Below are 57,671 nucleotides of genomic sequence, written 5' to 3' on the forward strand. Positions count from 1 at the left end.
CAGATCGTGGCGATCGCCCGCGCTCTCATGGCCGATGCGCGCCTGATCATCATGGATGAGCCGACGACGGCGCTAACGCGCCACGAGGTCGATGCCCTGTTCAAGATCGTGCGCGATATTCAGGCGCAGGGCATTGCCGTTCTCTTTGTCAGCCACAAGATGCGCGAGATGCTCGAAATCAGCGAGCGCCTGACCGTTTTCCGCAACGGCAAGAAGGTTGCCGAAGGACCGATTGCCGAATTCGACGAGCCGGCAATCACACGCGCGATGACGGGGCAGGAACTGACCGCCCACAGCTACCAGTGGGCTCCTCGGGAGGGCGCCGACATGCCGGTGCTGGAAGTGCGCAATCTCTCGGTTCCGGGTTCGGTGGAAAATGCCGACCTGACGCTGAGGTCGGGCGAAATCGTCGGTATTTCGGGCTTGATCGGTTCGGGTCGTACCGAACTTGCACTGGCGCTGTTTGGCATGCGCCCTGACTTTACAGGTTCAGTGCGCCTTGCAGGCCGCGAGGTTCACCCGAGGACCGTTCAGGAAGGTATTGCCTGCGGTGTCGCTTATGTTCCGGAGGACCGCCTGACCGAGGGGCTATTCCTGACACAATCGATCGAGCGCAACATCATTGTCACGTCGATTGAGAAATTTGTCCGTGGTCTCTTCATCAATCGTAAAAAGGCCGACGAAACGACCCGCGATATGTTCTCGGCCATGCAGATCGTGGCGCCGGGACCGCACACGCCGGTCAACCATCTGTCCGGCGGCAACGCACAGCGCGTGGTTCTGGCCCGCTGGCTGCTGACGGGCGCCAAAGTGCTGATCCTGAACGGCCCGACCGTCGGTGTCGATGTTGGTTCCAAAGCACAGATTCATAACATCATCCGCAAACTGGCCGAAAAGGAAGGCCTGTCCGTGCTGATGATTTCCGACGATGTCCCGGAACTGGTGCAGAACTGCAATCGCGTGGTGGTTATGCACCGCGGCCGTTTCGTTGACGAATTGTCCGGAGAAGGCATGACCGAAGACGCCGTTAATGACCGGCTCAAGACGCTGAATTGAGGGGCCGCAAAACATGAAATTCTTCAGAAGCACAGAGTTTATTATAGCCGGCGTCTTGCTGGCGGCCATGGTCATTATTGGTACTATCAACCCGGCATTCTGGTCGCTGGACAACATTTTCGGGCTGCTGCGTTCCAATGTCGTGATCGGCATTATGGCGCTCGGCGTCCTGCTGGTGATGATTTCGGGCGGTATCGATGTTTCGTTCACGGCCTTCGCCATCGCAGCGATGTATCTGACTGTGCGCGCCATGGTCTATCTCGGTTATGACGGCGTGCTCGTTCCCTTCGTTGCGGCAACGCTGATTGGCCTGGCTCTTGGTGCGTTCAACGGTTTCATTATCCACCGTTTTAGGATGATCCCGCTGATAGTGACGCTTGGAACCGGATCGATCGTGCGCGGTCTGGTTCTCGGCCTCGTCGGCACCAGCATCGTCAACATCAACAAGATGCCAAAGGAACTGATCGGGTTCGGCAAAACCGACGTCATCTCGCTGACGTCGGCAACGGGATCGACTTTCGGCCTGACCGCGATGTTTGTGGTCTATATGGGTCTGGCATTGGTTATCCATCTCGTCCTCACCTACACCATGATCGGGCGCAGTGTTTATGCCTATGGCGGCTCGCCCGAAGCGGCCAAGCGCGTTGGCTTCAATACGGGCGCGACGATCTTCTTTGTCTATTGCGTTGCCGGTGCGCTGGCAGGTTTCTCAGGGCTGCTGCACTCATCGATGATCTGGCTTGCCAACCCGCGTGACTTTGTCGGTCTCGAACTCGACGTGATAGCGGCCGTGGTTCTGGGCGGGGCATCGATCTTTGGAGGACGCGGCACGGTTCTCGGCACCTTGATGGGCGTGTTCATGCTGGTGATGGTCAAAAACTCACTGATCATCATGAAGGTGGACACCACCTGGCAGCGCGTCGTTGTCGGCCTGATCATCATCGTCGCCACCGCCATCACCGCATGGCGCGATCGCAAAAGCATAGCGTAACGGGAGAGCGCATCATGAAAAATTCGTTCGATATGCGCCGGCTTCTCGGCAACGACAACAACATCCTTCAGCTACTTGTGATCACCGTCATCGTCTTCGCGCTGATGACCTGGATGAACCCCGGCAAGTTCCTGAATTATTACAACTTCGAGTCCATCAGCTATATCATGCCCGAACTGGGGATCCTCTCCATCGCCATGATGATCGCCATGCTGACCGGCGGCATCGATCTTTCCGTGGTGGGGATTGCCAATCTGGCGGGTATCATCGCCGGCGTCTATTTCCATTCCACCATGGTTCAGGCAGGGCAATCCTCTACGTCGGGCATGGTGTTCTACACCGGTCTTGGCATCCTGCTCGCCATGGCAGTCGGCTTGCTGGCCGGTTTGGTCAACGGCCTGCTGGTCGCTAAACTGCGCATTACGCCAATCCTTGCGACGCTTGGCACAGGCCAGGTCTTGATGGGACTGGCACTGGTGATGACCGGCGGGCCGGCAATCGTCGGTTTTCCCGATGCATGGAACTGGATCGGTAACGGTAAAATCTTCGGCATCGCGACTCCGTTCCTGCTGTTCGTCGCCGTGTGCATCATCGTGGCTATCCTGCTGACGCGCTCGACGCTTGGCATCAACCTGATGCTGATCGGGACCAATCCGCGGGCAGCGGTGTTTGCCGGTATCCGCAAAGATCGCATGATGCTGTATTCCTACATGCTGACCGGCGTTCTGGCGTCACTGGCGGGGATCATTCTGTCCGGCCGAACCAACGCAGCGAAATCCGACTACGGTGCCTCCTATCTGTTGCAGGCGGTGCTGATCGCGGTACTTGGCGGCACCAAACCCGCAGGCGGGAAGGGGCGGGTTCTTGGCATCGCCATCGCGCTGATCGCCCTCATGCTGCTTTCCTCCGGCTTCCAGATGATGCGGTTCTCCAACCACCTTATCGACTTCATCTGGGGGGCATTCCTCATTCTCGTCATCGCCATCAATGCGTGGCGCAACCCCGGCAGGTGATCTCATGCAGGCGACGGAATTTCATCTCCGCAGGCAGGACTTTACAGACGTCCCGCATCTTCTGGCGGCAACGGGCGGGTTGCAGATTACAGCCTTCCGGTATCCTACCGGCATCGAGGCGCTGCAGTTAGACAATCGCCACGGCCGGATCGTTATCTTGCCCTTCATGGGTCAGATGATCTGGAGCGTGGCGTTCAACGGCGTCGACCTGACCATGGGAAGCCGCTTTGCCATGCCACGACCGGCAGGTTCAATCGTCGAGACCTATGGGTGTTTTGCATTCCACAGTGGCATGCTGCGCAATGGTTGCCCGTCGCCGCAGGACAATCACCCCCTGCATGGTGAAATGCCCTGTGCCGCCATGGACAAGGCCGGTTTTGTCGTCGGCCACGACGCGCGCGGCGCCTATGTTCGGGTAACAGGCGAAGTTGAATATGTCATGGGCTTCGGCGCCAATTATCTCGCCCGCCCCAGCGTGACTTTGCACGCTGAAGACACGCTTTTTGACATGGTCATGGATATCCAGAACCTGTCATCAGCGCCCATGGACCTCATGTATATGTGCCATGTGAACTTTGCTTATGCCGAGGGTGCACGCATCGTTCAGCCCGTGCCGTATACGCCGGAGCAGGTGAAGGTGCGCACGGCCGTGCCCGGCCATGTGACGCCAAACCCCGATTATCTTTCCCTGCTGGAGACGCTGGCAAAGCAGCCTTCAGCCATGGAAGTGCTTAACGAGCCGCAACGTTACGACCCCGAACAGGTGTTTTACATTAACGGCCTGCCGACGGACGGCGAGGGGCTTACGCATCTGATGATGCAGCGGCGTGAGGGCGATGGCTTCGCCATCTCCTATCCGCTTGCCGCCTTCCCGAAGACGGTGCGCTGGATCCTGGTCAATGGGGATTCGCAAGTTGCCGCATTTGCCCTGCCGTCGACCTGCGAGCCGGAGGGCTATCTGGCGGAGAAGGCCAAGAACAACGTGCAGAGCCTGGCACCGGGCGAACGCAGGGCGTTTCCGGTACGGCTCGGCTATCTCGATTGCGCTGCCGCCGATCAGTTCGGCGCCAGGATCAGCGCCCTTTGAAACAGGATATCCAGGGAATTTCGGCATGAGCAAGAAAATCGGGGTCGTAGGCTCCAACATGGTCGACCTTATCACCTATGTGAACCGTATGCCCGGACCGGGCGAGACGCTCGAAGCTCCCGCCTTCGAAATGGGTTGCGGCGGCAAGGGCGCCAATCAGGCGGTGGCTGCGGCGCGTCTTGGCGCTGATGTCATGATGGTCACCCGGGTCGGTGACGATGTCTTCGGCGACAATACCATTCGCAATCTCGAGAGCTTCGGCGTGGATACGCGTCACGTGGTGAAGGTTGCCGGCAAGTCCAGTGGCGTCGCGCCGATTTTCGTCGAGCAGTCGGGCGAGAATTCGATCCTCATCGTCAAGGGCGCCAATGCCGATCTTCTGCCGGCAGAGGTCGACAAGGCGGCCGCCGATCTGAAACAGTGCGGTCTGATCCTCATGCAGATGGAAGTGCCGGTTGAGACAGTCTATCACACCATCGAACTTGCGGCCCAAAACGGTATCGAGACGATCCTCAATCCTGCGCCCGCCGCTGCCAATCTCGATCCGGAGCGTATTCGCCAGGTAACGTTCCTCGTTCCGAACGAGAGCGAGCTGGCATTACTGTCCGGCTTGCCGACCGAGACCGACGAAGCAATCATCACTGCCGCCCGTTCCCTGATCGCACGCGGTATCCGTACCGTCATCGTGACGCTGGGCGGACGTGGCGCGCGCGTAATTACGTCAGATGAGATCGTCAATATCGAGCCCGTCAAGGTAACGCCGAAAGACACCACCGGCGCTGGCGACGCCTTTATTGGCTCCTTTGCCCGCTTTTATGCCGAAACGGGAGAGGTCGTGTCCTCACTGAAGAAGGCATCTCTCTATGCGGCGCATTCCATCACCCGTCCCGGAACACAGAAGGCCTACGCCAGCATCGAAGAGTTCGAGGCATTCTGCCGCGAACATGACCATGCCGCAGCCTGACCAGAAGAATGGACAGAAAATGAGCGAAGCATTCCCCAGAAACAACGGCACGGCTCTCAAACCGGAATGGTTTGAAGATGTATCGGTCAATCGCAGTGCCTCTGAACGGCGGGCAGCAACAATCACCACCCGGCGCTCGGTCAAGAAGGAATATCAGGTTGCCTGGCAGATCAAGGCGATTACCTGCATCGATCTGACAACGCTGTCCGGCGACGACACGGCCGGTCGCGTACGCCGCCTGTGTGCGAAAGCGCGACGCCCGGTTCGGGACGACATTCTCGAGGCACTCGGTCTTGCGGACGCCGGTATCACAACCGGTGCCGTCTGCGTCTATCCGACCATGGTGCCCCATGCCGTCAAGGCACTGGAAGGCACGACTATTCCGGTCGCATCGGTGGCGACGGGCTTTCCCTCCGGCCTAACTCCGCTACCGCAGCGGCTGGCAGAAATCCGCTATGCCGTCGAGCAGGGCGCTAAGGAGATCGATATCGTTATTACTCGCGAGTTCGTTCTGACGCAGAACTGGACCGCACTTTATGATGAGATCGCCGCGATGCGTGAAGCCTGTGGCGACGCCCATATGAAGGCTATCCTGGCGACGGGTGATCTCAATACGCTGACCAATGTCTATCGCGCCTCGATGGTGGCGATGCAGGCGGGGTCGGACTTCATCAAGACCTCGACCGGCAAAGAGGAGGTCAACGCCACTCTGCCGGTCAGTCTCACCATGGTGCGCGCGCTGCGCGACTACGGCGAACTGACTGGCCAGATGGTCGGCTTCAAGCCTGCAGGCGGGTTGAAGACAGCGAAGGACGCGTTGTCATGGCTGACGCTGATGAAGGAGGAGCTGGGCAATCGCTGGTTGGAACCGGACCTGTTCCGCATCGGCGCCAGCTCGATGCTTGGCGATATCGAGCGGCAGCTCGAACATTTCGTAACCGGTCGCTATTCCAGCGCTCACCATCACGCTGCCGCATAAGGACTGAAAAATGCGACCCATCAAGGACATTTTGGAAACCATGGAATATGGACCTTCTCCCGAGGCCAATGGTGATGTGAAACAGTGGCTCGACGCGCATGGACGCTCGTTCGGACATTATATCAACGGCCGGTTCGTTTCTCTGGAGGGCCGCGAGACCATTTCCGTCTCAAACCCCGCAAACGGGGATAAGCTGGCGGAAATCATTCGCGGCAATGAGGAAGACGTCGATCAGGCGGTCAAGGCCGCCCGCACGGCCTTCGCAAAATGGTCGAAGCTGTCGGGTCACGAGCGCGCTCGTTACCTCTATGCCATTGCCCGACATGTACAGAAGCGCGAGCGCTTCCTGTCCGTTCTGGAAACGATGGATAACGGCAAGCCGGTTCGCGAAACACGCGATATCGACATCCCACTCGTCGCCCGCCATTTTTACCATCATGCCGGATGGGCCGAAATGGTGGAAGACGAGTTCCGTGGTTTCTCGCCGGTCGGTGTTTGCGGTCAGGTGATCCCGTGGAATTTCCCTCTGCTGATGTTGGCCTGGAAGATTGCGCCGGCGCTTGCTGCCGGCAATACCGTGGTACTTAAGCCTGCAGACCTGACACCGCTGACCGCTGTCGCCTTTGCGGAAATCTGCCACGAGGTCGGCCTTCCCGCCGGTGTCGTCAACATCGTGCAGGGCGATGGCTCGACAGGCGCTGCAGTCTGCGGCCATGACGGCATCGACAAGGTTGCCTTCACCGGCTCCACCAAGGTCGGTCGCGTTATTCGCGAGCAGATTGCCGGCTCCGGCAAAAAGCTGTCGCTGGAACTGGGTGGCAAGTCACCATTCATCGTTTTCGAGGATGCAGATCTCGATGCGGCGGTTGAAGGTGTTGTTGACGCGATCTGGTTCAATCAGGGCGAAGTCTGCTGCGCCGGTTCCCGCCTGCTGGTGCAGGAAGGTATTGCCGATAAATTTTATGCACGGCTGAAAAAGCGGTTGGAAACCCTGCGGGTCGGCGATCCGCTCGACAAGTCGACCGATGTCGGCGCGATTGTTTCGGCCACGCAGGTGAAACGCATCACGGATCTGGTACGCAAGGGCGTGGAAGAGGGCGGTGAACTTTGGCAGAGTTCCAACCCGTTGCCGGCCACCGGCAATTTCGTCGCTCCCGGCTTCTTCACCGAAGTCGATCAGGCATCGACGGTTTGCCAGGTGGAAATCTTTGGCCCGATCGCTGCGGCGACCACCTTCCGCACGCCGGATGAAGCCGTTTCGCTGGCCAACAATACCCGTTACGGCCTTGCCGCCTCCATCTGGTCGGAAAACATCAATGTCGCGCTTGATCTGGCCGCCCGCGTCAAGGCAGGTGTGGTCTGGATCAACTGCACCAACATGCTCGATGCCGGTGCAGGTTTTGGCGGCTACCGCGAAAGTGGCTTCGGTCGCGAAGGTGCGCGCGAGGGGCTTTACGAATATCTGGTGGCAGACTGGGAAAAGAGCCTGCCGGTCACAAAGCCCGCTGAAGCCTTCACGCCATCTGCATTGCCGAACGCTGACAGCAAGATGGCGATCGATGGCCTTGATCGAACCATGAAGAACTACATCGGCGGCAAACAAGCCCGCCCCGACGGTGGCTACAGTTATTCGGTGACCGGCAAGGGCAACACCGTGATTGGCATGGCCGGAATAGGCAGCCGCAAGGACATCCGCAATGCTGTGGAAGCAGCGTCCAAGGCAGGCAGCTGGAGTTCCGCAACCGCCCATAACCGTGCTCAAGTGCTCTATTATCTTGCAGAGAACCTTGATGCACGCCGTGACGAATTTGTCGCCCGCATCATCGATAGCACCGGTGTCAGCGAAAAGAAGGCGAAGGACGAAGTCGACGCATCTCTGCGCCGTATTTCCTATTATGCCGCCCAGGCAGACAAGTTCGATGGCGCCGTGCACTCCACCAAGTCACGTCACGTCACGCTTGCCATGAACGAGCCCTGGGGCATCGTCGGGATCATTTGCCCCGATGAGGCACCCCTCCTGTCGCTGGTGTCGCTGGTGCTGCCTGCAATCGCCATGGGTAATCGCGTCGTGGTGGTCCCGTCGTCTCGCCATCCATTGATTGCCGGTGATTTCTACCAGGTGCTGGACACGTCGGATATGCCCGGCGGGGTCATCAACATTGTGACCGGCGAAAGCGATCTGCTTGCAAAGACACTGGCCGAGCATGATGACGTTGCGGCTGTCTGGTATTTCGGCTCGACCGAGGGAAGCGCGATGGTCGAGCGGGCTTCTGCGGGCAACCTGAAGGCCACCTGGGTCAATAATGGCCGTCAGCCCGATTGGCTAAATCGCACCGAAGCGCAGGGTCGTGATTATCTGCGCAGGGCGATCCAGGTGAAGAACATTTGGGTGCCATACGGAGCCTGACCGGCATTGTGCACGGGCGACAACTGACAAAATGGCTTACGGAGGCCAACGGTCTCCGTAGGTTTTTTGAGTTTTACTAATTGCTGCAACCGCATCTTTGCCCTGTTGGTCAACCTGGGAACGTCATTGGCGCAACTTCTGGGTTTCGAGCGGAACGAGCAAGCTAATGAACGGTTTAAAACCGTCAATTTAGTAAAGATCGCTCACGGCCTTGGCGCCGATCTGGCGCCACAGCCAATCGCGGCTCGCTACGAAATCTCATTTGAAAGCGACGCCGACAAAAAATCGAACAAAAGGGACGCCCCGTTTTCTCCAATAGGCTAGCCGTTCAGGGCGAGTCCCGAGGTACAACAGGATGGCCTATTTCTTCTGATTGCCGGCAAAAGCGGCCGTCAAGCCAAGACCGATATACACGAAACCACTGACCCAGCGTTCAGCCTTCAGGTACGCGGGACTGCGCTTCAGCCACTTGCCGGCCGTGCCGGCGGCAAGTGCGTAAGAGCTGTCCGTCAGAACGCCAATCGCTGTGTAAACAAACCCGAGAAAAGCGATCTGCATAGCCACATGGCCACGGTTGACCTCAACGAACTGCGGCAAGAAAGCCAGAAAGAATAGTGCGGTCTTCGGATTGAGGAGATTAACGATAAAGCCTTCACGAAAGAGGCGCATGCGGCTCCGTGTCGGTAAATCGCCCTCGACGCCGGGAATATCCGAGGGGCCGAAAAGCTTTTTGAGGCCAAGCCAGATCAGATAGGCCGCGCCGGCATACTTTACGACGCTGAAGGCGAGCGCGGATGATGCCAGGAGCGCCGACAACCCGACAGCGGCAGCGGCGACATGCACAAGCGTGGCCGTATGGATGCCAAGGATTGAAACGAGCCCCGCAGAGCGACCCTGCTCGACCGAGCGCGCGAAGATGTAGAGAACTGCCGGTCCCGGCACGAGAAGCAGCACCAGTGTAGCGCTGACGAACAGGCTGAGATTTGTTGCGCTGGGAATTACCAAATCCATGATTGTCTTGCCCCGTTTTATATTGCACGAACGATAGCATTGGGCTTGCTCCAATGCCATATCGTCGTCTGCGGCTTGACACTTTTATGGTTTCACGTCGCGCCGATTCCTGGTTCGGGGTTCACATGAGCCGATATAACCTGAAAGACGTCGACATTGTGCCGCCTTCTACTGATGCCATTTGACGAGAGGCTGATAGTGATGCGGCTGACGCATGACGACAAGGTCTTTTCGCCGGACGATGTTCGTCGGGTATGGCGTGTCGAGATTGGTGGTATCGACAGCCGCAGCGGCAATCCCTTCCTCATCCAGGATCGCCGATTCCTGACGTGGAAAAGCAAAGGAATCCGGCCCGAACACCGCACTCTTGCCCAGATAACCCTTTTCCTGGTCCAGCACATTGGCGAAGGCGAAATAGACGTTGTTCTCGCCGCCGCGCACGCGTAGCGCATGCCAGTGGTAGGGATCGGCGCCCTTTGGGATCGGATAGTTGTGCGGGATTTTCGTACCGCCATGGCTGCCGGTGAAGGTGCCGGCGATCGCCGAAGGGCAGGCAACAAGATCGCATCCCATGAGTGAAAGCGAACGGATGGCTTCCGGATAAAGCGCGTCGTGGCCAATCGCCAGGCCCACCCGGCCAATGGCAAGGTCGTAGATTTTCCATTCGTCGCCGGCCGTTGCCCAACTGTCGGCGACACCCAGATGCGTCTTGCGATAGCTGCCGACCAGCCCCTCCGGCCCTGCAAGCACCACGCTGTTATAGATCCTGTCTTCGTCCGCTTCGGCAAATCCGGCGACGAGATAAAAGCCGAGCTTCATGGCCAGACGAACGAAGGCGGATACGGTTGGACCAGACAGCGGCTCCGCCCGCGTTTGCGGGGCCTCAAGTCCGGTCAGCGACAGTTCCGGGAACACCAGAATGTCCGGCGCCGTTGTCGCCTTAGCCTCGTTTGCGAGCCTTGTTATGTGGGCAATATTGTCTGCAATGACCGAGGTTGGCGCGAACTGGGCAACGGCTGCACGCGATCTGCGTCCGCGCGGGATTGGCTGATAGCCATAGAGGCGGAAATAATCGCCAGGGTTCCAGGTGAAACTGTTGGTCATCATGTTCATGTAGAGCTCGGGCCGGCGCGTCTTGAAGACCGGTTCGCTTAAGACCTCGCGGCGACGGGCACGGGCAAGATCGACCTTGCCATAGGCAATTCCGTCGCCTGTGTCGATGGATGCGGCAACCGTTCCGTCGGGCTCGATCAGGCAACTTCCCCCGGAAAACTGCACGGTTCTTTCCAGACCCCACCGATTACTTTCGATGACATAGCAGGCATTTTCGAAGGCGCGGTTGATCCAGTAGGGAGCGGGCGCGCGCTCCTGTAGCCAGTTGGAGATGTGGCATATGATGTCGGCACCGGCCAGAGCCTCCAGCCGCGCTGTCTCGAAGAAGTGCAGATCCATGCACACCAGCATTGAAATACGTCCGATCTCCGTTTCGAAGACCTCGTGCACGATGTCGCCATTTGCGGCCCATTTGGGTTCGGCGATATAGGGATGCGACTTGCGGTGCCGACCAACGATGCCATCCGGACCGATCAGAACTGCCGTATTGTAATAGAGATCGCTCTCCGGATCGACTTCCGGCATGCCCACGACGATATAGCAGCGGTGTTTGCGGGCAATCGCCTGGAAAACATCGGTGGTCGGTCCGGGGATCGCCTCGACGAAGGGCTTCACTTCGGCCCTGTCGAACCAGCAATAGCCTGTCGTCCCCATTTCGGGGGTGACGATCAGGCGGGCGCCGGCCTGCGCCGCTTCCTCGCAAAGGGCGCCCAGCCGGCTGATATTGCGCGCCTTTTCGAACATGGTCGGTTCGAACTGGATAGCGGCGGCGGTGTAGCTTTGTGTCGGTGTCATGATTGTTCCCATTGTCTCATGAAAGGATGCGTCTTTTCAAACAGCCATATGCCTATGAACCAGCGCGTCGGAGAGCGCGTCGATGGCGCCGGCCGCGACCACACCTCCCTTCTCCAGCATGGCGAAGTGGTGAGAGGCATGCCGCGCAAATGCGACGTTCTGCTCGACGAGGATGATCGTCATGCCGATCTCCCGATTGAGCCGGATGATGATCTTTTCAATCTCCTCGACGATCGAGGGCTGGATGCCTTCATTGGGTTCATCGAGAAGCAGTACCTTCGGATCCGCGGCCAGTGCGCGGGCGATGGCGAGCTGCTGTTGCTGGCCGCCCGAAAGCACACCGCCGGGCCGATCGAGGTTGGCCATCAGGTATGGAAAAAGCTCCGGCACCAGTGCCGGAATTTCGCGTTTGCGATCGGTGCGCGCAAAGGCGCCCATCAGGATGTTCTCGCGGATGGTGAAATCGGGAATGATTTCCCGGCCCTGGGGGACATAGGCGATCCCGGCCCGTGCCCTCATATGCGTCGAAGATGAGCCTATGTCTTTCCCCTGCAGATGCATCTCGCCCGTCATACGGTCGGTCAGCGCCATCAGGGTTTTCAACAGGGTCGTCTTGCCCGTACCGTTGCGGCCAAGAATGCTGGTTACCTTTCCCGCCGGGATATCAAGCGTGACGCCGTGCAGGATATGGCTGCGGCCGTAGTAGCTGTGTACGTTTTTCAATGTCAGCATCAGGATATTCCTTTCGAACCGAGATAGGCCTCGCGGACCTTCGGATTGCTCTCGATATCCCCGACGCTTCCTTCGGCGAGAACCTCTCCCAGATGCAGAACGGTGATGCGTTCGGCGATTTCACGGACGAACCCCATGTCGTGCTCGACGACGAGGATGGTGTGGCGGCCTTTGAGATTTTTGATGATCTGGGCCGTCTTGCGCGTTTCGGCCTGGGTCATGCCCGCCGTCGGCTCGTCCAGCAGAACAACCTTGGGATCCTGGACGATGAGCATGCCCAGTTCCAGCCATTGCGTCTGGCCATGACTGAGATAAGCCGCAGTCACATTCTCCTCCGCTTCGAGGCCGGTGAGGGCGAGTACCTCATCGACGCGTTTGGCTTCGGCGCGCGAAAATCCAAACCGGAGATTGGCAAACACCGATGGATTGCGGCAATTGGCCACCTCCAGATTCTGCCGCACGGTGAGATCGCGAAAAATGCTGGGGATCTGGAATTTTCGACCGATCCCGGCGCGGGCGATCTTGTGTTCCGGCCAGTTGGTGATGTCTGTGTCGTAGACGAAGACCCTGCCTTTTGTGCTGCGGGTCTTGCCGCTGACTAGGTCCATCAAAGTTGTCTTTCCGGCGCCATTTGCGCCGAGCAACACACGCAACTCGCCATCGCGAACGGTAATGCTGACATTGTTGACGGCTCTGAATCCGCCAAAATCGACGCTGAGACCGTCGATGGTCAATGCGATTGCACTCATATTACAATGCCTCGCTTTGTTGCTGTAATGATGAGGATGCCGGGCCTGGTTTGACACGGCGGATAAACTGCCGCAGCACATCGTGCGCGACGCCGCCAAGGCCCCGCGGCATGAACAGGACGACAAGGACGAAGATGAGGCCGATGATCGCTTTCCAGGCCTCGACCAGCGCTTCGGTCTCGCTGACCTCGGCCTCGATCATGTTGATCAGGATCGCGCCGATGCAGGCGCCGAGCAGGGAGGAACGGCCGCCGACGGCAGCCCAGACGACCATCGTCACCGAGAAAGACAGGTCCATGAAGGTCGGCGAGGCGAACTCCGCGACGACCACATAGAGCATGCCGGCAACGCCGGCGATGCCTGCAGAAATGACAAAGAAGAACACCTGGTAAAGCGAGACGTCGAAGCCAAGATAGCGGGCGCGAAGCTGATCGTCACGGATCGCCTGTAGGATCATGCCTGCACGGGTCTCCACGATGAGACGCGCGCCGATGAGCGTCAGGGACAGGCATGCGGCGCACAGATAGTAGGTTGCCCGGCTGTAGGGGTCGAATTCGATGCCGCCGATCGTCAGCCAGCCAAGATCGGTCAGGCCGTTGAAGCCGTTCGTCACCGGTTGCGCATCGACCATGACGAGACGCACAAGCAGAACAAGCGCCAGGGTGATAATCGAGACAAAGACACCGGAAATGCGCTTGCGGAAAACCAGCATTCCGAGTGCCCCGGCGATCACGACGGGAAGCACGATGCCAAGCACGAGACCTACGGACTGGCTCTGAAACGGAAGCCAGAGGAAGGAGCCCTTGTTGATACAGCAAAGTTCCGTCGGCGCGCCGGGCTCGGCATTCCACAGCATGAAATCCGGAACCGGCCTGTCGGAGCCCTGTTGCAGACTGGTCAGGCTCGACAGTTTCAGCGACATGGCGAGCATGTAGGCGCCCAGGCCAAAAAACAGCCCCTGGCCGAGATTGAGAATGCCGGCATATCCCCATGTGAGCGCAATGGCGACGCCGAGCATGCCGTAGACCAGATATTTCGAAATGCGGTTCAGCCAGAATTCGTCACCGAAAACCGGCGCTGCAAAAATCACCGCGATGAAAAGCACATAGGCGGCGATCTGGAATTTTCGTTCGATGCTCATGTTAGCGCCCCTTGAACGAGAATAGCCCGCTGGGCTTGACGAGAATGACGAGGATGACGACCCCGAAGACGACGGCGCGCGCCAGAATGTCGTTCGTTCCAATCGCCACCAGCGCATTGATTTCGCCCAGAAGCCCTGACGACAGGGCCGTGCCGAAAAGGCTGCCGACCCCGCCCGTTACCACCACCATGAAACCGTCGACGACCATCGTCGTGCCCATGTCGGGGAAAACGGTCTTGAAGCCGGACATCATTACGCCGGCGACGCCCGCAAGGCCGGAACCGAAGGCGAAAGTCAGGGCATTGATGCGTTTCACATCGATGCCGCAAGCGGCAGCCATTTTTGGATTACGAATGATGGCGCGCACCTGCATGCCCGCTGTCGTTCGGTAGAGAATGAACCATGTCGCCAGCGTCAACGAGGCCGTCACCGCGATGATGAAGGTGCGATACGCGTTGATGTCGGCGCCGGCGAACCTGAAGGTGCCCTGCAGATACGAAGGCACGGCGACGTTTTGCAGTCCGGCTCCCAGGCCCTCGATATGAATGCCGAAAAAGCTGAGGCCGAATTCGAGCCTTACGGCCTGCTGCAAAAGGATGGCAATGCCCCAGGTGGCAAGAAGCGTGTCGAGCAGGCGGCCGTAGAGCCTGCGCACCACCACCCGCTCGATCACCAGGCCGAGCAGGGCGGTCACGACAAAAGCCAGGGGAATTGCGAACAGAAGGCCTGTTTTCAGCCAGATGCCCGAGAGGACGGCGACGTAGGCACCGATCATGACCATTTCGCCGTGGGCCATGTTGATGACGCCCATGGCGCCGTAGGTGATGGCAAGACCGAGTGCCACCAGAAGAAGGATTGAGCCGAGACTGAGGCCGATAAAGAGAATGTCGAGCATAACGCCACCGTTCGTGAGAAGGGCGGACCAGACTTTGTCCTGCTCCTTGCCTGCCCCAAAATCGGGTTGGCACCGAGCAGAGGAAAAAACGCAGATCCGCCTTGCCGAGACATGGTCCCGCCAGGCATGGCTGGCGGGAGGACGCGGAAAGAAGGGTCAGCCCTTGAGCTTTGCTGCGTCGAGACCGTTGCTGGTGCAGAAAAGATTGCTTTCCGTCTCGCCATAGGCCGAATAGGGCAGCGGCTTGATCGGTGCCGGGTAGGCGTTGACGACCTTGCTTTGTCCATCCGGCTGCCATTGGCCGATACGCGGCGTCAGCCAGCAATGCAGGTTGTCGGGGTCGGTGGTCACCTTGCCGCCGGGCGCGTCATAGGTCTGGCCACGAATGCCGGCCCGGATAGCATCGGCGGACAGATCGCCGGATTTCTCCACTGCCTGCTTCCACAGGAATACCTGGAAATAGGCGGCCTCGAGCGAATGGTATGTCACTGCCTTCGGATCGTTGACGAAGGTCCTGAAGCGTTCGATGAAGCTCTTGTTGGCCGGCGTTTCGATCGACATAAAATATGGAAATGATGTGTAGCTGCCCGCCGCATATTCGGCGCCCATGGCGGCGATCTCGATTTCGGAGGTCACTGTCGCGCAGATCGGGATAACCTCCTGCGAGAGGCCCTGGTTCTTGAACTCGCGGTAGAAGGCGATGATCGAGTCGCCAACCACGTTGGAAAGAACCACGTCGGCGCCCGATTCCTTGATCTTGCTGACCATGACAGCCCATTCGGAGTGTCCAAGTTCCAGATATTCGTCCGCCACCCATTCTGCGCCCGCCGCCTCGATCAGTTTCTTGGAAACCTTGGCCATCTCGCGCGGATAGACATAGTTGGAGCCAACGATGAAGAACTTCTTCTTGCCCAGTTTCTCGACAATCCAGGGAATGTAGTTGGAGAGCTGCTGGTTTGGAACGGCGCCGGAATAGACGACGTTGCGCGAGCACTCAAAGCCCTCATAGTGCGTCTGGTAGAACAGCATCGCGCCGCGCCGTTCGAAGATCGGCAGCACGGCCTTGCGACTGGCAGAGGTGTGGCAGCCGAAGATGGTGGAAATCTTGTCCTTGAGGATCAGTTTCGATGCTTTTTCGCTGAAGGTCTTCGGATCGGAAGCGCCGTCTTCGACGACGACTTCCACCTGGCGGCCAAGAACGCCGCCGGCTGCGTTGATTTCGGCCACGGCCATCATGACACCGTTGGCGAGAAGCTTCTCGGCGACAGAAAGCCCGCCCGTCTGTGAGTAGAGCGCACCGACCTTTATAGCATCGGCTGCAAAGGCCCGGCTGCCCAGCGCCGGCAAGGCGAGTGCGGCTGAAGCGGTGGCTGCGGTTTTCAGAAAGTCACGTCTGTTGAACACCATCTTGGTTCCCCTTTTTTTGATTGGCGCACGCGACGGCACTGCCCGGCTCTACGGCGAGGCTTTCATGCCGAAAAAATACTGGAAGGCCGACTTCACTGTCAGCAGATAACAAAAAACCCGCGAGGCTTTTCACAGCCTGCGGGCACCCTTGCCATCATCGCATCACGGCTGCGCCGCGTGCAACAGCGGCACATGGCTTCGCGAAACGAAGGGATGTGCCGGAGGTGTTCATTTGGAACACATCAAAAACTAATCATGTTTTTGGCAAGGGCGCAAGAGCTGTTCGGCGTTGATAATCGAATTGGCGATTTCATCGATTGGGACCCGCCGAGCCATCGCTTGCTCGCGCATTTCACGATACGCCTCATTCTCGCTCGTGCCGCGATTGGCCATGAGAATGGCCTTAGCCCGGGCGAGCTTCTGGTCTCCCAAGACCTTGCGCTTATATTTACGGGCTTCCTTGACGAGCCTTTGGCGCTCAAGCCAGAGACTGCGCGCTATGGCGAGATTTGTCAGCAGGCCGAACGGTTTGATCGGTCTCTCGACAATGGCAAGCGCGCCGCTTTCCAGAACGATCTGCAACGTGGAGGGATTTTCGTAACCGACGATGGCGAGCATGGTCGGAGCGGGATTGGGGAGGCACTTCAGCAGGCGTTCGATTTCCGGTCGCGCCTCGTCTTCCATGGCAAGAAAGACGACATCCGTGCCGTGTGGCAACTCGGCAGGGACCGGCCAGAGGCAACTGACCGTACAACCGATACGGCGCAGGTGATCGACGAGAAACTCTCCTTCGGATGTCCGGGGATGAATCACCAGAACCTTGAGGTCCCGCAAATCTCTGAGAAGGGCGAAAGACATCGTCGCTCCTTCTCAGACCTGAACACGATGTGGGAACGGCTGCGTCAGGTCCGGGCGATATTCTCGCATGAACGGATCTGGCGCCACGCGCAGCGACGGGTCATGGACGATGTCATAGCTGCCTTGCGCATTTACTTTTGCAACCCTTGGCCACAGATGGGTGTGGTTCGTCAGCCGGTCTATCTTCACAGCGCCTTGCGGAGCGTCGTACTCGACCTCGTAAAGGGCTGGAAGAAGCTGCTCCAGCCCGTCGCCACCGGCCCGCTGCAAAGCTCCCGCATAGAGATAGACCTGGAAATAGGCCGCTTCGGCCGGCGCGGTCGGCAGCATCTGCTGGCCGTATCGCTGTTGGTAAGCCAAGACGAAGGCACGCGCGCGAGGCGTATCCAGGGAGGCGAAAAACGGGGCCGCGGTGATATGCCCCTCGGCCACTTCCGGCCGCATCCGGATCACGTCGGCCTCGCTTGTCGACTGACTGGCGATTGGCATCGTCGCTGAATCAAAACCCGCCTCTTTGAACGCCGTGTAGAAGGGAATGATGCCGTCGCCGACGATCGTCGAATAGATGACATCCGGCCGTGCCGCGCGAATATGCCGGATGATTTTGGCGACATCTTCGGGCTTGAGGTTGAGAGGAACATATATTTCGTCCAGCACCTGACCACCCAGCTGAAGAAAGAGATCGCTTATCGTCCTGTTGGATTCGTAAGGGTAGACGTAGTTCGAACCCACAAGGAAAACCCGCTTTCCATAATGCTTGGTGAGGAAGTCGACCAGCTGCACGGAGTTTTGGTTGGGTGCGGCCCCGGTGTAGATACAGTGCCGAGAGTATTCAAACCCCTCATACAGTGTCGGATAGAATAGCAGGGCCTCTCGAGCTTCGATGACGGGCAGCACGGCTTTTCGGGTGCTAGACATATGGCAACCGAAAACGACCCGGACCCGATCCTCGTCGCAAAGCTTGACCGCAAGTTCCTTATAGAGATTGGGCGTCGATTTAGGGTCATAGGCGACAGGCTCGATCATCCGGCCGAGGACGCCGCCAGCCGCATTGATTTCGTCGATCGCCAGCAAGGTCGCGAACCTCTGGGTTTTTTCGACGGCTCCGGTCACACCCGTCTCAGAGAACAACACACCGACCCGCCAGCTTTCTGAATGCATCATCGCCCACCAAAAAATAAAAAAGCTCCCGCCCGTTTCCGGTCGAGAGCTACCCTGCTCATGGAATATCAGCGGCCCGTTGAAGCCTGCAAAACGATGATGTCAGTTTCCGTGTCCCGTGGCAACACAGAGGAGAGCCGAAAACACTCGCAAATGTAAAATCATGGGATCAAAATTCCTCCACGTTTTCGCCTGAGCATCGAGAATACGCACACACCTTTTTGCTCCAGCGAGCGATGTCTACTTCCCTTCATCCGCCTCTCCGCACCCAACACGAGGCAGTCGACTGGACTTTCGACGACAGGCCGCAATCCTTCCAAAGCAGATGGGCCGCGTTCCGAGGGTTTCGCACCGCAAAGACTTCAAATTGTCAGTAGGTCTTTAGCTTGAAGCGAATTGTCATGTCTTTCGAGAAACTCCACCATGGCAGCCTTGAGCGCCACGCCACTGACGCGGGTCCTCATCATATCCCTGGTCAGCGTCGCAATGATCTCGGCAGCTTCGCAGACCGGCAGACCACCATCCCTGATATTGGAGACACAATTTCGGCTGGAATCCAGGTTTCCCGACTTGGGACCGTAAGTGATATAAGCACCGAGGCTGTCGGCAGCTGAGAGTCCCGGACGTTCGCCGACAAGCACGATCGTCAGTTTTGCACCTAATGCCTCACCGGCAGGATCGCCGAGCGCGACGCGCGCCTGGCTCGCCAGCACAATTGGTGCAGCCGTCAGGTTCAGGATAGCGAGCTTCGGAACAAGCGCCTCGATCAACGGCACGGCATTGAGATCGATTGCGTGGGACGACAGGCCGTCCGCGACGATAATTGCGACATCATAGCCATTGATCGTTCTCTCATGTTTCAGCCGTTTTTCAGATTCCGCCGCAAGCCGCCGGCCAAGATCCGGCCGCCGCACATAGGTGCTGCGGTCACTTGCCATGCTATCGACATTGACAGCCGGAAGGCCGAGACGATCGAGCCTGTCTGCCAGCGAGGGCCGGTCGACGCTCGTCCAGACCGCTTCGCGTGCCCGCGCGTGGTCGAGAAGGAAGGCAAGTTGAGCGCGTGTCGGAAGACCCGCGCCATGACGGCCGAGCGAAACACGCGCATCGGTCATATCCTTGATAGTGAGGTTTTTTCCGGCAGCAGTGGGTTCTCTCACCTCTTCCATGTCAGGCTCCGATCAATGCGCTGTTGCGGACATAATTGGAAAGCGCGACAGGCTCGCCGACCAGCGCGCCATCTGGATCGGTCAGGCCGATTTCGAAAAGCCATTTCTCGAACTCTGGTGCGGGTGGCCGTTTCAGCGTCTCGCGGCAATAGACGGCATCGTGATGCGATAGCGACTGGTAGTTCAGCATGATATCGTCGGCGCCGGGAACGGTGATGACGAAATTGACATTGGCTGCGCAGAGGAGCGTCAACAGCGTATCCATATCTTCCTGATCAGCATCGGCATGGTTGGTGTAGCAGACGTCGACGCCCATCGGCAGGCCAAGGAGCTTGCCGCAGAAATGATCCTCGATGCCGGCACGGATGATCTGCTTGCCGTTGAACAAGTATTCGGGCCCGATGAAACCGACGACCGTATTGACGAGCAGTGGATCGAACTCGCGCGCCACGGCATAGGCACGTGCCTCCATCGTCTGCTGGTCGACGCCGAAATGCGCATCGGCCGAAAGCGCCGCGCCCTGCCCAGTCTCGAAATACATGACGTTTGCGCCCGGCATGCCACGACCAAGCGACCGCCCCGCCTCATGTGCCTCCTTCAGAAGCGCCAGATCGATGCCGAAGCCGCGATTGGCCTTTTCCGATCCCGCCACCGACTGGAAGACGAGATCGACCGGCGCACCCCGTTCGATTGCCTGGATCGCCGTCGTTACATGGCCAAGGCAACAGGTCTGTGTCGGGATCGCAAGCTTTTCCCGCAATTCGTCGAGCAAGGAAACGATGCGGATATAGTCATCCGTCGCATCGGTCGCGGGATTGACGCCAATCACGGCATCTCCCGACCCCATCAGCAGCCCGTCGATGGCAGACGCTATGATGCCGCGGCTGTCATCGGTCGGGTGGTTGGGCTGGTTGCGGGTGGAAAGCCGCCCGGCGAGCCCGATCGTGTTTCGGAATCGCGTCACGACACGTCGCTTGGCAGAAACAGCTATCATGTCCTGCAGGCGCATGATCTTCGACACAGCCGCGACCATTTCCGGCGTCAGTCCAAAGGTCACCGCCTCCAGCCGCTCATGCGACGTCTCGGGCTTGAGCAGCCATTCGCGCAATTCACCGACAGTAAGCGAGGAAACTGCGGAAAAGGCTGCCGGATCGTGCCGTTGCGCGATCAGTCGGGAAACCTCGTCATCCTCCGACGAAATGAGCTCCTCGCCGAGAAATGCCTTCAAGGGGAGATCGGCCAGCGCCATCTGGGCTGCCAAGCGCTCGACCGGGCCTTGCGCCGCAATGCCGGCCAGCTGGTCGCCGGAGCGCTCCGGGGTTGCTTTCGCCAGCAGCATTTTCAGATCATCAAAGCGGAAGACAGTCTGCTCGATTGTCGTCGTATAGGGCATTTGTTCACGTCACCGGTTGAGGAGGGCCAGGGCTTCGTCATGAAGTCTCGGGGTGGCCGACGCCAGAACCCGTCCGTCGGAATGGATCGAAAGCGCATTGCCCCGCCAGTCCGTAATGCATCCGCCGGCACCCGTCACAACGGGCACGAGAGCCATGTAGTCGTAAGGTTGAAGTCCCGTCTCGAGAGCGATGTCGCAATGGCCGGAAGCGATCAGACCATAGATGTAGCAGTCTCCACCGAAACGCCGCAGCCTGGCTTTGCGGGAGAGACGCTCGAAGCTTTCAGCTTCGCTGTCCACGAACATGTCCGGCGAAGTCGTATAAAAACGGGCGCTGGAGAGGTTTTCGCAGCCGCTGGCGTGGGCCGGCTTGCCAGCAAAGAGTGTCTCTCCCGGCCGGCCCTGCCAGCATTCGCCGGTGGCTGGAATATCGATCAGACCACAGAATGGCTTTTCCTGAAATGTCAGTGAGACAAGCGTACCAAACAGCGGGAAACCGGTGATGAAGCTCTTGGTGCCGTCGATCGGGTCCAGCACCCATGTAAAGGCGTTACCTTCCTTTACGCCGAACTCCTCACCATGGATGCCGTGATCGGGAAAGCGCGCCTCGATCATCTCGCGGAGATGTTTTTCGATCGCCCGGTCGGCGATTGTCACCGGGCTATCGTCGAGTTTTGAGATAACGTCGAGCGGGGTCCGGAAATAGGAGAGCGCCAGCGGACGCGCGGCGTCGGCAAGTTCCGCGGCGAAGGTGATATAGGTCGCAGCTTCTTGCGGGCTGATATCGGTGACGGGCATCAAAGGGCTTTCAGGAACAGGGGCCAACGGGGATCGTGGATAATCGAGCGGGCGCGCATATGCTTCCAGATTCCGTACTTGTAGAAGTCGAAATCGAGGGTCGATATCCGGTTTTGTACCATCGCCCAGGTGCTCCACTTGATGTCGGCGAGTGCCTTGTGGACGATGAAGCGAGCGTGATGCGCCTTGTCGTAACGACCGAAATACTCCTCGATTATCTCGCAGTCGGTCGCCTCGGAATAGAACATCTCGCCACTCCAGATCGCGAGATCGTAGAGCCTCTCATTGTTCGACGCATATTCGAAATCGATCAGCTTGATCGACTTGTCTTCACCGATCAGGAAATTGCCCGGCATCGGGTCGTTGAAACAGGGAACCAGATCGAGCCCGGATGCCTCAAGCGCGGCGCGCGCCTGTCTGTAGTTGCGCAAGAGCCAGTCGTGGTCGAGCGGCCAGTGGCCGTCAAGCTGGCGCACTTGGTCGAAATGTTCCTCGATCATGTCGAAGACGGTTTTTGTCAGGGGCAGGGCAGGGGCATCGTGAAACTGCCGATAGACGCGCACCGCTTCGTTGCGGATCGCCGGGTCTGCAAAATCCCTATGTGTCGAGGCGCGGCGACCGTCGATGAACTCGGCGATTTCGATGTCGAGGTGATCGAGATAGTCGAATGTCTTCGGGCCGATTCCGATCACTTCCGCCTGCTTGCTGGCGGCAGCGGCGGCCTTGCGATCGATGAACATCTCGGTGCCGCGGCCGGGAATCTTTAGAAAATAGCCACGCTCTTCACCTTCGACCTCGATGCGGAAATTGGTGTTGCTGATTCCGCCGGAAACCGGACTGTAGCGCAGCCGCCGTCCTTCCCAAGGTGGTACCTGGATGATTGCAGCCTCAACTGCCCGTTCGGCATCGGATCGTGCCATTCCCAGTTCATTCATAGGCTTGTTCCCGTTATCGTTCTCGTATGCCTAGAGCGCTCTCAGCCTGGCCTCGAAATCCGGCTGGCCGAGCAGCATTCGGCAACGCAGGAACCGCCAGCCGGCATATTTCAGGAATTCGACACCCCGCGGCGGCGAACGAAGCTCCAGTACGAGGCTGCGCAACGCCCAGTAGAGGTCGTCTGCCGCCGCATAGACACGGCAGCGGTTGAAGTTTCTTTCGCTGAAACCTCCATCGTGCATTTCCAGCAAGGGCCTCATCTGGCTTTCGAACTGGTAGAGTTCGTTCATCTGGACGCCGAGCTGATAGTAGGGGTCGATGTCGGCAGCCATGTCGAAGTCCACGAGCTGCATTTTCCCGTCTGGGCCTAGCATGACATTAGAAGCCTGCGGATCACCATGGGCCGGCTTCAGGTCCACGCCGGCCGCTGAAACTGCCTCGCGGATCGGCGTCATCCAGGAGAGCATCCATTCGACATCGCCGGGCAGGCTGGTGTCACCGGCACTCACGATCGCCCAGAGCTGATCGATGCCGTCGAAGACTGACCATGTTCGGCCGGTGGAAACACCCCCTGCGATCGTCGTCTGCATCTCGATCAGGCGGGCAACAGTTTTCGGCTGCATGAGATCGTCGATCCTTGCTGCTCGCCAGCCGTCGCCAAGTCGGGCAAACAGCATGCTGGCCGTTCCGGCATCGTAACCAATCGGCTCTGGCGAAAGACCAAGGCTGTGAAAACGGTGTGCCGCAGCATTTGCGGTCTCGGCATCCACGAGATCGGTTACCTCATCGGCACCGAGACGCAGGAAATAACGTGCCTCCCCATCTGTCGACGCGACCACGAAACCGCGGGATTCGACGGCATGATAGGATGGCGATGCGACAGCTGCCGTCCCCGGCGCATAGGAAGGAGTGTCGCCAATCACTGCGGAAAAGAATGAAAGCGCCTTCTCCGCGCGCGCTTCCATCGGTGATTGAGGAGAGCCCGATCTCTTCATTCGGCAGCCTCGCTGAGTTCGACAACTTTCAAACCTTCGCAGGCGATCTTGTAAAGCATGTCCGCCACTATCTGCGTGCCAAGGGCCTGGTCTTCAGGCGAGGTATACTCGGTGGGGTGGTGGATAACGCCGTCACGGCTCTGAACCGCCAGTACCACCGCCGGGCAGACATCGGAGACGGCAACGGCATCATGGCCGCCGATCGTATCGAGGTGACGGGCGCTCTGGCCGAGATGCGCCGCCGCACTTTGCGCAAGCATCACCAGGCCCGGCGCAAACCTTCCCGCCTTGCGGCGGTCGATGGAGCGGACTTCCGAGGTGACGCCGGCTTTCATCGCCGCTTCCTCGATCCTGATCTTCATCTTGCGTTCCGCCTCCGTCAGGACGTCTGGCGATCCCGAGCGCAGCTCGATGAACAGCACGGCTTCGGCCGGCACGACATTGGGTGAATTGGGGAAGACTTCCAGGCGGCCAACCGACGTATGCAGGTCCAGCCCGTGTTCGGTCGATATCTGCTTGAGATCGGCGATCAGATAGGCAGCAGCAAGCAGCGCATCCTTGCGATCTGCCATCGGGGTTGCGCCGGTATGTGCCTGGCGTCCATGGAAGGCGAGGCGATATTTTGTCGCGCCCCAGAACCGCGTGAAGATACCGAACCGCTCCCCGGCGCGGCTGAGCGTCGTGTCACCTTCTATATGCAGCTCGATCAATGCGTCGGGAATTTCCACCTTTTCCTTGCCAGCATAACCGATCTCGTCCAGCGACTGGCGCACCGTAATGCCATCGCCGTCGGCCCGTTCCAGCGCCCATTCCAGGTCAATGGCGCCTGTAAACACGCTGCTGCCGAGCAGGCTCGGCTGGAAACGGGCGCCTTCCTCGTTGGTCCAGTTGACGATCTGGAAGTTGCAGGCGGACAACCTGCCTTCCGCCTTGAGACGTTCGCTGACGGACAAAACCGCCTCGCAGGCGGCGATGACGCCAAGCGCTCCGTCGAAACGACCGCCGTTCGGCTGGCTGTCGATATGGGAACCGACCATGACGACGGGCGCATTTGCGCCCGCCAAGGTCATCTTGCCGAACTGGTTGCCGATCGCGTCTACGGCCTGCTCGAAGCCGTTTTCGGCAAACCAGTGCCCCAGCCAGTCGCGCGCCATTCCGTCTTCCCTGGAAAGCGTCAGGCGGGTCATCGAGCCATCGGGGCCGCCGCCAAAAGTGGAGAGGGTCTCCATCAGCATCTGGAGCCGCTCGGCATTGATCGGGACAGGGGAGGAGGAGACGTCAGGCATGTATGATTTCCACTTTGGATTGATTGAATTGATCTGAAAATTCCCGCGCGATGACGCCGCTGGTCACCACCGCGTCGATTTCGCTGAGGCCGAATGTGTGGATGGAGCCGAGACGACCAAACTTGGAACTGTCGGCAACAATGATCGAACGTTTTGCCTGGGCCTTGGCGACGCGGCGCAGGATCGCCTCGTCCTCGCCGAAATCCATGAACCCGCGTTCGGCGTGAATGGCGCTGATGGCGATGATCGCGAGATCGAAGAAATGCTCTTTCAGCGCGGCCACGGTCTCATGGCCGTATGTCGCCTGATAATCCGGGCGCATGCGACCGCCAAGAACCCGCACACTTGCCTGCGGCAGATTGAAGAAGTGGGCTGCGACCGCCAGCGAATTGCTGACAACGGTCAAGTCCTTGCGCGTCTCGATATGTTTCAGGCAGGCAATCGTTGTGGTGCCGGTATCGATGAACACCTTCATGCCGTCCTCGACCAGCGACGCTGCCGCCTCGCCGATCTTCGCTTTCTCGCGTGAGCTGACGCGCAGTCGGTCGGTAAACGGCTGATCGCTTTCCTGCTGGTCAAGGACCGCGCCGCCATAGACGCGGCGGGCATAACCGCGCATCTCAAGTTCCTTGAGGTCGCGCCGGATCGACTCCTGGCTGACCTGCAGATAATCGGCAAGCTCCCTCACATTGACGCGCTGGGTTTGCTTCAGCATGTCGAGGATAAGCTTGAGGCGATGTTCGGTGAAACTCATGAATGCACCCTGGATTCTAGTGATCGTCGCGGCCCCGTCTGTGGCGCCGCAACCATGCTCAGGCTAAAGCCATTTGACGGGTTGCGTCATCGAGAGCCAATGGCTGGATGAGATGACAGGCGGCGAAATCCTGGCTGCCACGCGCGGTAAGCGCGGGCTGCAGGCTGCCGCATCTCTCCATCGCACGCGGACAGCGCGACTTGAAGCTGCAACCTGGAGGAATATCGATCGGGCTTGGCGGTTCACCTTCCAGAAGGCAGTCTTCCGCCTTGTAGCGGCGTTCTTCAAGTGTCGGCATCGCGCTGAGCAACGCCATTGTGTAAGGATGTCCGGGGTCGAAGAACAACCGCTCGTTATCAGCCAGTTCGAAGACCTCGCCGAGATACATTACCGCCACACGGTTGCAGACCTTGCGGACCATCGCAAGGTCGTGCGAGATGAAGATGTAAGTGAGGTCGTATTCCTTCTGCAGCTTCTGGAAAAGATCGAGAAGCTTGAACTGTTCTGTCTGGTCCAGGGCAGAAAGCGTTTCGTCCATGATCAGTATTTCAGGCTCCAGAACCAGCGTACGGGCAACATTGATGCGCTGGCGCTGGCCGGCACTCAGGCCGATCGGCAATTCCTCGTAGAGATCGGCGGAGAGGCCGACTTCGCCCATGACCTTGAGAACCCGCTCACGAATTTTGGCACTGTCCTTCCATCCGTGCGTGCGAAGCGGGCCCTCCAGCATCTTCCCGACCGATGTGCGTGGCGGCAGGGAACCGAACGGATCCTGAAGTACCATTTGCAGCTTCTTGCGGAAGGTCAGAAGGTCTTTGCCACCGAGCATGGCGATATCGTCGGCACCGCACAGAACCTGGCCGGAGCTCGGCAGTTCCAGCCTGCTCAGAAGCCGCATCAGCGTCGACTTGCCACAACCGGATTCACCGACGATCGCGAAACTGTCGCCGCGCCGGACATCGAAGGTGACGTTGCGAACCGCACGCACATGGTTGAAGCCACCGAAGCCGGTCTTCTTCTTTACCCTGTAGACCTGTGAGGCATCGCGCAGGCTCAAGACAACGTCGCGTTTGTCGTTGAGACGCGGCATCTCGGTCTTTTCGATCCAGATCTTCGGCGTCTGTTCGACAAGCTCTTTCGTATAGGCATATGCAGGGGCGGCGATTAGCCTTTCGGTTTCCTGTTCCTCGACGATGCGACCTTTCTCCATCACCAAAATCCGGTTGCAGGCTTCGCGGGCAACGGGAAGGGAGGAGGAGACGAACAGCACAGCGGTATTGAAACCGTCGGTCAGTTCCTTCATCAGACGGATGACCTGGGCTGCGACGGTAACGTCGAGCGGCTGGGTGACGTTATCTGCAATCAGCAGCGCCGGGTTCGTTACCAACGCATCAACGATCAGTGCGCGCTGCATCATGCCGCCGGAAAACTGCGAAGGGTAGTCGCTGAAACGGCCGCGGGCCGAGGGAATGCGGACGGCCTCCAGAAGCTCGATCGTGCGCTTTTCCGCCTCTTTCCGCGAGGTTCCTGGAACGACCGCACGCAGCTTCTCGACGATCTGGACGCCGACCGGCAGCGTCGGATCGAGTGCACCCATCGGATTGGCGCCGACATAGGCGACCCGGCGGCGCAGGGTGCGCATCTCGTTCTCGGAGATGCCGTAAATATCCTTGCCTTCGAAGAGGACGCTGCCGGAACGCACGGAAAGCGGCGGTTCCAGCCAGTTGACGACTGCCTTGGACAGCACCGTCTTGCCGGCTCCGCTGGCCCCGACCACACCGACGATCTCTCGCGGCGCGAGGCTGAAGGAGATATTGTCCAGAATAATCTTCGCCTTATCCGAGCGACCGGCATTAACGGTGAGGTTTTTCAGCTCAAGAAGCGGCTTGATCATCACTCGGACCCTCCGTGGATGGTGTTGCGGGCCCGTTCCAGCGAAGCGCCTATGAGATTGATGCTGGTTAAAGTGAGGCCGAGGAAAATGCCGGGCATGGTAGCGATCCACCAGGCGTTCAGAAGATACTTTCGGCCATCGGCAATGATATTGCCGAAGGTCGGCGTCGGCGGCTGGACACCCAGGCCGAGGAAGCCGAGTGTCGATTCAAAGATCATCATGCGTGCCACATCAAGCACCGAGGTGAAGATCACCGGCGGCAGGAGCAGCGGCAGAAGCAGGCTGACGATGATGCGGAAATCGGTCGAGCCCCCAAGTTTGGCAGCGCGCACATATTCCCGCTGCCTTTCCGTCATTACAATGCTACGCATGATGCGCGCATAGACCGGCCAGCTTGAGAGACCAAGCACCAGGACGATGGCCGGAATTGTCGGACGCGACACGCCAAGAACGGCGATCGCCAGAATGATCATCGGGATAGACAGCTGCGCATCGGTCAGACGCATGATCAGCATGTCGATACGACCGCCAAAGTAACCGGCGATCGTGCCGAGGGCGCAGCCGATGATGAGTGTCACTGCAACCGATGCAATCCCGATCAGGAAGGAATAACGCAGGCCGACAAGCGACCTCACCAGCATGTCGCGGCCAATCTGATCGGTGCCAAGCGGGTGGCCCCAGCTCCAGTTGTCGCCGAAGAAAAGTGGCGGCAGAAGGCGGGCCTTCACATCCATCTTGGTCGGGTCGACGCCACTGATTTCCGGATAAAGTGCGGCGGCAATCGCAAGCAGCAGGAAGATCGTAAGGCCAATGCGAAAACCGGGCGTCGATGCGGCGCGATCGAATATGCGGCGCGCAATCGAGCGGCTCGCCATTTTAGAAATGATCGGGGTGTCGAGTGCGGATGTGATGGACATCAGTATTCAAGCCTCGGATCGATGGTTGTTGCGACGAGATCGACGACAATGTTGATCAGTACAAAGATGGCGCTCGTGACGATCGCGATACCCTGGATCAACGGAAAGTCGCGCTGCAGCACGGCATTGATGGTCAGAAGGCCGAGCCCGGGATAATCGAAGATATATTCGACGATGATGACCCCGCCGAGCAGGCTGGAGAATTGCACACCGAGCAGGTTGAGAAGCGGCACCGAGGCGTTGCGCAGCGCATGGTTGGAGATGATCCGCGAACGGCTCAGGCCACGTACGCGTCCGACTGCCACATAGGGCTCCATCATCTGGCTGGATACGGAACTGACCAGCGTGCGGATCAGCACCGGAGACAATTCGACCGCCAGCACGATTGCCGGCAAGATTGTGTAGGCAAAGCCCTGATAGCCAATGGCAGGAAGCCATCCGAGCTTCACCGAGAAAAGCAATGCCAGAACGATGCCAAGCCAGAAATTTGGCAGCGAGATGAATATCGATGAGATGTAGAAGGCAAGCTTGTCTGGCCATCTGCCGATCGCAAGCCCGCCGGCAATGCCGATGATTGCCGAGAAGATCAGTGCAATCACCAGCGTCACGGCCGCCAGTTGAAGCGTCATTGGAAGTGCATCGAAAATCAGGTCGAAGACTTTCGCTCGTTCGCCTCGAGTTGAGTCGTTGAATGTCGCGCCACCGGTCGAGGCGCCGTTTGCCGGGCGCACGAAGGACTGGCCAAGATCGCCACGAACCACACCGCCCATGTAGCGACCGAATTGCACCAGTATGGGATCGCGAAGGCCCATGTCGGTTGCGATCTTTTCGATCAGTGCTTCGGGCGCCATGCCGCCCGCCATAAGGCGTACCGGGTCACCCGGCACCACCCGCAAGAGGGTAAAGATCAGCAAGGACACAAGGAATATGATGATGGCGCCCTGCATGAGGCGTCGCATCAGGAAGTTCACGGCAAACATTCAGTCACTCCGCTCGAGAAGTCACGGGCAAGTCCACACGCCGCCTGATCGCGGCGTGTGGCTGATCACGGTCAGGCAGCAGGTTTGGCCGCGTCGATCGACCCGTCGGGATAGATGTACATGCCCTCAAAGTCCTTCTGCATTGCGTGGATCATCACGGATGTGAACAGCGAGAGTGCCGGCATCTTGGCGGTGATGAGAGGCATGGTCTCTTCCTGAAGGATCTTCTTGCGCTCTTCCAGCGTCGGTGCCGAACGTTCCTTGTCGAGGCTGGCATCGATCTCCTTGTCCTCGATGCCGCAGATGCGGTGCGAGGTGGAATGGAAATGGGTGCGCAGGACCAGATCCGGTTCCGGAGACGCTGTCGACCAGCCGCAATCGACCATATGGCCCGGGCCGCCGCCGGGGCGATGGTACAGTTGCTCGTTCCAGGCCGCAGGTTCAAGCACGGTCAGGCTGACGTTAAATCCCTGCTCCTGCAGCATGGCGGTCAGCATCTCGCCATATTCCTTGGTCTTTGGATAGAAGCCGACGGACGTGATGTATTCCAGTGGCGGCAGGCCCTTGCCGTTTGGGAAACCGGCTTCGGCAAGCAGGGCCTGGGCCTTCTCGGGGTCGAATTTCGGGTAGTTCGCCAGATCGACATAGCCGAATTTGACCGGCGAGACGAAGTTCGACGAGGCATGGCCGGCCGAGCCCATCAGTTCCATGATCATGTCGCGATCGATCGAATGGCAGGCGGCAAGACGGATACGCGGATCGTCGAAAGGCGGTTTCGAGCAGCGGAACCAAAGATACTTGTTCTCGACGGAAACGACCTTGTTGATGAAAATCGCTGGATTGTCCTTGATCGTGTCAACCTGTTCAGGCTCCAGACGTTCAACGATCGAAGCCTGGCCGTTCATCAGCGACAACATACGGGTGGTGGAGTCGCCGGTGAAGGTGAAGTTGATGCCGGGGATGGCCGGCTTGCCCTTGAAGTAGCCGTCATAGGCCTGCATCACGGTGTCGTTGCCGCGCTGTTCGACGAATTTGAAAGGACCGGTGCCGTTGAGCCGCTGGGAGAGCGGGCCGCCTGGGCCGCCGGCGACGTCCTTGGCCGACATGATCGGCAGGAAGGATGCAAGAAAGATGAAGAGATGGGCCGGATAGCCGCCCTTGGATGTGTCGACGATGACGGTGTAATCGTCAGGTGTTTCGATCGTCAGCGTCTCGGTCGGGCCGGGATACCACTGCGCCGGACGATCTGCCCTGGAGCCATATTCGAAAGTTGCCTTGACGTCTTCTGCCTTGAACGGCTTGCCGTCATGGAAGACGATGCCTTCGCGCAGCTTGATCTGTAGCCGGTGCGGGTCAAGCAGCTTGATGTCGGTGGCCAGTTCGTACACCACCGCGCCGGGATCATCGAGTTTCATCGGCGTGCGGGTAAGAAAGCCCATGACGAAACCTTCGATATTCTTCTGAGAAAGTGTCGTATGAGCGGTCGGGTCCCAGTTGCCGGTAATGTTTTCGGCCGACAGGAACGTCATGGTCTTGCCGGCCTGTGCGAAGGCCGGCGAGATGAAGAAGTCAGGATTGATCTGCATGTAGCCAGCGACGGCGGCTGCGCCCGCGGATCCTTGCAGGAAGCGACGACGACTGAATTCTGAACCCATCGAGTTCCCCTTTTCTATTTTGAATAAACCGTCAAATCAGTCAAAACGGTCAAATCAGTCGTAAGCAAACAGCGTGCCAATCTCGATTTCCTGCAAGAATCGCGCTTTCAGTCTGATGCAATTTGTGGGATCTGACCATTTATTGGTCGAATGAGAAAGATTTAAGCGACCAGCCGGATCGCTAAAATTACGGGGTCATTTCTGCCGTTGAATCGCGGGATGCTGATCCGTTGTCAGGATGTGTCCGAAACGGACAGCGACCATGATTGCAAGCGCCGCCGGATTGAAACTCTCACGAGAGTTCAAATGAATATTTCGTTTGCTCTTTTGATGGCGTGAATCAACAGCGGGCAGTACATCCGCCGATCCATTTCGTGCATGCCCCCCGCATTATCGCTGCGGTCTCATCTCTCTGCCGCCTCAGTTGATCACTTGATCCTTCATAGTGATTAATGCTGTACGATGGGTGATCGCGGTTATAGTGACGTCGCCGGCACGGGCTGTCGGTTCCGTCGTTTCACGCTGGGGCTGGCCTCAGTAAGGAAAATAAGAGCAGGACCAGAAGAAGGTTCTTGCCATGGCAATTTGCCGTCTTTCACCGCCCGAGAGTTTTAGGCCACGCTTGCCGACTTCACTCGTAAGGCCGCTCGGTATGGCAACCGTTCGGTCATAAATCGCAGCCTGCATATTGCGTGTTTACGGCTGATATCAGCCGCTATCCTGCTCTTTCAATATCCCAATGAACTGCTCGTCCTTGAATGCCTGGCGCTTCCCGTCTCTTCAGGGTAACCGACCCTACCAGGATCGAAGGACGTTTTGCGGCTCCGGTCACAGGCCATCTGCCAAAGGCCAGGCGGATTGCAGCCGTCCAGTTGCCCTGCGCGACGTGATTGAAGGTCCCACCTGAGTGGGTCTAAATCAACCTCAGTCCGGTGCCGGGATCAAACACGTGTAGGTCGGACGATGCCACTTCAACACCAAGCACCTCGCCGATGGCGGGTCTTATGTCTGCAGGAACAGAAATATTGATCTCGTGGCGGTCGTTTTTCAGGCAGATCAGACGTGTCTCACCGTGGAACTCGTTCCGCTCGACGGTGCCGCGAAAGGCTTGAGCATCCTGGTTTATACGAAATGATCCCGGCCGAATTCCAACGGTGACCTCACCCGAGCGTAGGCCTGCCGGAGCTGCAAACCTGACAAGATTGTCGCCGAGCCACTCCTGTGTCATCTGCAACTGAAGGAAGTTCATGTTCGGTGTGCCGATGAAGCCGGCAGCAAACACTGTCCGAGGTGCCTGATAAATTTCTTCGGGCGTGCCCATCTGCTCAATACGGCCGTCCTTCATTAGGACAATACGGTCGGCAAGCGTCATGGCTTCGAGTTGGTCGTGAGTGACATATATGCTTGTCGTTTTCAGGTCGCGGTGGAGGCGCGCGATCTCGACCCGTAGGCTGCCGCGCAACTTGGCATCAAGGTTGGAAAGCGGTTCGTCAAACAGGAAGACCTCCGGGGTCTTGATCATGGCTCGGGCGATGGCCACACGCTGCTGCTGGCCGCCCGACAGTTCCGTCGGCTTGCGCGCAAGATAGACGCCAAGACCGAGCGCGTCGACCACAGGCGCCAGGCGCTGATCGATCGCGGCTTTGCCTATTCCCGCCCTCTCGAGACCGAAAGTGATATTGTCCCGCACACTCATATGGGGATAAAGCGCGTAGTTCTGGAACACCATGGCGATGCCCCGGTCACCCGGATCGCGATCGTTCATCCGCTCGCCACCGATGAGCAGATCCCCGCCTGAAATCTCTTCAAGCCCGGCAATCATCCGCAGCATAGTGGATTTTCCGCAGCCTGACGGGCCAAGAAAGACGACGAATTCGTGGTTGTCGATCTTCAGGTCAAAATCCCGCATGACCTCAAGCGAACCATAGACTTTCCTGATCCCCCGGCACTCAACAGTGGCCATCACTTCGTCTCCCCGTCCACGACGATCTGCAGCTTTACGTCCTCTGGCCGGCCTTCGGCCGCCCTTTCGAAGGCCTTGATCGATTGATCAAAGGCATAGGTGCCGGAAACCAATGGCTTCAGATCGACCTTGCCTGCGGCGATCAGCGCCAGGGCACGGTCAAACACATTGGCGTAGCGGAAAACCGTTTCAATACGGCATTCGCGGAAGCAGGCCGCCGCAAGGTCTACCGCGACGGGTTCCGGCGGCAGACCGACGATAACGACTGTCCCGCCCGGGCGCACGACCTTGAAGAGATCACGGACCGCGGCCGGTGCGCCGGAGCATTCAAAGACGATATCGGCTCCCCAGCCTTCTGTCGCCTCGTTGACGGTCTCAATGAGATCGACCTCCTTGAGGTTGATACCAGTGATGCCGCCATAACTTTCGGCCAGTTTAAGTTTTGTTGCGGAAATGTCCGAGATCAGCACTCGCGAGCAGCCGCCGGCAAGGGCAGCCAGTGCCACCATGATGCCGATGGTTCCGCAGCCTGTAACAACCGCCGTATCGCCGGGCGTGATCTTCGCCCGGGCGGCCGCCTGCATGCCCACGGCAAATGGTTCAACCATCGCGCCTTCCGCGAAGGAGACATTGTCAGGCAGCTTGTAGGTGAAACTTGCCGGATGGACTGTCTCCGGGCACAAGACGCCGTGCACCGGCGGCGTTGCCCAGAATGTCACGGCAGGATCAACATTGTAGAGGCCGAGCCGCGACGCACGCGATTTCGGATCGGGGATGCCCGGTTCCATGCAGACGCGGTCGCCGGGCTTCAGATGGGTGACGTTGGCGCCGGTCTCGGTGACGGTTCCAGCCGCCTCGTGGCCGAGAACCATGGGCGCGTTCACGACGAAGTCACCGATGCGACCATGGGTGTAATAGTGTACGTCGCTGCCGCAGACGCCAACAGTATGGATACGAATGCGAACGTCATCCGGCCCCAACTCTTGAGGAATTTCAATATCGCGCAGGGAAAGTTCGCCGACATGTTCGAGGACAAGTGCTTTCATGGGTCAGTCAACCTTGGTCAGTTTTCTTGGAAAATGCGGCGTTGAGGCCACCGGCAAGCACTCCGAGCAGGATCAGCGGTGGCAGCGACAACAGGACGACGGCGGCGTTCAGAATTCCCCAGGGCACATTCATGCCGAGCTGTGACATCTCGGACGCGATGATCGGCAGGGTCTTTGCCTTCGAGGTCGTGAGCATCATGGCAAGCAGGAACTCGTTCCAGACAAGGACGAAGGAGAAGGCGATGGCGCCGAAGACCTGGAAACGGGCAATCGGCAGGGCGATGCGGAAGAAGGTCGCATATGGGCCAAGCCCATCCACCCGGGCAGCTTCTTCAACGTGAAGGCTGACACGCTCGAAAGCCGGCACGGAAAGCCAGATGGTGATCGAGGCTGTCACAATGAGATAGGTCACGATCAGCGACAGCCGGGTGTCATAGAGATCAAGACCGAGCCAGATGACCAGCATGGGAATAGCGATCGCGACGGGCGGCAGAAAGCGCAGCGACAGAACGAAGAACTGCGCCTCCGCCGTGATCCTGTTCTTGAACCGGGCAATCACATAGGCCGCCGGTACACCGAGCGCGGCGCCAAGCACGACCGCACTCGAGCAGATGATCAACGAATTGGTAAGTGCGCGCGCCACCGAGCGGCGATTGAGCACATAACTCATATTGTCGAAGACAGGCTGGAAGATAAGCTTTGGCGTTGACACCAGCAGATCGGCATTGGTCTTGAAGGCGTTTAGCAGGGTCCATAGGAGGGGCAGCACGACAAGTGCAGCGGCAAGAACCAACAAAAGCCTGAGCAGAAAGGTGGATATCTTCATCGGTTCAGCCTCTTCCAGGTAAAGGTAAAGGTGACGATGGTCAGGACCATCATGATGACGGCCATGGAGGACGCATAGGAGATTTTGCCGGCTTCTATGAAGCCTTGGGAATAGGCATACATGTCAAGCGTCTCGGTTGAGATGCCGGGACCGCCGCGCGTCATGACGTAAACGAGGTCGAAGGAGCGAAGACTCTCGATCGCCTTGACCAGCAGCAGACTGATCAAGGGTGCTTTCAGCATCGGTAGGGTCACGAAACGATGGATTTCGAAGCGGGTTGCCCGATCTATGCGTGCGGCTTCCAGCGGCTGCGGCGGCAGGGATTCGAGAAGCTTCAAGATGATCACTGAAAAGAACAAGCCCCATTGCCAGACGTCGACGAAAGCAACAGCAAGGAGGGCGCCGAGCGGCGTCGACAGAATGTCGGGCGTGATGCCGGTGAGCTCCCGGACCGGCCAGGTCAGCGCGCCGTAGAGCGGATGAAAGGCGAACTTCCACACAAATGCGGCGCACACGCGTGGCAGGAGAACGGGAATGATGAAGAGCACGCAAAGGACGTTGCGCATACGGGGGCTCGCTGCCTCGAACATGGCAATCCCGAGCGCAACCCCCGTCACCATGGTCAACGAGACGCTGATAACCTCCCACTTGAAAGATACCCAGAGCGCGTTCAGGAAACGGGCATCCGAAAACAGCGCCAGATAATTGGCTAACCAGACATAGTCTGCATCGGGTGCCGAAAGGGTCCGGTTCTGCAGGGATATATTGATAGCGTAGATCGTCGGCACGAGCGCCAGAATGATCAGGATACCCAAACTGGGCCCAAGAAAGACGTAAGGCAGCGAGCGGCCTCGGCGCATGGCAGATCCTCGGATTGGGAAAAGGGGGCGCGTCATCAGACGCGCCCGTCAGACGGCTTGGGAGGCGTCAGAGTTTGGCTGCGAAGGCTTCTAGGTCGTTCAGCGTCGCCTTGATGTCAGTGCGGCTACCGGTGATCAGCTCTTCCAGCATGATGCCCCACTGGTTGCCCAATTCCTGCCAGCGCGGATCCTGCCAGAAGGTGACTGTGGTCTTTTGACCGGTCGCCGCCATGGCGTCGGCAAGGTTCTGGCCAAAGGTCTTGGCGTATTCCGGGCTCTGATAGGTGCTTGTGCGCGTCAACTCGCCCGGCTGGCCGGCGGCGAGGCGGCGGGCTTCCTGTTCCTTGGATGTTGCCCAGGCAACAAAGAGACCAGCGCAGGCCTTTTCCTCATCTGTCTTGTTGGCCTTGGACGCGATTGCAAAACCATGGGCGTAACCGGCCCCCGGCAGCGGCGACGGCGGAACGGAGAACGCAACCTTGTCTGCAACCTGGCTCTGTGCCTTGTCGACGGACATGCCGCCAAGGGGTGCGGATTCGATGATGATCGCCACCTTGCCGGAGCGGAAGGCGCCGGTGGATTCGTCCCAAGAGCCGGTCTGCGTGCCCGGCGCCGAATATTTGAAGAGTTCGAGATAGGTTTCGGTCGCCTTTACCGCGGCATCCGAATTGAAGGCCGGCTTGCCGTCCTTGAACCACTCGCCGCCGTTTGCTTTGAAGAACGGCATCCAGCGCCAGACGTTGGCGCCTGAACCGCGCTGTCCGCGAAGCGCAGTGCCGTAGACGCCGTTGGCCGGATCATGCAGCTTCTGCACGGCTGCGAAATATTCGTCCCAGGTCTTCGGCGGCGCGATGCCTGCCTTTTCCAGGAGGTCGGTACGGTAGACCATCAGGTCGCCGCCACCCTGCACCGGTGCAAACCACTCTTTGCCGTCATAGGTCGCAGCTGCGCGCATACCGGCGTCAAAGTCTTTGTAGTCGTATTCGGATGGATAAAAGCCATCAAGCGGGACGATCCAGCCAGAGGAGGCAAAAAGCGCCAGATTGGCTTCATCAACATAATACACGTTGAAGCTTCCGACCGTCGAGGCGTCGGCCTGCGACTTCGCGCGGCGATCGTTCTCGTTGAGATAACTGATCTCGAAGCCTGCGCCGGAGAGCTCTTCGAACTCATCGACATATTTTTCGAGAAGGGTCAGTCCGTCGCGCGGCTGCGCCAGGACACGCACGTCGCTGGTGCATTGTGCGGCGGCAAAAGCGCTGGATGCGGCAAATATGGCGATAACCGCGCAACCGGCGCGGAGAGCGTTGAGTGTCATGATGTCCTCCCTGAATGGCAACTCCCTTGCCATCGACCAGCCCACATTTACGCAAGCAACGGACGCGTACTAGTTTGCCTCCGTCACAGAACTGGTATTATATTGACATTTGTGCGCTGTAACATGAGCAATTGAATGCCTATTGCATCAGACTTTCCTCAAACAGTCTCTGAGACTTTCACCGCCACGCGCGAGCAGATCGTCTTACCCGGAGGCGCTTCCTATCTGATCCGGAGGGACGACTATCCCAATCCGATCTGCATCTGGAACTATCATCCCGAATGGGAGATTCACTTCATTCCTGACGCTTCAGGATTTGCTTATGTGGGGGACTATATCGGCCCGTTTCGGCCTGGGCATCTGGTGCTCACCGGGACAAATCTGCCGCACAACTGGATCACACCCGGTGCACCGGCTTTGCCAGGCCGAGACATGGTCCTGCAATTCGACGCGGATGCCCTGATCGGTATTCGCGCAGTATGCCCTGAGTTTGAAGTGCTCCACCGGCTGAAGCCTCTGGCCCAACGGGGGATCGAGGTTCTGGGCGCCGACGCGCTCTTGATTGGAGCGAAGATTCTCGAGCTTCACGCGGTGGGACACCGTGGTGGGCTCGGGCTGTTTTTAGAGATACTGGAGGCAATCGAAGCGGCCACCGAAAAGAGGTTGCTCGCCAGCGAACACTTCATAGCGGTCTATAACCAGGTGTCGGACCGCAGGCACCGCCGGATCGACCAGGCAATCCAGATCCTGCAATCGGATCCTGGTGCGCAGATGCATGAAGTGGCTGCGATGGTTGGTTTCGAGCCGTCCGCCTTCTCGCGTGCCTTTCGGCGTCTAACCGGCATGAACTTTTCTGACTACAGCCGATCCGTCCGCGTCTGGCGAGCAAGAACCCTTCTCGCGGAGACCGAAATATCGATCACCGATATCTGTTTCGAGGCGGGCTTCAACAACCTGTCGAACTTCAATCGCTATTTCCGGATGGAGATGGGACTCACGCCCCGGGCCTACCGAAAGGCCGCGCGCATAAGAGCCAAGTCCGTCATTGGAGGAGTGCCGGTTAAGTCCATTTAATGGGTGGTCGCGCCGAGATATTATCGATCCCTGGGGCTGCAATCCGGTTTTTATCGTATCACCGCCGCTTCGATATGTCGGCCTCTTCGCTCACAACAAGACTGGCATCTCCATTTCCCTGAACCAGTCTTGCGAGGGTGGTGGCAGCCGGCCGCTGCATTTGTTGCTTCAGCTCTGTCGCATCGAGCGGCTGTTCGCAATTGTCCTATTCGGGTTCGCCCATATCCAAGCATTTGCTTGCCGGTGAGATAAAGACGATTAAAAAATACTCCTGTTTACGCTCCGGGACAGACCGGCGTTTGAAGCGCTGAAAACCTTACCTGGGTCTGTGGTGTTCCGGGCTCATGAATTCGGTTCTTGCAATGGCCCAAATCGACGACGCGATTCCTAGCGACACCGTTTCGACTTCGACGTTCGAGCGGCGGTTGATGTATGTGCTGGGCGGTCTTTACCTCGCTCAGGGGATACCGACGTATCTGCTTTTGGTGGCCCTGCCGCCGATCATGCGCGAGAGTGGGGCATCGCGCACGTCTATCGGGCTGTTTTCGTTGCTGATGCTGCCGCTCATCCTGAAATTTGCGGTCGCGCCGTTGGTGGATCGATGGTCTCCGTTACCCAAGCTTGGCCATCGCCGCGGCTGGGTTGTGCCGACCCAGCTTCTCGTCAGCGCCGGTATCGCTTCCATGACGCTGGTGGATCCGAGCGATGCCACGGTCCTTTTTGCAATCTGCATATCGATCACGCTTGTCTCCTCAATCCAGGATATTGCAACCGACGGCTACGCCGTAAGATGCCTGACCGACAAGACGCGCTCGCTGGGGAATGCCGTGCAGGCGGGTGCCGTAGCGCTGGGCGTAATCGTTGGCGGGACGGCGGCACTGGTGGTGTTTCATGTCGCTGGATGGCGCACGATGATACTGCTGGTAGCCGCGCTGTCGTTGCTGCCCCTTCTTGCAGCCCTGGCGATGCAGCCGGAAGCGCCCACGGTTGGCAAAGAAAAAAAGCGCGCAAGCCTTGCTGGTTTCTTCCGCCGTCCGAGTGCCTGGCTGATCCTCGGATTTGCGCTGACATACCGGGCGAGCGAAGGTCTCGTGCGCGGGATGGAAGGCACCTATCTGGTTGACAGCAAGGTCCCGGCTGACTGGATCGGTTACCTCTCTGGCGGAGCGGCGGCAACTGCGGGCCTGATCGGCGTGGGTATCGCTGCCTCCATTATCCGCAAGGTTGGCCTGACGACAACGCTCATCCTGCTGGGTGGCCTCAGAAGCTTGTGCTTCCTCGCCTTCACGCTGAATGCGTCCGGCGTCTGGCCCGGCATGTGGGTGGCGATGTCGGCCTCGGCATTCCAGACGCTGATCCGCTACATGGAGTTGGTAGCCATCTATTCATTCTTCATGAAGAACTCTTCGGACGATCAGCCAGGAACGGATTTTACCATTCTCACCTGTGCCGAACTGGTCGTCTACATGGTTGGTGCATCCGCAGCCGGCCTGGTTGCCGACCGGATGGGTTATTCGGCGCTGTTTTCAACGGCAACAGTTCTTTCGCTTGTCGGAATGGGACTTTCCGTCTGGTTTCTTGGAAGGATCGGACGCGGTTCAGGCGCGTCGCTACGGCGATGATCACAAGCGGCCGGAGTGACGCATTCCAGCGGTGTCCCGAGACGGCTTAATTCCTCACAGGTTTTTTGCCTCGTCAGGCGCCGTCATGCGGCGCAGGTCTGTCGGGCGTATTCCGTAACGACTGCGGAAGGTGCGATTGAAATATGACAGGTCGTTGAAACCGACGCTGTAGACGATCTGGCTGATCGGAGTTGCGGTGTTCTCGGCAAGAATCAGGCTCTTGGCGAGCACCAGCCGCCGCTCCAGCACGTAGCGCGAAAAGGTCGTGCCTGTCCGACTGAAAAGTTTCTGGATCGCGCGCGGTGTGATGCCTTCGGTGCGTGCCACATCAGCTATCGAAAACGCACCGTCGGCAAGATTTTCCTCAACCATCGCCTTGATCGCTTCAATGCGGTTTTGCGGAACTGCCGAAGGCGCAACCTCGTTCCCATATCGGGCGAGAACGGGAAGCAGGGAGTAGAAGTGCGCCACCATCATGGTGGCATGCTCTTTGTCCTGATGGTCCTGTTGAAGAAGATATCCTGCATAGTGGGTCAACAACTGCAATGGCAGGCATTCTGCTGAAAAGGGCCGCAACAAGATCCGGTCGATCGACTTTCGTGCAAGGGTGAGGGCGGCATGGGGAAGATGGGCGCAGTCGAGGCGCCCGCCTTCCGGCAAAATAATTTCCGATGCCATATCCGTGGGAAGGATGATGACATCACGGGGTTCCAGTTCGAAAGTGTGCTTGCGATGATGGACAATTAAGGTTCCGTCAGTTGCACGCAACATCGCGATATCAGGCCTGCCGATCCCATGAGCTGTCAGCCGCAAGGGTGTTTTGGGCAGGTAAACGGTTGCGAGAGAAAGGTTTTCGTGTTTCCAGACAAGGCCGGTGACACCCGCCAGATCACCGTCTTCAACGGTGATTGTTGCTTCTCCCAACATGTCCAGAAGGATTGTGCGGCAGACCAGTCTGCTTTCTGGATCAGGTAGCGAGAGGGTTCCAAGTTTCAGGGGGCGGACAACTTCCATGAAAAATCAAACCTGTCTTTGCTGTTGATGTTCGCATCTATCCAAATCGGGTTCGTTCCCATCCAAGCCCGGCGGTTTCATAGCGCATAAAACATGATCAAAACAGTCTTGTATTTTCCGGGGGACGACTTGGAAGATATTTTTTGCGCATTGGGGGCGACATGATCGGAAAGTGGAATGTCGGCGTTAGTCTTGTGGCTATCGTCGTCGCAATCGGGGGCGGCAATGACGCCGCTCAGGCGCAGGATACGTCTCAGAACGCGCAGTCAGACAATGGTTCTACGGTGCTGGAGCCGATCGTTGTAAGTGGCAACCGTATACCCCAGCAAATCTCGCGGACGGCGCGAACGATTTATGTCGTTGATGCACAGGCCATCGAGGCCGAAGCCCGTTCAGGCAAGTCGCTTCAGCAGATTCTTGCTGAGAGAGTTCCAAGTTTCGACCCCGCCAGCGAAGGTGCGCGCACAGCCTATGGCCAGAACTTGCGGGGACGCACGGCCCTCATTCTCATCGATGGTGTTTCGATGAACTCGGCGCGCTCCCTGAGCCGCCAATTCGATTCAATCGATCCGTTCAATGTCGAGCGTGTCGAGGTTCTGTCTGGCGCGACGGCAATCTACGGCGGCAATGCAACAGGTGGTGTCATCAACATCATCACGAAGAAGGGGAAAGATGCGCCGGACGGTTTGCGCGGTGAAGTGACGGCGGGCCTTGGCAGTGGCTTTGGCCGTACCCGTGACCTTGACCGCAACGGTGCAGGTGCCGTGACCTATAACAGCGAAAACTGGGATGCGCGTTTCTCCATCGCGGGCAACCAGACGGGAGCCTTTTACGATGGCTCCGGCACGATGCTCACCCCGGATATTACCCAGACTTCCACAGCATTCAACAAGCGCATCGATTTCATGGGTAGTGTCGGTTTGCAGATCGATGACGACAGGCGCCTTGAGGTGTCCGGCCAGTTTTATGACAGCGCCCAGGATTCGCCATTCGGGCTTTATCTTGGCGCAGGCCTCGCCGGGATCCGCAATTCCAACCTGGTTGAAACGCGGGACGGATACCGATCGGATTTCGACCCCCGCACGCGCCGTACCATGGTAAACGCGACTTACACCGACAATGATTTCCTGGGGCAGGAACTGCTTCTGCAGGGCAGTTTCCGGCGGGAAGAAATCCGGTTCCACCCGTTTCCCGGTAGTGCGATTTTCTCCCCCTTCGTCTATTTCGGCGGCAGCTCGCAGGATACCGATTACTATAGCCTGAAGGCAGCGATGATCTCGGAGCCGCTGGACGGGCTTAAGGTGACATATGGCATCGACGCCGACCTCGATTCGCTGAGTTCCAAACAGAACGTATTCGATTTCCTGACAGTCGCGACGACCGGTGCGATGGACTTCAGGACACGCGGCATTACCGGGCTTTATCCCGATATCGATGTCTCGACCCTGGCCGGTTTCATCCAGGGATCTTATGAGGCGACGGACCGGCTGACGGTCAACGGTGGTGTGCGTTATCAATATGTCACCACCGACGTATCGAGCTTCGCCGGCGCGGCACAGCAGGTCGCCGTTCTCAACCGGGTCGGCTCCTCTGTGGATCCCATTCCCGGCGGGGAAGTCAGCTACGATGCGGCTCTGTTTAACGCCGGCGCGACCTATGAGCTGACCGACACGCAGCAAATCTATGCCAATTTCGGCCAGGGTTTCGAGCTTCCTGACCCGGCAAAATACTACGGGATCGGTAGCTATAGGCTTGTCGGGGGCCGTTACGTCCTCCTGGACAGCGTCAATGTTGCCGACTCCGCACTCCAGGCGATCAAGACCAACTCTTTTGAAGTCGGTTATCGTTTCAATGACGATAGCTTCAGCTTCCAGACCGCGGCATATTACTCGCTCTCCAACCGATCCATCGAGTTGAACCGCACGACCCTGGCAGTTGATGTCGTTGATCGTGAGCGACGTGTCTATGGTCTGGAGGCCAGCGCCAGCGCGACACTGGATTACGGGTTTGACGTTGGCGCATCCGGTCACTGGGTGAAGTCGGAAATCAAGTCTGACGGTAACTGGGAGAAGGAGAGCATCGGTACCGCCAGTGTTTCCAAGCTCGGCAGTTATGTTGGCTGGACGAAAGATAACTTCAACATCAAGCTGGCCGGGCAACATGCCTTCAATCTCAGCGACGACGACAGCCGGAAGATTGATGGGTACACCCTGTTCGATCTAACCGGTGCCTATCGCTTCGAAGCGCAGGACACAACGCTTCGCTTCGGCGTGACGAACCTGTTCGACAAGGATTACACAACCATATGGGGCGCGCGCGCCAACGCGCTTTATGGAGCTTTGGCCAATGAAGCCGTGTTTGACTACAAGGGACGCGGACGCACATTCGCCGTTTCATTGACGAAAGTTTTCTGATGGATCATCAGGGCGGCATGTGGCGGGGATATTTACTCCCGCCACGTGCCGCCAGGTCAGCGCAATGACCGATCCGACCGGCTATGGTGCCTTCAATCTCCATGGCTGCGACACAGTCGGGCTTATCGGGAGGGCGCGCGGGTTCTGGGCGCGGGCGCTGAAGAAGAAGCGGCAATTTCGATATGTCTAAGGCTCACAGTGGTTGAAAGATCGAGGTTGGTGACATGTCGGCGATGCGTCAGGCATCGAGTGTCTGGAAGCCGCCGTGTTTGAATGTCTGTCTTGCACATCTCCCGCGCTTCGATTTCTGACGCTGTCGGACAATGGCCGGGCAGGGCTTAAAGACGAATTTGCGGCCCAACGGCTCTGCGCGCAGCGATATCTAGCTTTACCGCATCTGCAATGTGGACCGATAGGATGTGGCAGACGCCCGTTCTCCGGGACGGCGAGGTTATCGGTGCTGTTCTGCACTTCAACGAGGACAACAGCAAACAACGTTGTATCGAGTTGCTGGGCGATGAAGCGGTCAAGACTTCAGAAGTTGAGGGGGGAATTTATGGACCGCGTGAGTGTCCCGTCATCATTGCGCCGGAGTTTCGGTAGGTAACGGTTATATCTCTGCTGACTTACCGGTAGAAGCTACAGAATGTCATCTTTTTCGCAGCACTATTTGCGAGGAGGTTGTTGGCGCAATCTCAAAGGCTCACGGAAACTGAAAATCGGAAACAATCTAGTCGAAAGACGATCCAGGAACGCTGGCGCAAGCGCTAGATAGCGCTTGAAATATGACTCTGGAAAAACCATTTGACCGGCGATTTATATGCAATGGAGGTATCAATGACGACCGTACAAGAGCGCCAGCCCGAGCAACACGTATTCGAAGCCGATGTCAGCCGACTTCTGCACATGATGGTGCATTCGGTCTACTCGGACAAAGATGTATTCCTGCGCGAATTGATCTCGAACGCGGCGGATGCTTGCGAAAAGCTGCGGTATGAGTCGATTTCCAATCCGCAACTCTCGGCCGATGGGATCCAGCCGGGAATTCTCGTGACGCTCAATGAAGAGGCGCAGACACTCGTTGTCGAAGACAGCGGCATCGGCATGGACCGCGACGAGATGATCGACGCGCTCGGTACGATCGCGCGCTCGGGGACAAAAGCATTCATGGATCGGCTTGAGGCGGCCAAAGCTGGAGAGAAAGCGCAACTGATCGGCCAGTTCGGCGTCGGCTTCTATTCATCGTTTATGGTCGCTCACCGGGTCGAAGTAATCTCGCGCCGCGCCGGCAAGGACGAGGCCTGGAAATGGTCATCCGACGGCAAAGGAAGCTATGACATTGCTGCAGTCGATCCGGGACAAGCACCGACACGCGGTACTCGCGTCGTGTTACATCTCTTGGAAGATGCAAAGAAATATACGAGCAAATGGACGGTGGAGGAGATCATTCGAAACCAGTCCGGCCACGTTCCCGTACCTATCCGTCTGGTCGAGAAGGAGGGTGCCGAGCCCTCACAGGTATCCGATGGTGCAGCGCTATGGATCAAGCAGAAGAATGAAATATCCAAGCAGGATTATGTCGATTTCTATCGGAGCGTTTCAGGCCAGTACGACGAGCCGCTGAGTAACGTCCATTTCCGCGCTGAGGGCCGACACGAATATACGACTCTTGCCTTCATACCCGGTTCTCAGCCATTCGATGTGTTTGATCCGGACCGACATGGTCGGATGAAGCTCTATGTGAAGCGCGTCTTCATAACCGACGATGCCGAACTGCTACCGCGCTATCTGCGCTTCGTCCGTGGCATCGTTGATACTTCGGATCTGCCGCTCAACATCTCCCGCGAGATGATCCAGGAAAGTCCGGTCCTCGCGGCCATCAAAAAGGGCGTGACGAGCCGGATCCTTTCCGCGCTGGAGAAGATGGCCGAGCACGACGGCGAGACCTTTGCCAAGTTCTGGGATATGTTCGGGGCTATTCTCAAGGAAGGCATCTACGAGGACTTCGAACGGCGCTCACAGTTGCTGAAGCTGGCACGCTTCCGCAGCACCGTATCGGGCGAGGCGACACGCAGCCTGGCTGACTACCTGGCCACGATGAAGGAAGGACAATCGGCGATCTATTATATTAGCGGCTCCACTTTGGATCAGCTGAAATCGTCGCCGCACCTTGAGGGTTTCCGGGCCAAAGGGATCGAAGTCCTCCTGCTTACAGATGGCGTCGATAACTTTTGGCCGACCAATGTGCCAGATTTTGAAGGCAAGCCATTTAAATCTGTCACCCAAGGTCTTGCCGATCTGAACACTGTTGCCGGGGAGGGGGACGCTGATGAGGCTGGCCGGCAAGCTTCTCCCGAGGTCGGAGCCTTCATCGATTTCGCGCGAAGCGCCCTCGGTGAGGAGGTTGCTGACGTGCGTATTTCTGATCGGTTGACCGAAAGTGCGGTCTGCCTTGTCGCGTCGGATTATGGCCCCGACCGCCAACTCGAAAAACTCCTGAAAGGCGCCGGGCGGTTGCAAACAACGTCGAAGCCGATCCTGGAGATCAATGGGCAGAGCGAACTTGTGAAAAACATTGCTTCAATGGACGATCAGGCGTTCCGCGAGGATGCTGCGTGGCTTTTGCTTGACGAAGCCCGCATCCTTGACGGGGACAAACCAGCCAACCCGCGCGCGTTCGCCGACCGGCAGGCCAGGTTATTTGCCCTTGCGATGAGATCCGGTAAGTGACAAGCCTCGGCGAGGCGGCCTTTGGCTGCCTTGCCAACACTCGGCCGAAGAGGACGATCCGTGGTTGCCAATTGCGCCCGGCACAGCCCCTTGAGTGCCGCTTTCTACCCTCTGGACGATGCAACTGCACTGCAGAGCCCACCATAAGTCATCATTGGAACTGTAAACTGCCAGGGGCGCGTTATAGAACCCCTGCAGATTTCATAAACCGCTGATGCCAGGTCTTGCTGCTATCTCAAAAGTTCGTAGTGGCTTGCGGCTCGCCCTGACGTCGGCCACTGAGCACCGCGAAACGCCATGCTTTGAAGCTGCAGTCCACCTCGGAAAATCCCGTATCGTGCATCCATTGCAACTGGTTCTCGATAGGGGAGCAACGATCGTGGGACATCCGCTCGAGCGCTTTGGTGATTTCCTCTTCTGGTACGCCCAGCCTCCTGACCTGTTGCAGCCAGATAAGGGCGTAACGGGCCTCTACCTCGCAATCATGGCCGAGGACCTGCTCGGCGTTGACGAACAGGCCACCCTCCGACAAGGCGTTCCGAATTTCACCGAAGAGATGCTTTTTCGCGGCGTCTTCCAGATGATGGATCGCCAGCGCTGAGATGATGAGATCCCACGGACCGCCGAGTTCGGTATCGGACATGTCGGCCACGGCATAGGTAATGGCCGGATTGCCATCGAAGCGTTGCCGGGCCTGCTCGAGCATCTTTTCGGAGGCATCGACGAGGTGGATCTGGGCATCGGGGTGGCGGGCCAGCAGCATTGCCGTGAAAAGGCCAGTGCCAGCGCCAAGATCGAGCACACGCAGTTTCTCGGCGTCCCGCCAGTCGTCGATCAAGTCGAGCGCTGTCCCGTAAAACGTATCGAAACAGGGAATAAGGCCGCGCCGAAGGGCGTCGTAGCCGGATGCATCCCGATTGAAGACGGGTAAGGACGAAACATTTATCGGTGCCATGGTGTGTCTGAACCTTTTGGGATTGTAATCTACTTCGCCGTGGCGGCGGGGATCAGGCTCGGGTTCAATGAATATGTCGCTGTCGCCTTGCCGCTTGCAAGGATGTGGCCAGCCATGGCTTTTTCCACGTCTTCGCCAGTGAACGGCCCCGCAAGGCCCAGTGTCACAACGTCGAGCGCGACCACTTCAAGGATGTAGCGGTGAACGCGCTGATCGTTTATGGGCGGGCAGGGGCCGTCGTAACCACCATAGGTGCCTGCCATGCCATCAGTTTTGGCCAGAAAACTCGTATAGACATTGGCGCCGCGCAGTCCGTGTGGTGTCAATCCGACCGGCTTGCCGCCCAGCACGAGACCATCGCTTTCCGTACCTTCGCCGATGGATATGATGCCGGCGGGAATATCGGCCAAAACCCAGTGGAAAACGTTGATCCGCGGCGCGTCGTCTGGAATCGTGGTGCCAGGTTTATTGATGAGGCTAAAATCGAGTGGTACGTCCGGATCGGTCATCAGTAACACATAAGATCTGGTGCCCTCTGGGCCTGCCGACCATGAGACCCCCGGGCTCACGTCCTTCGCCCCTTTTCCGGGCGGGCAGAAGGCGGCGGAATCTGAAAACCGGCCAGAACCGTCAAGCCCTTCGATCTTTACGGACAGCGTGGAGTCCGCGGCCATGGGCGCTGTCGCCGAAAATGCGGCGGCTACAATGGCGGCGCATATGCTTCTTTTATTCCTGTTCATCTCGTCTCGCCTGTTTGATTTCAGTCGAGCATAGGGAACGATGCCAGTGCGGGTGGGCCCGATCTGATCAGCAATGAGCCTGAAGCGGTCAGGCTAATGGTTTTTTACGTGCCTTGCGAACGGTCGAAGGAGCCTGTCCGAAGGCATCCTGGAAGTGCCGCGAGAAGTGTGAACGCGATGCGTAGCCGGTAGCGGCTATTGCGTCGGCGACATCGGCATCCCGATCCGAGAGTATGAGGTAAGCGGCATGCATTCTTTCGGTGAGCAGCAGCGCGCGTAGTGAGTGGTTTTCGTCCCGTAGTCGCCGCCGCAGGGTGGCCTCTGACATCGACAGGGACGCGGCGACCGCGGCGGTTGACCACGCGTGATCGAGCCGGTGGCGGATCAGGAGGCGCACTGCCTCTGTGACTGAGCGGTCGACATATTTGGGCATCAATGGCAGCGCACCCTGTTCGGCCAGGATAAGCAGAACCTCGAGAACACGGTGATCTACGACGCGCCGGGAAAGGTCGAGCGCACCCGCCAACGCCTCGCCACTATGGATGATTGCCGAGCAGAGCGTCGGACTGATCGTGATGGGCGAGCCGAGGGGTATGTCGCGCTTGGTGAGTTGCGGCCAAAGGCGTGCCGCCTCAATGACCAGGGTGCGAGAGAAGCGGACGAAGAGGGCGCGATACACGCCAGTGTCGGCATCTGGTTCATTGACAACATCAACCTCCGCACCGGCCGGCAGCACGAAGGCGTCGCCGGCGTGGTAGATATTGCGTTCCGCGCCCCACAGCACTTCTTTGCGGCCTTCGATGACAATGACGAGGCCGGCGGCGGGCATGCTGAGCTCGGAAATGGTTTCCCGGTGACGGGCGACGAAGGCCGAGATGAACGGTGGATCTTCGTTTTCGAGCATCAAGCGCGTGTCGCGCTCGGCCAGCGGGCGAAGGGCATCGACGAGACGCCGCCGTAGTGTTTTGTCGCTTTCACGCATTGAACAAGCTATCTCGAAATTGGATCAGGCGTCATTGCTATGTTGAAATCAAGTCGCTGTCGATACGCCGCCGAAGGGCGCTGAAAACGGAAAGGTACTGTCTGCCATTGGCGATCTTTTGGAGGGCTACAACGTCTGAGATGGTCGGATATTGCAAGCCGGCAAAGCGCCGTTATCTTGGTCGGAGAGGTTCTCATCGCGCGCCTGAACGCAGAGTGCTGGACGCCTGAACGGTTGGAATGTACCCGGCTACACACAGTGTGGCGGCAAGGTTGAAATGTCGCGAATCGTGCAAAGTTAAAATGTCATCTGTCGCTCTGCCAGCCAGTTAGAAATGCGACACTGGCTCAAACAATCAGCCCCCGACCGGACCGGCTGGGCCGGGTTGCAAGGGTAGGGAGGGGGCGGATGATAGAACTCCCTCCTCGGCTTTAGCTTCCTCAGTAGCAATTATCTCATAGCCAGTTGATAATCGTTTTGCACCTGCATCGGGCGGGTAGGGATCAAAGCGGCATGATGCTTCCGGAAATCAAATTGCACGGCAACGTCGACGTGGCCGCGCTTTCACCACTTCTTCGCGGCATGCTTTTGTCCATCGCCTATGCTGACGGCGAAAGTGGCATAGGATTGACAGCGACCGGCGCCATGAACCGCAAGTTCGTGCATTGGGCCGCCGTGCACTTCCTCTGGCCAGGGTTTACGGCCGAAGACCTATACAGCATGAACAAGGTGCTGAACGAAAGCGACATGCCGCCGCTCTGGGTCGTGCGCGACATGACCCGTCATCTAAAATTCCTTCGCCGGAAAAAGAATGTGCTGCTGCCAACCAAACGCGGCCGGGAGTTTCTGCTGGACCCGAACGCCTTCTTTGATCTGATTGCCACGGATTATCTCTATTCCTATGTCCACGACACCGAACGGGAAGAGGAGGTCCGAGCACGGTTACGCTGGTGGCGCATGTTCCTCAATCTTCTCAATATCAAGGCCCGAGAAGGGTGCACGCCATTGCAGGTTGTGAAGATCCTCAAGCCAGACTTCGCGCCCCTGTCTGAGACCGAAATGACCCTGGAAGCCTGGGAACTGAAATCCGATCTTCAGTATGGTGTCTTTCGACGCTTGTGCTGGCTGGGCCTGCTCTACGAAGCACGAGAGGGGCTCACGTTCCTCCAGGACGGATCCTTCCACAAGACGCCACTTTGGCCAGCGTGCCTGCAACTGGAGTCGGATACGCAGAGCGACATCGGCGTCCATTGAGATCGTTATTTTGCCGCTGGCTGCCTCATCAACGCCTTCTCTCGCTTTGCAATCACCTTCGGATCATTCATGAAATCCGTCCGCCGGCCAGGCTTGCATCCACGCTTCTGATAACCATTGCCCTGGCTGCCATCGGGAATACCGAACATATGATCCGTCTGGCCGGTGCGGCGAGGGCCGCTCTTGCTGCGCTGCTGTTCCCGCCCAGCCTGCAGCTCAGCGACGACGGAAAGCATGTCGTCGAGACGCTTGTTCTCGACAACCTCTGCCCGATGGACCGACCTTAATGTATCGAAGGTTCTGTAGGGGAGGGTGAAGCTCTCGTGCATGATCTCAAGCCGGCCGTCCGGGTAGTCGCAGACAACGACCTTCTTTCCCGCCAGCCCTTTGGCCCGCTCCGTCGGATCGAGAATGAACAAGACCTTGTCGTACCGGAGCGTCAGGGACTGCGACAGCGTGCGGGCCTCCTTCCGGCACATGGCGCCGTCAAGGTTCTCATGATCGGCCAGTGGCCGGTGCATATCCTTCGGGTTGCGCGGTAGCTTGCCGAAACGCGCGTTGAAATCCGCAATGAAATCAGTCGCATAGGCATTGGCTTCCTCAATCGTGTCGATGCCGCGAAGCCGCATCTCCTTGACCAGCCGATCCTGCAATGTCTGGTTGGCACGTTCGACACGGCCCTTAGCTTGCGGGGTGTTGGCGCAGATGATGTCGATGTTCAGTTCATAAAGGGCCCGACCAAACTGCGTCAAACCGCTGGTTCGGTCCTTCTTTGACGCATGCAGCGAGCGGAAAACGCCGTGTTTATCACTGTAGAATGCCAGCGGTTTTCCCCATTGTTGCAGATAGGCCTTCGTCGCATGCAGATAGTCGAATGTGTTCTCCGATCCGGCAAAGCGAAGATGCAGAAGCTTGCCGGTGGCGTCATCGATATAGACGAGGAGCGCGCATTTGGGACCGCGGTTCTCGAACCACCAATGATGCGACCCATCAATCTGCACCAGTTCGCCGAAGCAGTCACGTCGGCCGCGTGGCTGAAAAACCCGTTTCTTGCGTTCCCGGCGCGAGACCCAGATTCCGGCCTCGGTCATCCATTGCCGCAGCGTCTCCTTGGCGACCGAGATCCGGTGCAGCTCGATCAGCTTCTCGCGCGCCAGCGTCGGGCCGAAATCCAGATAGCGTTCGCGGATCAAATCCAGCGCCGCATTGCGAAATTCCTCGCTATGGCGCCGGTTGCTCGGCTGTGATCGTTTCTTGGAAACAAGGCCGGCCGTGCCATCCTGGTCGTAGGCCTGCAGCAGCCGATGAACCTGACTTCGACTAAGGCCGAGCTGTTCGGCTGCTTGGACAACGCTCAGGCGTCCGTCACGGATCTTCTGGATAAGTTCGAGGCGATGCAATTCTTTCTGCGACATGGTGATCATAAAGGACATGACGACTCCGACCGCTTATGGTCTCGACCAGGCTGAAGATCGTCATCCTTGCTCCCAGCGTTGGCATTGACCAGTGCGTCGAGAGGCGAGACTGTCGCATCTCTAACTGGCCCAACTGTCGCATTACTAAATAGCCCTTACACACAGCAATTGCATAACATATATTATGGAACTTAATTTGTCGAAAAGGCGATGTTCTTTCAATCCTGACTGGATCTAAGCGATATGCGCAGGTGCAAACGGTGGGTGGTTCTATAAGTCGTCACCCTGGGGCATTCTCCCGATCCAGATCATCGAGGCGCTTTCAGGACGAGCAGTTATGAAAGGTTTTCTCCGTAAAAAAGCATCATTACAGCGAAGACGAGAATACCAAAGCCTGCCAGGCCGAAAGCGCGAAAAGAGGAAGCTCGGCCTTTCTTAAGCAGCGCTGCCACAAAAGCGCACAGAGACCAGAGTGCCGTGAAAATAATCAATAACCAGGAATACACAAACGGACCAAGGTCGTAACCTCCCCCGCCAATTGATGGTGCAGAACTTGTATCGACTTGAGCTGCTATCAGAACCGACACAGGGACAGCTAGCATCAGCAGCCAAATATAGAGCGACTTGTGTTTCATACGGTTTAAATCGCCTTCTTTTGGAGGTCGATCCGCCAGTTCTGGCGTATATGTTTGACCCGGTGTGGCTCGTCAATATCGTGATACTTGCTCTACTAGACTGCACGGCGAACGCCAAGGGAGCTTTCCATCCCCGGCAGGAACAACTCAATGGCGCGGGACAGACATGCCGGTGCCTAAAACCTAACGCGAGACGTCGACTCGAGTTTGGGTGAGGGTATCCTCCCCGATTGGCGGGTTTCTCTGCTATGTAACTTTGCCTTGCTTGGCCAGGAAATCAAGAAGAGCGCGCACTCTGGAAGGCAGCGGGCCACCCTGCCCTATATGAATGGCATGAAACCCCTCCCGGTCCCCAGGATTATACTCGTCGAGCACCGGCACCAGTCGGCCGGCCCTCAAATCATCGCGTATCGTGAAGTTGGCGAGGCGGGCAATTCCATTTCCAGCGAGTACCAGCTGGCGCAGCGCCTCGCCGTCATTGGCCTGGACACGGGCGGCGACTGGGGCAAAAATCGTCGCGCCTGCCGATATTAACGGCCAGCCATCCATCGAGCGGGTGTAACCAAGGCCCAGCCTGTCATGCCTTTCAAGCTCCTCGATAGTCCGGGGAAGGCCACGCCGGTCGACATAGCAGGGAGCAGCGACGATTGTCATTGCAGTATCGCCAAGCCTGCGCGCGATGAGGCTCGAACTTTTAAGCGGGCCTGCTCGAACCGCAACGTCCATTCGCTCCTCAAGCAGATCGACGACAAGGTCGCTTTGCACGATATCGACGGTAATCGCAGGATATCGCTCCAGGAATTCCGGGAGTATGCCGGCGAGGACATGGGTGGCATAGGAGGCGCTGGTGCTCAGGCGGAGGCGGCCACTGGGTACCTCACCCGCACTGGCGATCCGCTCGGCATCTTCGATGTCTGCCAGGATACGCGTGGCGCGCTCGAAAAAGACGCAGCCTTCCGAAGTCAACTTGAACACGCGCGTCGAGCGATTGATGAGACGGGTACCCAGCCGCGCCTCCAGTCTCGCGACCAGTTTGCTCACCGCCGACGGCGTCATTCCGACGCTGCGAGCAGCTGACGAGAAGCCACCGCACTCGACAACCTGCACGAAGACTTCCATTTCTCCGGATCGATTGACTTCCGCTCGAGCCATCTGGTCCCTGATTTCACAAATGTTGTTCCCGCCCGCAATCTATATCACGAAAGCCGGATCTCCTATCTCTTCCCCATCAGGTGGCGCAAGTCGCTTCCATTTCTCAAGAAAGGAAGACCAGATGGAATATCGTTCTCTTGGCCGATCAGGCCTCAAAGTCTCGGTCCTGAGCTTGGGCGCAGGCACGTTTGGAGGGGCAGGTCCCCTTTTCAGTGCATGGGGCACGACCGATGTCACCGAGGCAAGGCGACTTATCGATATCTGCGTTGAAGCAGGCGTTAATCTGTTCGATACCGCAGATGTCTACTCGAACGGTGCATCGGAGGAGGTGCTGGGTGCAGCGCTGGAAGGTCGTCGCGAGACCGTGCTGATATCGACGAAGACCAGCCTTCCTATGGGAGAAGGGCCGAACGATGCGGGGTCCTCCAGGTTTCGCTTGATCAGATCGGTCGAAGACGCACTTCGCCGGCTTCGGACGGACTATATAGACATCCTGCAACTTCATGCCTACGACGCCCGGACACCCGTCGAAGAAGTCTTGTCGACCCTTGATATGCTCGTTCGGGCGGGAAAGGTCCGCTATGTCGGCATCTCGAACTTTTCGGGATGGGAAATCATGAAGTCGCTGGCGGTTGCCGACGCGTACGGATGGCCTCGCTACATTGCCAATCAGGTGTACTATTCCCTTATCGGCCGAGACTACGAGTGGGATCTGATGCCACTGGGTATGGATCAAGGCCTTGGAGCACTCGTCTGGAGTCCGCTTGGCTGGGGGCGGCTCACGGGAAAGATCAGGCGCGGCTCTACCCTGCCGGAGAGCAGTCGTCTTCACGAAACCGCAAGCTTTGGTCCTCCGGTCGATGAGGAGCATCTCTACCGCGTCGTTGATGCCCTTGAAGACGTCGCAAGACAACTCGACAAAACAGTTGCGCAAGTGGCGCTCAACTGGCTTACAGGCCGGCCCACGGTGTCTTCCATTATCATGGGAGCGCGAAACGAAGAGCAGCTCCGGCAGAACCTCGGAGCGGTCGGCTGGCATCTCACCGATGATCAGATTGCTCTCTTGGACAATGCGAGCGTCTTGACGCCGCCATATCCGCATTTCCCCTATCATCGTCAGGAGGGCTTTGCCCGTCTTAATCCGCCGATGGTAGGTTCCAAGATGCGTGGATTTTGAGCGTAATGTTGCGATTGATGTGGTGGATCCGGCTGCAAAAGTTATGCAGAAAGACCAACCCACAACAGCTGTGAGAATACCAGCGCAATTGGCGCTGCGTTACTTTGTCGGCTGAGACCGTGCGCTCAGTTTATGTCCGTCCGGATCACGAAGATAAGCGACGAAGGCCCCGTTCGGGCGCTCATTCGGCGGGCTCTCGATCGATGTGCCGCCGTGCGTAACACCGGCGTCGTGCCACGCCAGAACATGCTCGCGGCTCAGGGCGGCGATTCCGATTGTCCCGCCATTGGCAACGGTCGCCGCCTTGCCGTCGATCGGTTTCGTGATCATCAGTCGTCCGCCTTCGTGGACATAAATCAGTCTGCCTCTCGCATCCATCTCGCCGGGCGTGCCGCCCAATGCAGCAAACGTGGCGTCGTAGAAGTTTCTTGACCGCTCCAGATCATTACTTCCGATCATGATGTGCGTGAACATGGTCTCATCTCCCGTAAGGCAGCGCGCTGGCAGCAGGGGGCGAGCTACCCCTGAGCCAGGAGCTCGTTTGTCTGCCTTCACCGTACACCGCCCCGCGGGGCTCGCAAAGCGGGGGTAGGGTTTGGTTGATCGCTTCTGAAGGAGCCGAGAGCTCGATCCACTGATGTGGAATACCGGGAACGACAGTTTCGGCTTTAAGGCCAGCGCGGTCGCCCTGGCACAGAAGAAAGGAGAAAAAGCCAATCCCTCGACCAAACCCTGATCAGAAAATCGTACCCGGAGGTGGCGCACTTCTCCTTGGTAATTGGCTCAGTTCCTCGTTGAAACCGACGTCCAGCGGTCAGGCACGGTCGTAAGTGAAGGACGTCAGCAATGTCGTCACGAAGTTGCTCGCCCGCTCCTTTACAAGCACTTCAGTCCACTCGTCGGTTCCTCGAAGTCGCAGATCGGAGTGGATGCTGTCGACCGCAGCTTCTTCAATACGTTTTATATGGGCCTTGAAATTCGCTTCTCCACCGTCATGGTACATGTCGCGAATGACCATGCGCAGGATTTCCTGGATAGCGATTTGCCACGACGTGTTGATTGCCTGGAGCTCGTTATTATCCGGTGCCATGGGGCTGCTTTCGTTAGAGTGTCACCAGCATGACGCCGTCATGTTGTGGGGTCGGCGTGCAAGGGCAAGGTTAGGCTTGTCTTGCCTTGCGGTTAGCGTAGCGCCGATCGCGTTCAGCCTTTCGCATCGTCTCATCTTCAATGACCCGGGCTATACGTGCCTTTTCTGCACTCTCCCGCGCTTCGATTTCTGCGACTGCGACCGCCTCAATCGCTGCCTGGCGCTCCAAAGCGTCGGTCTCGATACGCTGTTGTTCCTCAAGCTTCGTGCGCTCGCGTTGTAGACGTCGCTCTTCTCGAGCTGTGGCAATGGCTGCTCGTTCTGCCTGTCTTGCCAGCCTGGAAGGTTCTAAAGCGGTCTTTGCCGCGCGGTACGCATTGAGCAGAGCAGCTTTGGCTTCGGTAGATGCGGCGCGACGGTCGGCGACGTCATTGTTTCGGGCGTTCTTCATGGATATCCTGATAATGAGTGGAAGAGAGATCATCGCGTTTTGGCGCGTTTTATGATGGAGCAGTGCCCTGCCCTCTTGGCGAGACGTGCCGCTGGCAGCCATCCGGTCTACGGGGTGTGAGCGCCGTATTCCGACACTACCGCAAAGTTGCTTTTGACAGAAAATAACATCTGGATGCCGGTGAGGCAGATCGTCGTCTGCGAGCCGGATCCACTTTGTTTTTCTGCTCTTGCAATCTCAATTGGTTCGGCTTGAAACCGAAACGAAAAAGGCCAGGCAAAACGCCTGACCTTAATGAAGCAGCTTCCGACAGTGCCAGTACATCCGTGGTCAAAGGGAAGCAAATCTTGATTTATGCGGCCTGCAGATTGGTAGCAGACATCTTGCCCGACTTGTTGTCGCGCTCGAGTTCGAAGCCGATCTTCTGGCCTTCAACGAGCTCGCGCATTCCGGCGCGCTCGACAGCGGAGATATGAACGAACGCATCAGCGCCGCCATTGTCAGGCTGGATGAAGCCGAAGCCTTTGGTGGAATTAAACCATTTTACTGTGCCAGTGGTCATGTTGAACCCTTTCAAAGCATAGAGTGTAGGACCGCGAAGCTGATGCTGCGCAGCGAGGAAACCGACTATTTTTGAAATGGAAGTTCGCTTAAAGCGCGGTGCCAATCGCGCGGTAGACAAAGCTCGGCAAGCAAAAGATCGATGGTTTATGTATAATGTACCGAAATCGTCGCGTCAACGATTAGTTTTCATATTATGTGTATTCGCCTTAAGGTTGTTCTTCCTGAGCGTCGCATGAGGCTGGTGCTTTGAATTACTCCGGATTTATAGACAGCTTATTCCACCTCGAGAAGAACGTTAGGCTGCACAACCTCAAATGGCGTCGGCAATCAATGTCATCCACACGCCGACTTCCACGGAATCCGCGCTCCAAGCTGGGTCGAGTAGGCATGGCGTTTTACGGCGCTTCGTGCGGTTGGTATTTCTTTCGCTGGGCCGCGATCGACATCACGCGATGGTGAGCATTGTGAAGATGAAGCAGGGTAGCTTGTCTCGATCCAGATCGTCGATCGCGCCTCGACGTGCGCGGTAATCAAGGAGGTGACGTATCGGCATGTTTTTGGCAAAATGATGCAAGGATTGCTGGCGGAGCTCTAACATTGGTGACTGTTCCTAATAATACGAACGCGATGACGTACGGAGTGAAACCATGAACAGGCAAGAGCCCAGGCTTTCCTGGTGGATCGCGCGTTGGGTTTTGCTCGCGCTCGCTATTCCCGGGGCGTCGCAATCCGCGCTGGCCGATGCACCAAGACTTGGTCCTTTCGAACTCCCAAAGCCGCGTGAACTGACCATTTTCAAGAACGACGAGAACTTCAGCCCCTTTGAGGCTCTGAACGGGTCTTACGCATCGGCAAGATCATGCTCCGCCGTCCCTCACGGTCTGTGGATCGAAGTCGACGGCAAGGGCGATTGCATTCGGTATTATCCGCAGGGGCTGGTAGATGGCCAAAACCAGACGGCCCTGGTTTATTTCGGTGGCGACGTGATGTTGCGCAATTCCAAAGGCGTGCGTTTCATATCAGATTCCTATCTGCGCCAGTCACCTGCCACGATAGCAGCAGAAATGGCGGATTGGGCGCTACAAGCCGGCTATCCCGCAATCTTCATTGCCCGCCCGGGCATATATGGTTCTTCTGGCGACCATAACAAACGTCGCCATCTGCGCGAAATTGCGCTGATGGATCGCGCGCTCGACCTGATCAGAGAAAGGCATAAGGTATCAACTTTCATCCTTGCGGGTCATTCCGCAGGC

The 57,671-nt window shown here is 58.0% G+C and carries 52 protein-coding genes and 1 pseudogene (2 of these 53 running past the window's edge); 17 read left to right on the forward strand and 36 right to left on the reverse strand.

Translation table 11 applies throughout. The features are described 5' to 3' along the window. The 8 genes from FB593_RS21775 to FB593_RS21810 all read left to right on the forward strand — a co-directional run. Nucleotides 1–1,056, forward strand: partial view of a sugar ABC transporter ATP-binding protein gene (locus FB593_RS21775; protein ID WP_065662796.1) — the 3' portion only. The gene continues 444 nt to the left of window position 1, outside the view; only the last 1,056 of its 1,500 coding nucleotides appear in the window; its start codon lies beyond the left edge, outside the window; the stop codon is at nt 1,054–1,056. Between the two features lie 13 nt (nt 1,057–1,069). After that, nucleotides 1,070–2,047, forward strand: a complete 978-nt coding sequence (locus tag FB593_RS21780) for an ABC transporter permease (RefSeq protein ID WP_003517007.1) — start codon at nt 1,070–1,072, stop codon at nt 2,045–2,047. Between the two features lie 14 nt (nt 2,048–2,061). Next, a complete protein-coding gene (locus tag FB593_RS21785) occupies nt 2,062–3,060 on the forward strand; it encodes an ABC transporter permease (protein WP_145166952.1) in 999 nt (332 codons plus the stop codon). A 4-nt stretch (nt 3,061–3,064) separates the two neighbouring features. Further along, nucleotides 3,065–4,147, forward strand: coding sequence for an aldose 1-epimerase family protein (locus tag FB593_RS21790; protein ID WP_038497577.1), 1,083 nt, complete (start codon nt 3,065–3,067; stop codon nt 4,145–4,147). Nucleotides 4,148–4,172: 25 nt separating this feature from the next. Further along, nucleotides 4,173–5,111 (forward strand): ribokinase, encoded by a 939-nt coding sequence (gene rbsK, locus FB593_RS21795; RefSeq protein WP_003517003.1) that lies wholly within the window; start codon nt 4,173–4,175, stop codon nt 5,109–5,111. A 19-nt stretch (nt 5,112–5,130) separates the two neighbouring features. Beyond that, complete coding sequence (gene deoC, locus FB593_RS21800; RefSeq protein ID WP_145166953.1) at nt 5,131–6,090, forward strand: deoxyribose-phosphate aldolase; 960 nt, start codon at nt 5,131–5,133, stop codon at nt 6,088–6,090. 10 nt (nt 6,091–6,100) lie between these two features. Next, nucleotides 6,101–8,497 (forward strand): aldehyde dehydrogenase family protein, encoded by a 2,397-nt coding sequence (locus tag FB593_RS21805; RefSeq protein WP_186447950.1) that lies wholly within the window; start codon nt 6,101–6,103, stop codon nt 8,495–8,497. 126 nt (nt 8,498–8,623) lie between these two features. Further along, complete coding sequence (locus FB593_RS21810; protein WP_145166954.1) at nt 8,624–8,821, forward strand: hypothetical protein; 198 nt, start codon at nt 8,624–8,626, stop codon at nt 8,819–8,821. 36 nt (nt 8,822–8,857) lie between these two features. Here the strand turns inward: FB593_RS21810 and FB593_RS21815 are convergent, their stop codons facing one another. From FB593_RS21815 to FB593_RS21940, 25 genes are all read right to left on the reverse strand, one after another. Next, nucleotides 8,858–9,508, reverse strand: coding sequence for a LysE family translocator (locus FB593_RS21815; protein ID WP_038497287.1), 651 nt, complete (start codon nt 9,506–9,508; stop codon nt 8,858–8,860). A gap of 168 nt (nt 9,509–9,676) precedes the next feature. Continuing rightward, nucleotides 9,677–11,428: a nitrilase-related carbon-nitrogen hydrolase gene (locus tag FB593_RS21820; RefSeq protein WP_186447951.1), complete on the reverse strand. Its 1,752-nt coding sequence runs from the start codon at nt 11,426–11,428 to the stop codon at nt 9,677–9,679. Between the two features lie 24 nt (nt 11,429–11,452). Next, nucleotides 11,453–12,148, reverse strand: coding sequence for an urea ABC transporter ATP-binding subunit UrtE (gene urtE / locus FB593_RS21825; protein ID WP_003516996.1), 696 nt, complete (start codon nt 12,146–12,148; stop codon nt 11,453–11,455). After that, nucleotides 12,148–12,897 carry an urea ABC transporter ATP-binding protein UrtD gene (gene urtD, locus FB593_RS21830; RefSeq protein ID WP_013637550.1) on the reverse strand — a complete coding sequence of 250 codons (750 nt, stop codon included), beginning with the start codon at nt 12,895–12,897 and terminating at the stop codon, nt 12,148–12,150. The genes urtE and urtD overlap by 1 nt, the downstream gene beginning before the upstream one ends. A 1-nt stretch (nt 12,898) precedes the next feature. Then, on the reverse strand, nt 12,899–14,038 hold the full coding sequence (gene urtC, locus FB593_RS21835) for an urea ABC transporter permease subunit UrtC (RefSeq protein WP_013637551.1): 1,140 nt from the start codon (nt 14,036–14,038) through the stop codon (nt 12,899–12,901). Between the two features lies 1 nt (nt 14,039). Then, entirely contained in the window at nt 14,040–14,933 is an 894-nt protein-coding gene (gene urtB / locus FB593_RS21840) for an urea ABC transporter permease subunit UrtB (protein WP_003516990.1), read from the reverse strand. Nucleotides 14,934–15,089: 156 nt separating this feature from the next. Continuing rightward, nucleotides 15,090–16,340 carry a transporter substrate-binding domain-containing protein gene (locus tag FB593_RS21845; RefSeq protein WP_145166956.1) on the reverse strand — a complete coding sequence of 417 codons (1,251 nt, stop codon included), beginning with the start codon at nt 16,338–16,340 and terminating at the stop codon, nt 15,090–15,092. Nucleotides 16,341–16,589: 249 nt separating this feature from the next. Continuing rightward, complete coding sequence (locus FB593_RS21850) at nt 16,590–17,198, reverse strand: ANTAR domain-containing response regulator (protein ID WP_145166957.1); 609 nt, start codon at nt 17,196–17,198, stop codon at nt 16,590–16,592. Nucleotides 17,199–17,210: 12 nt separating this feature from the next. Next, the gene (locus FB593_RS21855) at nt 17,211–18,362 is read right to left on the reverse strand and encodes a transporter substrate-binding domain-containing protein (RefSeq protein ID WP_019565875.1); all 1,152 of its coding nucleotides are present in this window, start codon (nt 18,360–18,362) and stop codon (nt 17,211–17,213) included. A 359-nt stretch (nt 18,363–18,721) separates the two neighbouring features. Then, a complete protein-coding gene (gene eutC, locus FB593_RS21860) occupies nt 18,722–19,528 on the reverse strand; it encodes an ethanolamine ammonia-lyase subunit EutC (RefSeq protein WP_145166958.1) in 807 nt (268 codons plus the stop codon). A gap of 1 nt (nt 19,529) precedes the next feature. Further along, the gene (locus tag FB593_RS21865) at nt 19,530–20,921 is read right to left on the reverse strand and encodes an ethanolamine ammonia-lyase subunit EutB (RefSeq protein WP_060641971.1); all 1,392 of its coding nucleotides are present in this window, start codon (nt 20,919–20,921) and stop codon (nt 19,530–19,532) included. A gap of 9 nt (nt 20,922–20,930) precedes the next feature. Beyond that, nucleotides 20,931–21,719: a histidinol-phosphatase gene (hisN, locus tag FB593_RS21870; RefSeq protein WP_145166959.1), complete on the reverse strand. Its 789-nt coding sequence runs from the start codon at nt 21,717–21,719 to the stop codon at nt 20,931–20,933. Then, nucleotides 21,719–22,654, reverse strand: a complete 936-nt coding sequence (locus tag FB593_RS21875) for a choline/ethanolamine kinase family protein (protein WP_003516958.1) — start codon at nt 22,652–22,654, stop codon at nt 21,719–21,721. The genes hisN and FB593_RS21875 overlap by 1 nt, the downstream gene beginning before the upstream one ends. 30 nt (nt 22,655–22,684) lie before the next feature. Further along, the gene (locus FB593_RS21880; protein WP_321186296.1) at nt 22,685–23,650 is read right to left on the reverse strand and encodes a phosphotransferase; all 966 of its coding nucleotides are present in this window, start codon (nt 23,648–23,650) and stop codon (nt 22,685–22,687) included. Next, nucleotides 23,647–24,936, reverse strand: a complete 1,290-nt coding sequence (locus FB593_RS21885) for a Zn-dependent hydrolase (protein ID WP_145166960.1) — start codon at nt 24,934–24,936, stop codon at nt 23,647–23,649. The genes FB593_RS21880 and FB593_RS21885 overlap by 4 nt, the downstream gene beginning before the upstream one ends. After that, nucleotides 24,929–25,690, reverse strand: coding sequence for a DeoR/GlpR family DNA-binding transcription regulator (locus FB593_RS21890; protein WP_013637571.1), 762 nt, complete (start codon nt 25,688–25,690; stop codon nt 24,929–24,931). Before FB593_RS21890 ends, FB593_RS21885 begins: the two co-directional genes overlap by 8 nt. Before the next feature lie 58 nt (nt 25,691–25,748). Next, the gene (locus tag FB593_RS21895) at nt 25,749–27,584 is read right to left on the reverse strand and encodes an ABC transporter ATP-binding protein (RefSeq protein ID WP_145166961.1); all 1,836 of its coding nucleotides are present in this window, start codon (nt 27,582–27,584) and stop codon (nt 25,749–25,751) included. Beyond that, the gene (locus FB593_RS21900) at nt 27,584–28,501 is read right to left on the reverse strand and encodes an ABC transporter permease (RefSeq protein WP_038497239.1); all 918 of its coding nucleotides are present in this window, start codon (nt 28,499–28,501) and stop codon (nt 27,584–27,586) included. Before FB593_RS21900 ends, FB593_RS21895 begins: the two co-directional genes overlap by 1 nt. Next, nucleotides 28,501–29,481, reverse strand: coding sequence for an ABC transporter permease (locus tag FB593_RS21905; RefSeq protein WP_013637573.1), 981 nt, complete (start codon nt 29,479–29,481; stop codon nt 28,501–28,503). The genes FB593_RS21900 and FB593_RS21905 overlap by 1 nt, the downstream gene beginning before the upstream one ends. Nucleotides 29,482–29,552: 71 nt before the next feature. Continuing rightward, complete coding sequence (locus FB593_RS21910; protein ID WP_025591696.1) at nt 29,553–31,136, reverse strand: ABC transporter substrate-binding protein; 1,584 nt, start codon at nt 31,134–31,136, stop codon at nt 29,553–29,555. A gap of 913 nt (nt 31,137–32,049) precedes the next feature. Next, nucleotides 32,050–33,099, reverse strand: coding sequence for an ABC transporter ATP-binding protein (locus tag FB593_RS21920; RefSeq protein WP_145166962.1), 1,050 nt, complete (start codon nt 33,097–33,099; stop codon nt 32,050–32,052). Next, entirely contained in the window at nt 33,099–34,145 is a 1,047-nt protein-coding gene (locus FB593_RS21925) for an NAD(P)-dependent alcohol dehydrogenase (RefSeq protein WP_003516944.1), read from the reverse strand. Before FB593_RS21925 ends, FB593_RS21920 begins: the two co-directional genes overlap by 1 nt. 7 nt (nt 34,146–34,152) lie before the next feature. Beyond that, nucleotides 34,153–34,971 carry a carbohydrate ABC transporter permease gene (locus FB593_RS21930; protein WP_065660531.1) on the reverse strand — a complete coding sequence of 273 codons (819 nt, stop codon included), beginning with the start codon at nt 34,969–34,971 and terminating at the stop codon, nt 34,153–34,155. Next, nucleotides 34,968–35,831 (reverse strand): carbohydrate ABC transporter permease, encoded by an 864-nt coding sequence (locus FB593_RS21935; RefSeq protein ID WP_003516941.1) that lies wholly within the window; start codon nt 35,829–35,831, stop codon nt 34,968–34,970. Before FB593_RS21935 ends, FB593_RS21930 begins: the two co-directional genes overlap by 4 nt. 67 nt (nt 35,832–35,898) lie before the next feature. Beyond that, nucleotides 35,899–37,149, reverse strand: a complete 1,251-nt coding sequence (locus tag FB593_RS21940; protein WP_013637578.1) for an ABC transporter substrate-binding protein — start codon at nt 37,147–37,149, stop codon at nt 35,899–35,901. 135 nt (nt 37,150–37,284) lie between these two features. Here FB593_RS21940 and FB593_RS21945 point away from each other — a divergent pair, with 135 nt between their 5' ends. Both FB593_RS21945 and FB593_RS21950 read left to right on the forward strand, forming a co-directional pair. Next, nucleotides 37,285–38,223, forward strand: coding sequence for an AraC family transcriptional regulator (locus FB593_RS21945; protein ID WP_013637579.1), 939 nt, complete (start codon nt 37,285–37,287; stop codon nt 38,221–38,223). A 362-nt stretch (nt 38,224–38,585) separates the two neighbouring features. Continuing rightward, nucleotides 38,586–39,845: a RhtX/FptX family siderophore transporter gene (locus tag FB593_RS21950; RefSeq protein WP_049790418.1), complete on the forward strand. Its 1,260-nt coding sequence runs from the start codon at nt 38,586–38,588 to the stop codon at nt 39,843–39,845. 54 nt (nt 39,846–39,899) lie between these two features. Here FB593_RS21950 and FB593_RS21955 read toward each other — a convergent pair whose 3' ends face one another. Then, complete coding sequence (locus FB593_RS21955; protein ID WP_173998653.1) at nt 39,900–40,859, reverse strand: helix-turn-helix transcriptional regulator; 960 nt, start codon at nt 40,857–40,859, stop codon at nt 39,900–39,902. A 161-nt stretch (nt 40,860–41,020) separates the two neighbouring features. Here FB593_RS21955 and FB593_RS21960 point away from each other — a divergent pair, with 161 nt between their 5' ends. From FB593_RS21960 to htpG, 4 genes and pseudogenes are all read left to right on the forward strand, one after another. Further along, complete coding sequence (locus FB593_RS21960) at nt 41,021–43,273, forward strand: TonB-dependent receptor (RefSeq protein ID WP_145166963.1); 2,253 nt, start codon at nt 41,021–41,023, stop codon at nt 43,271–43,273. 64 nt (nt 43,274–43,337) lie between these two features. Further along, nucleotides 43,338–43,463 (forward strand): hypothetical protein, encoded by a 126-nt coding sequence (locus FB593_RS27875; protein WP_321186297.1) that lies wholly within the window; start codon nt 43,338–43,340, stop codon nt 43,461–43,463. A gap of 254 nt (nt 43,464–43,717) precedes the next feature. Continuing rightward, nucleotides 43,718–43,874, forward strand: a pseudogene (locus tag FB593_RS27880) (DUF4172 domain-containing protein); the annotation flags it as partial. A gap of 236 nt (nt 43,875–44,110) precedes the next feature. Then, a complete protein-coding gene (htpG, locus tag FB593_RS21970; RefSeq protein WP_145166964.1) occupies nt 44,111–46,003 on the forward strand; it encodes a molecular chaperone HtpG in 1,893 nt (630 codons plus the stop codon). Between the two features lie 235 nt (nt 46,004–46,238). On the opposite strand, the gene FB593_RS21975 is transcribed toward htpG, so the two are convergent. From FB593_RS21975 to FB593_RS21985, 3 genes are all read right to left on the reverse strand, one after another. Next, nucleotides 46,239–46,958, reverse strand: a complete 720-nt coding sequence (locus FB593_RS21975; protein ID WP_145166965.1) for a class I SAM-dependent methyltransferase — start codon at nt 46,956–46,958, stop codon at nt 46,239–46,241. A gap of 29 nt (nt 46,959–46,987) precedes the next feature. Beyond that, nucleotides 46,988–47,698 carry a YbhB/YbcL family Raf kinase inhibitor-like protein gene (locus FB593_RS21980; protein ID WP_111790385.1) on the reverse strand — a complete coding sequence of 237 codons (711 nt, stop codon included), beginning with the start codon at nt 47,696–47,698 and terminating at the stop codon, nt 46,988–46,990. 88 nt (nt 47,699–47,786) lie between these two features. Then, the gene (locus FB593_RS21985) at nt 47,787–48,680 is read right to left on the reverse strand and encodes a helix-turn-helix domain-containing protein (protein WP_111802803.1); all 894 of its coding nucleotides are present in this window, start codon (nt 48,678–48,680) and stop codon (nt 47,787–47,789) included. 516 nt (nt 48,681–49,196) lie between these two features. Between FB593_RS21985 and FB593_RS21990 the strand changes: the two genes are divergently transcribed. Continuing rightward, nucleotides 49,197–49,934 (forward strand): hypothetical protein, encoded by a 738-nt coding sequence (locus FB593_RS21990; protein WP_038497506.1) that lies wholly within the window; start codon nt 49,197–49,199, stop codon nt 49,932–49,934. Between the two features lie 5 nt (nt 49,935–49,939). Here the strand turns inward: FB593_RS21990 and FB593_RS21995 are convergent, their stop codons facing one another. The 3 genes from FB593_RS21995 to FB593_RS22015 form a co-directional block, all read right to left on the reverse strand. Beyond that, the gene (locus FB593_RS21995; RefSeq protein WP_145166966.1) at nt 49,940–51,367 is read right to left on the reverse strand and encodes an ISNCY family transposase; all 1,428 of its coding nucleotides are present in this window, start codon (nt 51,365–51,367) and stop codon (nt 49,940–49,942) included. A 317-nt stretch (nt 51,368–51,684) separates the two neighbouring features. Next, nucleotides 51,685–51,984 carry a hypothetical protein gene (locus FB593_RS22005; RefSeq protein WP_112291681.1) on the reverse strand — a complete coding sequence of 100 codons (300 nt, stop codon included), beginning with the start codon at nt 51,982–51,984 and terminating at the stop codon, nt 51,685–51,687. A 246-nt stretch (nt 51,985–52,230) separates the two neighbouring features. Beyond that, entirely contained in the window at nt 52,231–53,136 is a 906-nt protein-coding gene (locus tag FB593_RS22015; RefSeq protein ID WP_112291683.1) for a LysR family transcriptional regulator, read from the reverse strand. 121 nt (nt 53,137–53,257) lie between these two features. On the opposite strand from FB593_RS22015, the gene FB593_RS22020 reads away from it, so the two are divergent. After that, nucleotides 53,258–54,313 carry an aldo/keto reductase gene (locus FB593_RS22020; RefSeq protein WP_145166969.1) on the forward strand — a complete coding sequence of 352 codons (1,056 nt, stop codon included), beginning with the start codon at nt 53,258–53,260 and terminating at the stop codon, nt 54,311–54,313. Nucleotides 54,314–54,412: 99 nt separating this feature from the next. Here the strand turns inward: FB593_RS22020 and FB593_RS22025 are convergent, their stop codons facing one another. The 4 genes from FB593_RS22025 to FB593_RS22040 all read right to left on the reverse strand — a co-directional run bounded on the left by FB593_RS22025 (nt 54,413) and on the right by FB593_RS22040 (nt 56,416). Then, complete coding sequence (locus FB593_RS22025; RefSeq protein WP_041694767.1) at nt 54,413–54,787, reverse strand: VOC family protein; 375 nt, start codon at nt 54,785–54,787, stop codon at nt 54,413–54,415. A gap of 340 nt (nt 54,788–55,127) precedes the next feature. Continuing rightward, a complete protein-coding gene (locus FB593_RS22030) occupies nt 55,128–55,403 on the reverse strand; it encodes a hypothetical protein (RefSeq protein ID WP_003519315.1) in 276 nt (91 codons plus the stop codon). A gap of 70 nt (nt 55,404–55,473) precedes the next feature. Beyond that, nucleotides 55,474–55,854 carry a DUF6481 family protein gene (locus FB593_RS22035; protein WP_003519316.1) on the reverse strand — a complete coding sequence of 127 codons (381 nt, stop codon included), beginning with the start codon at nt 55,852–55,854 and terminating at the stop codon, nt 55,474–55,476. A 352-nt stretch (nt 55,855–56,206) separates the two neighbouring features. Continuing rightward, nucleotides 56,207–56,416 (reverse strand): cold-shock protein, encoded by a 210-nt coding sequence (locus FB593_RS22040; RefSeq protein ID WP_003519318.1) that lies wholly within the window; start codon nt 56,414–56,416, stop codon nt 56,207–56,209. A gap of 649 nt (nt 56,417–57,065) precedes the next feature. Between FB593_RS22040 and FB593_RS22045 the strand changes: the two genes are divergently transcribed. Next, a protein-coding gene (locus tag FB593_RS22045) for an alpha/beta hydrolase family protein (protein WP_145166970.1) crosses the window boundary here: on the forward strand, nt 57,066–57,671 show its 5' portion. 441 nt of this gene lie beyond the right edge of the window; only the first 606 of its 1,047 coding nucleotides appear in the window; it begins with the start codon at nt 57,066–57,068; its stop codon lies beyond the right edge, outside the window.

The sequence above is a fragment of the Rhizobium sp. SJZ105 genome, from assembly GCF_007828365.1.
GTDB lineage: Bacteria > Pseudomonadota > Alphaproteobacteria > Rhizobiales > Rhizobiaceae > Agrobacterium > Agrobacterium tumefaciens.

Bases quoted from the DNA above. Each gene is read 5' to 3' on its own strand.
- FB593_RS21950 (WP_049790418.1), top strand. From the start codon at position 38,586: ATGGCCCAAATCGACGACGCGATTCCTAGCGACACCGTTTCGACTTCG.
- FB593_RS21815 (WP_038497287.1), bottom strand. From the start codon at position 9,508: ATGGATTTGGTAATTCCCAGCGCAACAAATCTCAGCCTGTTCGTCAGC.
- FB593_RS22030 (WP_003519315.1), bottom strand. From the start codon at position 55,403: ATGGCACCGGATAATAACGAGCTCCAGGCAATCAACACGTCGTGGCAA.
- FB593_RS21975 (WP_145166965.1), bottom strand. From the start codon at position 46,958: ATGGCACCGATAAATGTTTCGTCCTTACCCGTCTTCAATCGGGATGCA.
- FB593_RS22015 (WP_112291683.1), bottom strand. From the start codon at position 53,136: ATGGCTCGAGCGGAAGTCAATCGATCCGGAGAAATGGAAGTCTTCGTG.
- FB593_RS22035 (WP_003519316.1), bottom strand. From the start codon at position 55,854: ATGAAGAACGCCCGAAACAATGACGTCGCCGACCGTCGCGCCGCATCT.
- eutC (WP_145166958.1), bottom strand. From the start codon at position 19,528: ATGGAAGAGGTGAGAGAACCCACTGCTGCCGGAAAAAACCTCACTATC.
- FB593_RS21900 (WP_038497239.1), bottom strand. From the start codon at position 28,501: ATGTCCATCACATCCGCACTCGACACCCCGATCATTTCTAAAATGGCG.
- FB593_RS21905 (WP_013637573.1), bottom strand. From the start codon at position 29,481: ATGTTTGCCGTGAACTTCCTGATGCGACGCCTCATGCAGGGCGCCATC.
- FB593_RS21940 (WP_013637578.1), bottom strand. From the start codon at position 37,149: ATGACACTCAACGCTCTCCGCGCCGGTTGCGCGGTTATCGCCATATTT.
- FB593_RS22025 (WP_041694767.1), bottom strand. From the start codon at position 54,787: ATGTTCACGCACATCATGATCGGAAGTAATGATCTGGAGCGGTCAAGA.
- FB593_RS21990 (WP_038497506.1), top strand. From the start codon at position 49,197: ATGCTTCCGGAAATCAAATTGCACGGCAACGTCGACGTGGCCGCGCTT.
- FB593_RS21820 (WP_186447951.1), bottom strand. From the start codon at position 11,428: ATGGGAACAATCATGACACCGACACAAAGCTACACCGCCGCCGCTATC.
- htpG (WP_145166964.1), top strand. From the start codon at position 44,111: ATGACGACCGTACAAGAGCGCCAGCCCGAGCAACACGTATTCGAAGCC.
- FB593_RS21785 (WP_145166952.1), top strand. From the start codon at position 2,062: ATGAAAAATTCGTTCGATATGCGCCGGCTTCTCGGCAACGACAACAAC.
- FB593_RS21845 (WP_145166956.1), bottom strand. From the start codon at position 16,340: ATGGTGTTCAACAGACGTGACTTTCTGAAAACCGCAGCCACCGCTTCA.
- FB593_RS21935 (WP_003516941.1), bottom strand. From the start codon at position 35,831: ATGCGCCGAGGCCGCTCGCTGCCTTACGTCTTTCTTGGGCCCAGTTTG.
- FB593_RS21780 (WP_003517007.1), top strand. From the start codon at position 1,070: ATGAAATTCTTCAGAAGCACAGAGTTTATTATAGCCGGCGTCTTGCTG.
- FB593_RS21910 (WP_025591696.1), bottom strand. From the start codon at position 31,136: ATGGGTTCAGAATTCAGTCGTCGTCGCTTCCTGCAAGGATCCGCGGGC.
- urtB (WP_003516990.1), bottom strand. From the start codon at position 14,933: ATGCTCGACATTCTCTTTATCGGCCTCAGTCTCGGCTCAATCCTTCTT.
- FB593_RS21955 (WP_173998653.1), bottom strand. From the start codon at position 40,859: ATGGAAGTTGTCCGCCCCCTGAAACTTGGAACCCTCTCGCTACCTGAT.
- hisN (WP_145166959.1), bottom strand. From the start codon at position 21,719: ATGCCCGTCACCGATATCAGCCCGCAAGAAGCTGCGACCTATATCACC.
- FB593_RS22005 (WP_112291681.1), bottom strand. From the start codon at position 51,984: ATGAAACACAAGTCGCTCTATATTTGGCTGCTGATGCTAGCTGTCCCT.
- FB593_RS21985 (WP_111802803.1), bottom strand. From the start codon at position 48,680: ATGCGTGAAAGCGACAAAACACTACGGCGGCGTCTCGTCGATGCCCTT.
- FB593_RS22040 (WP_003519318.1), bottom strand. From the start codon at position 56,416: ATGACCACTGGCACAGTAAAATGGTTTAATTCCACCAAAGGCTTCGGC.
- FB593_RS21960 (WP_145166963.1), top strand. From the start codon at position 41,021: ATGATCGGAAAGTGGAATGTCGGCGTTAGTCTTGTGGCTATCGTCGTC.
- FB593_RS21790 (WP_038497577.1), top strand. From the start codon at position 3,065: ATGCAGGCGACGGAATTTCATCTCCGCAGGCAGGACTTTACAGACGTC.
- FB593_RS21995 (WP_145166966.1), bottom strand. From the start codon at position 51,367: ATGTCCTTTATGATCACCATGTCGCAGAAAGAATTGCATCGCCTCGAA.
- FB593_RS21865 (WP_060641971.1), bottom strand. From the start codon at position 20,921: ATGCCCTATACGACGACAATCGAGCAGACTGTCTTCCGCTTTGATGAT.
- FB593_RS21890 (WP_013637571.1), bottom strand. From the start codon at position 25,690: ATGAGTTTCACCGAACATCGCCTCAAGCTTATCCTCGACATGCTGAAG.
- urtD (WP_013637550.1), bottom strand. From the start codon at position 12,897: ATGAGTGCAATCGCATTGACCATCGACGGTCTCAGCGTCGATTTTGGC.
- rbsK (WP_003517003.1), top strand. From the start codon at position 4,173: ATGAGCAAGAAAATCGGGGTCGTAGGCTCCAACATGGTCGACCTTATC.
- FB593_RS21945 (WP_013637579.1), top strand. From the start codon at position 37,285: ATGCCTATTGCATCAGACTTTCCTCAAACAGTCTCTGAGACTTTCACC.
- deoC (WP_145166953.1), top strand. From the start codon at position 5,131: ATGAGCGAAGCATTCCCCAGAAACAACGGCACGGCTCTCAAACCGGAA.
- FB593_RS21875 (WP_003516958.1), bottom strand. From the start codon at position 22,654: ATGAATGAACTGGGAATGGCACGATCCGATGCCGAACGGGCAGTTGAG.
- FB593_RS21885 (WP_145166960.1), bottom strand. From the start codon at position 24,936: ATGCCTGACGTCTCCTCCTCCCCTGTCCCGATCAATGCCGAGCGGCTC.
- FB593_RS21925 (WP_003516944.1), bottom strand. From the start codon at position 34,145: ATGAAAGCACTTGTCCTCGAACATGTCGGCGAACTTTCCCTGCGCGAT.
- FB593_RS22020 (WP_145166969.1), top strand. From the start codon at position 53,258: ATGGAATATCGTTCTCTTGGCCGATCAGGCCTCAAAGTCTCGGTCCTG.
- FB593_RS21980 (WP_111790385.1), bottom strand. From the start codon at position 47,698: ATGAACAGGAATAAAAGAAGCATATGCGCCGCCATTGTAGCCGCCGCA.
- FB593_RS21930 (WP_065660531.1), bottom strand. From the start codon at position 34,971: ATGAAGATATCCACCTTTCTGCTCAGGCTTTTGTTGGTTCTTGCCGCT.
- FB593_RS27875 (WP_321186297.1), top strand. From the start codon at position 43,338: ATGACCGATCCGACCGGCTATGGTGCCTTCAATCTCCATGGCTGCGAC.
- FB593_RS21880 (WP_321186296.1), bottom strand. From the start codon at position 23,650: ATGAAGAGATCGGGCTCTCCTCAATCACCGATGGAAGCGCGCGCGGAG.
- FB593_RS21895 (WP_145166961.1), bottom strand. From the start codon at position 27,584: ATGATCAAGCCGCTTCTTGAGCTGAAAAACCTCACCGTTAATGCCGGT.
- urtE (WP_003516996.1), bottom strand. From the start codon at position 12,148: ATGCTGACATTGAAAAACGTACACAGCTACTACGGCCGCAGCCATATC.
- FB593_RS21805 (WP_186447950.1), top strand. From the start codon at position 6,101: ATGCGACCCATCAAGGACATTTTGGAAACCATGGAATATGGACCTTCT.
- urtC (WP_013637551.1), bottom strand. From the start codon at position 14,038: ATGAGCATCGAACGAAAATTCCAGATCGCCGCCTATGTGCTTTTCATC.
- FB593_RS21920 (WP_145166962.1), bottom strand. From the start codon at position 33,099: ATGGCCACTGTTGAGTGCCGGGGGATCAGGAAAGTCTATGGTTCGCTT.
- FB593_RS21850 (WP_145166957.1), bottom strand. From the start codon at position 17,198: ATGTCTTTCGCCCTTCTCAGAGATTTGCGGGACCTCAAGGTTCTGGTG.
- FB593_RS21855 (WP_019565875.1), bottom strand. From the start codon at position 18,362: ATGATGCATTCAGAAAGCTGGCGGGTCGGTGTGTTGTTCTCTGAGACG.